This window comes from Streptomyces sp. NBC_00076 (assembly GCF_045041235.1).
GTDB lineage: Bacteria > Actinomycetota > Actinomycetes > Streptomycetales > Streptomycetaceae > Streptomyces.
Map to the genome: position 1 here is coordinate 8503655 of NZ_CP108242.1, position 57060 is coordinate 8560714.

The 57060-nt window shown below is 69.4% G+C and carries 52 protein-coding genes and 3 pseudogenes; 32 read left to right on the forward strand and 23 right to left on the reverse strand.

Features of this window, described 5'->3' with window-relative positions; all coding sequences use genetic code 11:
- Positions 1-102 precede the first annotated feature (102 nt).
- Both OHA64_RS38140 and OHA64_RS38145 read right to left on the reverse strand, forming a co-directional pair.
- Positions 103-564, reverse strand: coding sequence for an Lrp/AsnC family transcriptional regulator (locus tag OHA64_RS38140; RefSeq protein ID WP_405621189.1), 462 nt, complete (start codon positions 562-564; stop codon positions 103-105).
- 372 nt (positions 565-936) lie between these two features.
- A complete protein-coding gene (locus OHA64_RS38145) occupies positions 937-2421 on the reverse strand; it encodes an NAD-dependent succinate-semialdehyde dehydrogenase (protein WP_405621191.1) in 1485 nt (494 codons plus the stop codon).
- Between OHA64_RS38145 and OHA64_RS38150 the strand changes: the two genes are divergently transcribed.
- The gene (locus OHA64_RS38150) at positions 2411-2770 is read left to right on the forward strand and encodes a hypothetical protein (protein WP_405621193.1); all 360 of its coding nucleotides are present in this window, start codon (positions 2411-2413) and stop codon (positions 2768-2770) included. The two genes, OHA64_RS38145 and OHA64_RS38150, sit on opposite strands and share 11 nt — an antisense overlap.
- Here the strand turns inward: OHA64_RS38150 and OHA64_RS38155 are convergent.
- From OHA64_RS38155 to OHA64_RS38180, 6 genes are all read right to left on the reverse strand, one after another.
- Positions 2767-3534: an amino acid ABC transporter ATP-binding protein gene (locus OHA64_RS38155; protein ID WP_405621195.1), complete on the reverse strand. Its 768-nt coding sequence runs from the start codon at positions 3532-3534 to the stop codon at positions 2767-2769. The two genes, OHA64_RS38150 and OHA64_RS38155, sit on opposite strands and share 4 nt — an antisense overlap.
- Positions 3531-4448 carry an amino acid ABC transporter permease gene (locus OHA64_RS38160; RefSeq protein ID WP_405621197.1) on the reverse strand — a complete coding sequence of 306 codons (918 nt, stop codon included), beginning with the start codon at positions 4446-4448 and terminating at the stop codon, positions 3531-3533. The genes OHA64_RS38155 and OHA64_RS38160 overlap by 4 nt, the downstream gene beginning before the upstream one ends.
- A 43-nt stretch (positions 4449-4491) precedes the next feature.
- Positions 4492-5448, reverse strand: a complete 957-nt coding sequence (locus OHA64_RS38165; protein WP_405621199.1) for an ABC transporter substrate-binding protein — start codon at positions 5446-5448, stop codon at positions 4492-4494.
- A gap of 447 nt (positions 5449-5895) precedes the next feature.
- A complete protein-coding gene (locus OHA64_RS38170; RefSeq protein ID WP_405621201.1) occupies positions 5896-6603 on the reverse strand; it encodes an SDR family NAD(P)-dependent oxidoreductase in 708 nt (235 codons plus the stop codon).
- Positions 6604-6700: 97 nt separating this feature from the next.
- Complete coding sequence (locus OHA64_RS38175) at positions 6701-7807, reverse strand: alanine racemase (protein ID WP_405621203.1); 1107 nt, start codon at positions 7805-7807, stop codon at positions 6701-6703.
- Positions 7808-7929: 122 nt separating this feature from the next.
- Positions 7930-8415 carry a RidA family protein gene (locus OHA64_RS38180; RefSeq protein ID WP_405621205.1) on the reverse strand — a complete coding sequence of 162 codons (486 nt, stop codon included), beginning with the start codon at positions 8413-8415 and terminating at the stop codon, positions 7930-7932.
- 65 nt (positions 8416-8480) lie between these two features.
- Here OHA64_RS38180 and OHA64_RS38185 point away from each other — a divergent pair, with 65 nt between their 5' ends.
- Together OHA64_RS38185 and OHA64_RS38190 are read left to right on the forward strand one after the other, a co-directional pair.
- The gene (locus tag OHA64_RS38185; RefSeq protein ID WP_405621207.1) at positions 8481-8780 is read left to right on the forward strand and encodes a hypothetical protein; all 300 of its coding nucleotides are present in this window, start codon (positions 8481-8483) and stop codon (positions 8778-8780) included.
- A 5-nt stretch (positions 8781-8785) separates the two neighbouring features.
- Positions 8786-8974, forward strand: a complete 189-nt coding sequence (locus OHA64_RS38190; protein WP_405621209.1) for a hypothetical protein — start codon at positions 8786-8788, stop codon at positions 8972-8974.
- A 1200-nt stretch (positions 8975-10174) separates the two neighbouring features.
- Here OHA64_RS38190 and OHA64_RS38195 read toward each other — a convergent pair.
- Complete coding sequence (locus tag OHA64_RS38195; protein WP_405621210.1) at positions 10175-10861, reverse strand: GntR family transcriptional regulator; 687 nt, start codon at positions 10859-10861, stop codon at positions 10175-10177.
- A gap of 874 nt (positions 10862-11735) precedes the next feature.
- Here OHA64_RS38195 and OHA64_RS38200 point away from each other — a divergent pair.
- From OHA64_RS38200 to solA, 6 genes are read left to right on the forward strand one after another with little or no spacing between them, the layout of a single operon-like run.
- Positions 11736-12416 (forward strand): haloacid dehalogenase type II, encoded by a 681-nt coding sequence (locus tag OHA64_RS38200; RefSeq protein ID WP_405621212.1) that lies wholly within the window; start codon positions 11736-11738, stop codon positions 12414-12416.
- A 49-nt stretch (positions 12417-12465) separates the two neighbouring features.
- Complete coding sequence (locus OHA64_RS38205; RefSeq protein ID WP_405621214.1) at positions 12466-12951, forward strand: RidA family protein; 486 nt, start codon at positions 12466-12468, stop codon at positions 12949-12951.
- A gap of 13 nt (positions 12952-12964) precedes the next feature.
- Entirely contained in the window at positions 12965-13111 is a 147-nt protein-coding gene (locus OHA64_RS38210) for an SDR family oxidoreductase (RefSeq protein WP_405621216.1), read from the forward strand.
- Positions 13112-13168: 57 nt separating this feature from the next.
- Positions 13169-13339: an SDR family oxidoreductase gene (locus OHA64_RS38215; protein WP_405624284.1), complete on the forward strand. Its 171-nt coding sequence runs from the start codon at positions 13169-13171 to the stop codon at positions 13337-13339.
- A complete protein-coding gene (locus OHA64_RS38220) occupies positions 13336-14739 on the forward strand; it encodes an NAD(P)/FAD-dependent oxidoreductase (protein ID WP_405621218.1) in 1404 nt (467 codons plus the stop codon). The genes OHA64_RS38215 and OHA64_RS38220 overlap by 4 nt, the downstream gene beginning before the upstream one ends.
- Before the next feature lie 18 nt (positions 14740-14757).
- Positions 14758-15903 (forward strand): N-methyl-L-tryptophan oxidase, encoded by a 1146-nt coding sequence (gene solA, locus OHA64_RS38225; protein ID WP_405621220.1) that lies wholly within the window; start codon positions 14758-14760, stop codon positions 15901-15903.
- A 378-nt stretch (positions 15904-16281) separates the two neighbouring features.
- Here solA and OHA64_RS38230 read toward each other — a convergent pair whose 3' ends face one another.
- The 7 genes and pseudogenes from OHA64_RS38230 to OHA64_RS38260 all read right to left on the reverse strand — a co-directional run bounded on the left by OHA64_RS38230 (position 16282) and on the right by OHA64_RS38260 (position 21774).
- Positions 16282-16497 (reverse strand): hypothetical protein, encoded by a 216-nt coding sequence (locus OHA64_RS38230; RefSeq protein WP_405621222.1) that lies wholly within the window; start codon positions 16495-16497, stop codon positions 16282-16284.
- Between the two features lie 78 nt (positions 16498-16575).
- On the reverse strand, positions 16576-16800 hold the full coding sequence (locus OHA64_RS38235; RefSeq protein ID WP_405621224.1) for a hypothetical protein: 225 nt from the start codon (positions 16798-16800) through the stop codon (positions 16576-16578).
- Positions 16801-16809: 9 nt separating this feature from the next.
- Positions 16810-18240 (reverse strand): aldehyde dehydrogenase family protein, encoded by a 1431-nt coding sequence (locus OHA64_RS38240; protein ID WP_405621226.1) that lies wholly within the window; start codon positions 18238-18240, stop codon positions 16810-16812.
- On the reverse strand, positions 18233-19321 hold the full coding sequence (locus OHA64_RS38245; protein ID WP_405621228.1) for a homoserine dehydrogenase: 1089 nt from the start codon (positions 19319-19321) through the stop codon (positions 18233-18235). Before OHA64_RS38245 ends, OHA64_RS38240 begins: the two co-directional genes overlap by 8 nt.
- A 162-nt stretch (positions 19322-19483) precedes the next feature.
- Positions 19484-20758, reverse strand: a complete 1275-nt coding sequence (locus OHA64_RS38250; RefSeq protein WP_405621230.1) for an MDR family MFS transporter — start codon at positions 20756-20758, stop codon at positions 19484-19486.
- An 11-nt stretch (positions 20759-20769) separates the two neighbouring features.
- Positions 20770-21021: pseudogene (locus OHA64_RS38255) on the reverse strand (ABC transporter permease); the annotation flags it as partial.
- Positions 21022-21096: 75 nt separating this feature from the next.
- Positions 21097-21774 carry a GntR family transcriptional regulator gene (locus OHA64_RS38260; RefSeq protein ID WP_405621232.1) on the reverse strand — a complete coding sequence of 226 codons (678 nt, stop codon included), beginning with the start codon at positions 21772-21774 and terminating at the stop codon, positions 21097-21099.
- A 344-nt stretch (positions 21775-22118) separates the two neighbouring features.
- Here OHA64_RS38260 and OHA64_RS38265 point away from each other — a divergent pair, with 344 nt between their 5' ends.
- From OHA64_RS38265 to OHA64_RS38290, 6 genes and pseudogenes are all read left to right on the forward strand, one after another.
- Entirely contained in the window at positions 22119-23429 is a 1311-nt protein-coding gene (locus OHA64_RS38265) for an amino acid permease (RefSeq protein ID WP_405621234.1), read from the forward strand.
- The gene (locus tag OHA64_RS38270) at positions 23426-23692 is read left to right on the forward strand and encodes an SDR family NAD(P)-dependent oxidoreductase (protein ID WP_405621236.1); all 267 of its coding nucleotides are present in this window, start codon (positions 23426-23428) and stop codon (positions 23690-23692) included. The genes OHA64_RS38265 and OHA64_RS38270 overlap by 4 nt, the downstream gene beginning before the upstream one ends.
- A pseudogene (locus tag OHA64_RS38275) lies at positions 23647-24005 on the forward strand (SDR family oxidoreductase). The gene OHA64_RS38270 and the pseudogene OHA64_RS38275 overlap by 46 nt, the downstream one beginning before the upstream one ends.
- Positions 24006-24054: 49 nt before the next feature.
- Positions 24055-24189, forward strand: a pseudogene (locus OHA64_RS38280) (SDR family oxidoreductase); the annotation flags it as partial.
- Between the two features lie 23 nt (positions 24190-24212).
- Complete coding sequence (locus tag OHA64_RS38285) at positions 24213-25487, forward strand: aspartate aminotransferase family protein (protein WP_405621238.1); 1275 nt, start codon at positions 24213-24215, stop codon at positions 25485-25487.
- Between the two features lie 5 nt (positions 25488-25492).
- The gene (locus OHA64_RS38290) at positions 25493-26971 is read left to right on the forward strand and encodes an NAD-dependent succinate-semialdehyde dehydrogenase (RefSeq protein WP_405624285.1); all 1479 of its coding nucleotides are present in this window, start codon (positions 25493-25495) and stop codon (positions 26969-26971) included.
- A 604-nt stretch (positions 26972-27575) separates the two neighbouring features.
- Here OHA64_RS38290 and OHA64_RS38295 read toward each other — a convergent pair.
- A complete protein-coding gene (locus tag OHA64_RS38295; RefSeq protein WP_405621240.1) occupies positions 27576-27971 on the reverse strand; it encodes a hypothetical protein in 396 nt (131 codons plus the stop codon).
- A 464-nt stretch (positions 27972-28435) separates the two neighbouring features.
- Between OHA64_RS38295 and OHA64_RS38300 the strand changes: the two genes are divergently transcribed.
- The 5 genes from OHA64_RS38300 to OHA64_RS38320 all read left to right on the forward strand — a co-directional run bounded on the left by OHA64_RS38300 (position 28436) and on the right by OHA64_RS38320 (position 32417).
- The gene (locus tag OHA64_RS38300) at positions 28436-28708 is read left to right on the forward strand and encodes a transposase (protein WP_405624286.1); all 273 of its coding nucleotides are present in this window, start codon (positions 28436-28438) and stop codon (positions 28706-28708) included.
- Positions 28709-29122: 414 nt separating this feature from the next.
- The gene (locus tag OHA64_RS38305) at positions 29123-29533 is read left to right on the forward strand and encodes a transposase (RefSeq protein WP_405621242.1); all 411 of its coding nucleotides are present in this window, start codon (positions 29123-29125) and stop codon (positions 29531-29533) included.
- A gap of 32 nt (positions 29534-29565) precedes the next feature.
- Positions 29566-30864: a 4-carboxymuconolactone decarboxylase gene (gene pcaC / locus OHA64_RS38310; protein WP_405621244.1), complete on the forward strand. Its 1299-nt coding sequence runs from the start codon at positions 29566-29568 to the stop codon at positions 30862-30864.
- Between the two features lie 43 nt (positions 30865-30907).
- On the forward strand, positions 30908-31543 hold the full coding sequence (locus OHA64_RS38315) for an MBL fold metallo-hydrolase (RefSeq protein ID WP_405621246.1): 636 nt from the start codon (positions 30908-30910) through the stop codon (positions 31541-31543).
- A gap of 94 nt (positions 31544-31637) precedes the next feature.
- Positions 31638-32417 (forward strand): exodeoxyribonuclease III, encoded by a 780-nt coding sequence (locus tag OHA64_RS38320; protein WP_405621248.1) that lies wholly within the window; start codon positions 31638-31640, stop codon positions 32415-32417.
- Here the strand turns inward: OHA64_RS38320 and OHA64_RS38325 are convergent.
- Complete coding sequence (locus tag OHA64_RS38325; RefSeq protein WP_405624287.1) at positions 32342-34111, reverse strand: SGNH/GDSL hydrolase family protein; 1770 nt, start codon at positions 34109-34111, stop codon at positions 32342-32344. The two genes, OHA64_RS38320 and OHA64_RS38325, sit on opposite strands and share 76 nt — an antisense overlap.
- A 324-nt stretch (positions 34112-34435) precedes the next feature.
- Here OHA64_RS38325 and OHA64_RS38330 point away from each other — a divergent pair, with 324 nt between their 5' ends.
- The 3 genes from OHA64_RS38330 (at position 34436) to OHA64_RS38340 (ending at position 36211) form a co-directional block, all read left to right on the forward strand.
- Positions 34436-34843 carry a DUF6278 family protein gene (locus tag OHA64_RS38330; protein WP_405621250.1) on the forward strand — a complete coding sequence of 136 codons (408 nt, stop codon included), beginning with the start codon at positions 34436-34438 and terminating at the stop codon, positions 34841-34843.
- Between the two features lie 125 nt (positions 34844-34968).
- Positions 34969-35712 carry an amino acid ABC transporter ATP-binding protein gene (locus OHA64_RS38335; protein ID WP_405621252.1) on the forward strand — a complete coding sequence of 248 codons (744 nt, stop codon included), beginning with the start codon at positions 34969-34971 and terminating at the stop codon, positions 35710-35712.
- A gap of 85 nt (positions 35713-35797) precedes the next feature.
- Positions 35798-36211, forward strand: a complete 414-nt coding sequence (locus tag OHA64_RS38340) for a hypothetical protein (RefSeq protein ID WP_405621254.1) — start codon at positions 35798-35800, stop codon at positions 36209-36211.
- A gap of 48 nt (positions 36212-36259) precedes the next feature.
- On the opposite strand, the gene OHA64_RS38345 is transcribed toward OHA64_RS38340, so the two are convergent.
- Complete coding sequence (locus tag OHA64_RS38345) at positions 36260-37825, reverse strand: alpha/beta fold hydrolase (RefSeq protein WP_405621256.1); 1566 nt, start codon at positions 37823-37825, stop codon at positions 36260-36262.
- Positions 37826-37948: 123 nt separating this feature from the next.
- Positions 37949-38707: a hypothetical protein gene (locus tag OHA64_RS38350; protein ID WP_405621258.1), complete on the reverse strand. Its 759-nt coding sequence runs from the start codon at positions 38705-38707 to the stop codon at positions 37949-37951.
- 117 nt (positions 38708-38824) lie between these two features.
- Between OHA64_RS38350 and ggt the strand changes: the two genes are divergently transcribed.
- Complete coding sequence (ggt, locus tag OHA64_RS38355) at positions 38825-40624, forward strand: gamma-glutamyltransferase (protein WP_405621260.1); 1800 nt, start codon at positions 38825-38827, stop codon at positions 40622-40624.
- Between the two features lie 30 nt (positions 40625-40654).
- Here the strand turns inward: ggt and OHA64_RS38360 are convergent, their stop codons facing one another.
- Positions 40655-43198, reverse strand: a complete 2544-nt coding sequence (locus OHA64_RS38360) for an ATP-dependent Clp protease ATP-binding subunit (protein WP_405621262.1) — start codon at positions 43196-43198, stop codon at positions 40655-40657.
- A gap of 518 nt (positions 43199-43716) precedes the next feature.
- Between OHA64_RS38360 and OHA64_RS38365 the strand changes: the two genes are divergently transcribed.
- The 8 genes from OHA64_RS38365 to OHA64_RS38400 all read left to right on the forward strand — a co-directional run bounded on the left by OHA64_RS38365 (position 43717) and on the right by OHA64_RS38400 (position 55194).
- Positions 43717-45969: a hypothetical protein gene (locus OHA64_RS38365; protein WP_405621264.1), complete on the forward strand. Its 2253-nt coding sequence runs from the start codon at positions 43717-43719 to the stop codon at positions 45967-45969.
- A gap of 212 nt (positions 45970-46181) precedes the next feature.
- Positions 46182-47024 carry a nitrilase-related carbon-nitrogen hydrolase gene (locus tag OHA64_RS38370; RefSeq protein WP_405621266.1) on the forward strand — a complete coding sequence of 281 codons (843 nt, stop codon included), beginning with the start codon at positions 46182-46184 and terminating at the stop codon, positions 47022-47024.
- A complete protein-coding gene (locus OHA64_RS38375) occupies positions 47021-48328 on the forward strand; it encodes an aspartate aminotransferase family protein (RefSeq protein ID WP_405621268.1) in 1308 nt (435 codons plus the stop codon). Before OHA64_RS38370 ends, OHA64_RS38375 begins: the two co-directional genes overlap by 4 nt.
- Before the next feature lie 17 nt (positions 48329-48345).
- Positions 48346-49914, forward strand: a complete 1569-nt coding sequence (locus OHA64_RS38380; RefSeq protein WP_405621270.1) for a PucR family transcriptional regulator — start codon at positions 48346-48348, stop codon at positions 49912-49914.
- A 191-nt stretch (positions 49915-50105) separates the two neighbouring features.
- Positions 50106-50948 (forward strand): nitrilase-related carbon-nitrogen hydrolase, encoded by an 843-nt coding sequence (locus OHA64_RS38385; protein ID WP_405621272.1) that lies wholly within the window; start codon positions 50106-50108, stop codon positions 50946-50948.
- A 146-nt stretch (positions 50949-51094) separates the two neighbouring features.
- Entirely contained in the window at positions 51095-52501 is a 1407-nt protein-coding gene (hydA, locus tag OHA64_RS38390) for a dihydropyrimidinase (RefSeq protein ID WP_405621274.1), read from the forward strand.
- A gap of 11 nt (positions 52502-52512) precedes the next feature.
- Positions 52513-53532, forward strand: a complete 1020-nt coding sequence (locus tag OHA64_RS38395) for a TIGR03842 family LLM class F420-dependent oxidoreductase (RefSeq protein ID WP_405621276.1) — start codon at positions 52513-52515, stop codon at positions 53530-53532.
- Between the two features lie 135 nt (positions 53533-53667).
- Positions 53668-55194 (forward strand): NCS1 family nucleobase:cation symporter-1, encoded by a 1527-nt coding sequence (locus OHA64_RS38400; protein WP_405621278.1) that lies wholly within the window; start codon positions 53668-53670, stop codon positions 55192-55194.
- A gap of 34 nt (positions 55195-55228) precedes the next feature.
- Here the strand turns inward: OHA64_RS38400 and OHA64_RS38405 are convergent, their stop codons facing one another.
- Together OHA64_RS38405 and OHA64_RS38410 are read right to left on the reverse strand one after the other, a co-directional pair.
- Positions 55229-55882 carry a hypothetical protein gene (locus OHA64_RS38405; RefSeq protein ID WP_405621280.1) on the reverse strand — a complete coding sequence of 218 codons (654 nt, stop codon included), beginning with the start codon at positions 55880-55882 and terminating at the stop codon, positions 55229-55231.
- A gap of 166 nt (positions 55883-56048) precedes the next feature.
- Entirely contained in the window at positions 56049-57053 is a 1005-nt protein-coding gene (locus tag OHA64_RS38410) for a carboxymuconolactone decarboxylase family protein (protein WP_405621282.1), read from the reverse strand.
- Positions 57054-57060: the final 7 nt, after the last annotated feature.

Consider the following 57060-nt stretch of genomic DNA (forward strand, 5'->3'; position numbering starts at 1 on the left):
CTGCTGCCTGAACCGAGACAGAGGCGGCCCTGGCCACCCGGGCGGACGCGGTGGACCTGATGGCCCAGCGCGGGCTGCCGGACGGGGAGAGGGCCATGGCGCTCACCTTGGTGCCGTTGAACTCCGCCCTCCTCGCGAGCGGTTGACGACGCTGGACAGGGTGAGTGCGGTGACCGTGTCCCGTACGCCGGGCATCTGGGCGATGTCCTCCCAGATGCCCCGTACGCGTTCCAGCGAGGCCGCCTCCAGTCGCACCATGATGTCGAAGTCGCCGCTGAGGATCTCGCAGATGACGACCTCGGGGATGCGTTTGAGCGCGGCCAGGACATCGCCGCCGCGCATGCGGTCCTGGCGGTGGACGAGGACCAGCGCCGAGACGACATTGCCGGTGTCGTCGCCGGCTCGGACGATGGTGTAGCCGGCGATGTGGCCCTGGCGCTCCAGCCGTTCGATGCGCTGGCGCACCGCGTTGCGGGACAGCAGCACCTTGCCGGCCAGCTCCGAGTGCGAGATGCGACCGTTGCGGGTCAGCTCGGCGATGATCTTCTCGTCGGTGGCGTCCACGGTCGACCGTCTCCTTCATAAAGTCGGTGGAGATGGCAGCCCCACGGCACGCGGATCACGGGTGCCGTGGGCTCCTAATCAGGCACAGGATGTGCCCGGTCCGCGATCAGAGGCAGCGCAACACCTGTGCCGAGCTCCTGGACGCCGGGCGTGGCTGTGCACGTTCATGTGTACGCCGACAAGGGGTCAGCCCGATGGGGAAGAACCGAGGCTCCCCACCGGGCTGCCGTGGCTGCATCACACCGGAGACGTTGCCCAGCTTCTGCAGGATCCTCTTGCCCGCGCCGCTCGTGGCCGTGCCGAACGGATCGTCACCCCGGCCGCGCTGCCCGGCCAGGACGCGGGCGAGCTCTGCGCTCGGGTCCGGCTCGCTCAGGTGTGGAAGCCGGGCATGGACAGGTACTTGAGCTGCTGGTACTCGTGGAGGCCTTCGGGCCCGCCTTCGCGGCCCAGGCCGGACTGCTTGATCCCGCCGAAGGGCGCCGCGACGTCGGAGACCAGGCCGCGGTTGATACCGACCATTCCGGCCTGCAGACGGGCGGCGACCCGGCGGGCGCGATCGATGTGGGAGGTCATCAGGTACGACGCGAGGCCGTGCTCGGTGTTGTTGGCCGCCGCTATGGCCTCGGCCTCGGTGGAGAACCGGTGGATGGCGGCGACGGGTCCGAAGACTTCCTCGTGCATGATCGCGGCGTCGGCGGGGACGTGGTCCAGCACGGTCGGGGCGGCGTAGCAGCCCGGCCCGTCAGGGATGTCCGCCTCGGCGATGACAACGGCACCACGGGCCACGGCGTCCTCGACGAGGCGGCGGACCTTGTCCACCGCCCGGCGGTCGGCCAGTGGACCAAGCCCGGTGTCCTCCCGGTCCGGGGGGCCCACTCGGACAGCGGCCATCCCTTCGGCCATCGCCGCGGCGAACGCGTCGGCGATTCCCTCCTGGACCAGGAACCGGTTGGCGCCCACACAGGACTGGCCGCCCAGCCGCATCTTCGCGATCATCGCTTCGCGAACCGCGAGGTCGAGGTCGGCGTCGTCGAAGACCAGGAACGGCGCGTTGCCGCCCAGCTCCATCGAGGTGCGCAGCACCCGCGCACCGCTCTGCTGAAGCAGCAGCCTGCCGACCGGGGTGGAACCGGTGAATGACAGCTTGCGCAGCCGGGGGTCCGCCAGCAGCGCGGTGGTGACCCCTGCCGCGTCGCTGCTGGTGATCACGGCCAGGACGCCTTCAGGCGCGCCGGCCTCACGCGCCAGCTCGCCCAGCACAAGGGACGACAACGGGGTGAGCGCGGCCGGTTTGAGCACGGCGGTGCAGCCTGCGGCCAGGGCGGCGGCGACCTTGCGGGCGGCCATGGCCAGCGGCACGTTCCACGGAGTGATCAACAGGCAGGGCCCGACCGGTTCGGCGACGGTGACGATGTGACTCCTGCCGTCAGGGGAGGGAGTGCTGCGCGCGTGCGGGCGGACCGCCTCCTCGGCGTACCAGCGGAAATATGCTGCGGCGTAGTCGACCTCGCCCCGGGCTTCTGTGATCGTCTTGCCGATCTCCAGGGTGATGATCCGGGCCAGACGCTCACGGTGCTCGGTCAGGGCGTCGGTGAGCCGGTGCAGGAGGGTCGCGCGGTCCCGCGGGCTGGTGAGGGCCCACTGGTCGGCGGCCGCGGCCGCCGCGTCCAGTGCACTCAACGCGTCCTGTGTGCCGCAGTCGGCGGCGGTGGCTATGACTTCTTCGGTAGCGGGGTTGCGCACCTCGAAGGTGCGGCCCCCGGTGGCGAGTTGCCAGTCGTGGGCGAGGAAGCCGCTGGGGACGGACTCCAGGACTGACGACTGCCATGAAGGAGCGGTGAGCGTGTCCGTCATGCGCGGGACCCTTTCGCTGATGGCCGGGTGGTGTGCCACGGGAGAACTGGGTGTCGGGTGGTCAGATGGCGTCGCCTCCGGCGGCGACACCGACGGTTTTTTCGACGGTGAGCAGGGAGCCTTGGCGTCCGGTGCCGAGCGGGGTCGGGAGCTTGACCAGCGTCTTGTTCTCGCCGATCCGCTTCGTTCGAGGCTGCCCGGCCGCTGGCGGGTGAGCCTGACGTACTTGAGCCGGCCGGCCATCGGGGTCGTCGGCAGCGATGCCTTGGAAGGCGACGGCCCTGGCCTGAGCAAAAGCTGGGCCGGGCATGTTGCCGGTTCCGTTGCCGTAGGTGTGTGCCGCTGCTAGAGCACTCTTTCGAGGAATGCCTGGGTTCGTTTCTCGCGTGGGTTGGCCAGTAGTTCGCGGGCGTCGCCGCGTTCCACCGCGATGCCGTCGTCCATGAACAGCACTTCGTCGGCGACCTCGCGGGCGAAGCCCATCTCGTGGGTGACGACCAGCATGGTCATGCCGTTGCCGGCGAGGTCGCGCATGACTGCGAGTACTTCGCCCACACGCTCCGGGTCCAGGGCACTGGTGGGTTCGTCGAACAGCATGATGGTGGGTTCCATCGCGAGGGCGCGGGCGATGGCCACGCGTTGCTGCTGGCCGCCGGAGAGCTGGGCGGGGTACTTGTGGCCGCACCCGTCGAGGCCGACGCTGGCCAGCAGTTCTCGCGCCCGCTTGCGGCTGGCTGCGCGGTCCTTCTTCTTCACCAGTACCGGTCCCGACATGACGTTGCTTTCGGCGGTCATGTTCGGGAACAGGTTGAACTGCTGGAACACCATGCCGATGCGGGCGCGCTGCTCGGCCAGCCGCTTGGGGCGGATGGCGTGGTAGGCGTCGTCCTTCTCGACGTAGCCGAAGTCCTCTCCGTTGACCTTCAGGACGCCGCGGTCGGCGGTCTCCAGCCCGTTGATACAGCGCAGCAGTGTCGATTTGCCGGATCCGCTGGGCCCGATGATGCAGGAGATCTCTCCGGCCGCGACGGTCAGGTCGATGTCACGCAGGACCTGGTGACGTCCGAAGCTCTTGCACAGCTTGCGTGCGACGATCGTTCCGTCGGCGTTCACAGCAGGGACTCCCTCGTGGTGGGGACTGGCTGGCCGGCCCCGGGCTCGATCGCGGTGGCGGCCGGGGTCAGCCGTGCCCGGGTCGAGCGGGAGAAACGGCGCTCGATCATGGACTGCGGCACGCTCAGCACCAGCGTCATGATCAGGTACCAGAGGCTGGCCACGATCAGCAGTGGGATGGTCTGGTAGGTGCGGGCGTAGATCGCCTGTGCGCTCTGCAGCAGGTCGGCGACGCCGAGCACGCTCACCAGCGAGGTCTCCTTGAGCATGCCGATCACCTGGTTGCCGGTGGCCGGGATGACCGCCGGCATGGTCTGCGGGATGATCACGTGCCGGAGTTTGGTGAACCCCGACATACCCAAGGACTCCGCGGCCTCGTGCTGTCCGCGGCTGACCGAGGCGAATCCGCCGCGGATGATCTCGGACATGTACGCGGCCTGGTTCAGCGTCAGGCCCACGATGGCCGCGGTCATGGGGGTCATGATCGCGTTCACGTTCACCGGCGTGGAGATGTCGGTGAACGGGATGCCGACCGAGAGGTGCGGGTAGAGCGCCGCGATGTTGAACCAGAAGATCAACTGCACGAGCACCGGGGTGCCGCGAAAGAAGGTGATGTAGAGCTGGGCGAGCCCGGAGATCGGGCGCTGGTGTGACATGCGCATCACGGCCAGCAGCAGCCCGAGCAAGGTGGCCAGCGCCATGCTGACCACGGTGAGGAGGAGCGTGACCAGCAGGCCATTGAGGATCGTTTGAGTGGTGAGGTAGCTGAACACCACCGGCCAGCGATAGTTCTCGTTCGTCACCGCGGTCCACACCAGACCGGTGACGATGACGATGGCGACGGCCCAGGCGACGTAGTCACGCGGACGTTTCGGCGTGATCCGCTTCTTGTCTTCGGCCAGCAGTGGTGACACCGGTCGGCTCCTGGTCTTCGTATCGATCATTTCCGTCGACATGTCAGTCCTGCGGGACGGCCATGGCCGCGGTCTTGATCCCGAGGCCCTTGAAACCCCAGCGGCCCAGCGCCTGGGCGTACTGGGGGCTGTCGATGATGGACTGGATGGCGGCCTTCACCGCGGGGGTCAGCGCAGAGTTCTTCTTCAGCGCGACGGTCACGGTCTTGGTCGCCACCAGGGGCTTCAGTACCTCGAACGTCTTGGGCTGCTGCGTGGCCGCCCACTGCAGCCCGGTGAAGTCGTACATCACCGCGTCGATCCGCTTGGACACCAGCTGGGTCAGCGCGTCGTTCACGTTGGGCAGGGTCACCGCCTTGATGGCCGGCTTGCCCTTGCCCGTACAGTCCTGCTTGGACAGCAGGGGCAGCCACTGCAGCTCCGCGGTGCTGCCGGACTGGACAGCGACACGGTGCCCGCACAGCGTGTGGGTGCTCAGGTTCTGCGGATTTCCGTAGGGGACGGACACTCCGGTGCCGGCCTTGAAGTAGTCGACCATGTCGAGCACCTGCAGCCGCTCTTTGGTGGCACCCATCGTGGAGGCGGTGAAGTCGTACCGGTCGGCCTGCAGGCCGGTGATGATGGTGTCGAACTTGATGTTGTTGATCTGCAGCTTCAGGCCGAGCTTGGCCGCGATCAGCCGGGAGAAGTCCGGGTTGAACCCGATCGCGGTCTTGTTGTCCGACGCCATGAACGTGGTGGGCGGGCTGGTCAGGTCCATGGCCACCGATATCGTGCCCTTGGCCTTCACCGCCGCGGGCAGCAGCTTCACCGCCGCCGCGTCCGGCTTCACACCGACCGAGATGTCATCGGTGTGCTCACCCGACGAACCCGAACCCCCGCCCTGCGCCGTGCCCTTCGACCCCACGCTCTGCGCGGTGCCACCCGCCCCGCACGCGGTGAGCGCGAGAGCCAAGGCAGTCGTGACGATCGGAACGCTCAAATATCTGTTGACTCGCATGGTTGTGCTCCTTATCGAGAGGGAAAGCGCGCTGACGGATATTCGGGGACACGTGGGACCGACTGTGCGGGGGCTTTGCCTCGCAGGTGCCGGAGGCGGGATCGTGCAGGGCGGCGGACCGAAGTCCCCGACGCCGTTGTTATCGGGGGACGCGACTGGAAGGTCAGGTGAGCGGCTGGGGAAGCTGGAGCCGTCGCAGGCGGTGACCAGCAGGGTGGCGACGGTCCTCAGCACGACGCGTCGCGGTGGCGTCCATGGCCGGGGCGGCGAGGATGCGGTCCTCGGCACGGACGCAGTGTGGGTGGTGCAGTTCGAGTGCGGCGATCGGGGCATCCGCTCGACTCGTGGTCGTTCGGTCATGCCACAATTGGCGGTCGCCGGGGGTGGAGGGCGGGACGGAGAACAGGCCGTTCAGTCCAATGCTGGTGGTGATGCCCAGCAGGGTGTTCAGAAAGCGGTGTACCCGCCGTCGACGGTCAGGACTGATCCGGTCACGTACGACGACTGCGATGATGCGAAGAAAAGCACGGCGTCGGCGATCTCTTCGGGGGTGGCGAGGCGTTGGAGCGGGATCGAGCTCTCGCGCTCGCGTCGATAGGCCTCGGGGTCGGGCCTGCGCTGGAACGCCGCTTCGATGATCGGTGTGGCGGTCAGACCCGGAGCGACGACGTTGACACGGATGTTGCGCGGGGCCCATTCGATCGCCGCTCCCTTGGCCAGCATGATGAGGCCACCCTTGGCAGCGGAATACAAGACCTGCCCTGCCATGCCGACCATGCCCAGCCGTGAACTGACGCAGACGAACGCTCCCCCTGTCTCGGGCATCAGCGGCGCGAAGTGCTTCATCACCAGGAACGCACTGAGAAGGTTGCTCTCGAGCACGTTCTTCGCGTCGTCGCAGGCCATCTCGGTGAGCGGACTGACAGCCTGCAAACCGTGGTTGAGGACAACGACGTCGACGGTGCCGAAGGACTCCGCGGCCTGCTTGGCCAGGCTCTCGACGAACGCCTCGTCGTTGAGGTCTCCGGGAATGTACAGGTCGTCGGGCTCAGCGCTGTTGAGCCGCTCCTTGCGGCCGGTGAGCAACAGCCGCGCGCCCTCGCGGCGGAAGTGGGAACTCACCGCCTGTCCGATGCCACTGCTGGCGCCTGTCACCAGAGCCGTGACGTTGTTGAGTCTCATGTCAGGCATTCCTTTACTGCGGGGGAGGTCGGTCGGCGGGCTCGGCCACGAGGTCTTGTCCTGGGTCCGGTCAGTTGAGGAATCCGCGGGCGTCGACCGGCCAGCGCTGCAGCGACGTGCCCGTGCTGTCGGTGACGATCAGTTCCTCGAAGCCGAGGACGACCGGGCACACGTGGTTCGGCACGACCGGTACGACGGTGCCGACGCTGGGGCGGAACTCGCCGTCCGGCAGCGGGAGGAACCCGTGGTACTCGTTGACCTTGGATAGCACCGCCTTCGTGCCGGCGATGCCGCCGTAGCCGATCTCGGGGCTGCCTTCGCGGCTGAGGGCCTTGTTGCCCACATCGACGATGACCTGGTCCGGGACCCAGTCGCTGACCACGGTGCCGGCGACGAACAGCGCGATCTGGTCCTCCGTGCAGGAGCCCAGCCGGGCGTTGTTCAGATCGCCGAAGACGTATTCGCCGGGACGGATCTCGGTGATCACGCCGCTCGTGGAGAACTCGAGGGTAGGGGTGGAGCCGGCGCTGACCACCTCTGCGGTGACCCCGACACCTTCGAGGCTGCGTACCGCGGTGGTGAGTGCGGCTTCCTGGTCCTGCGCGGCGCGCTTGCGAGCGTCCCGGCCGGCGCCGCCGTGACCGGGATAGGTGAAGACGCCCGCCGGCATCAGGCCGCGCTTGCGGGCGGCGAGCGCGAGATCGCCCGCGACCTCGGGCGGTGCCCCGGAACGACGGGCGCCGCAGTCGACCTCGATCACGACCTGCAGCCGGTCCGGTTCGTCTCCCATCGCGTCGGCGAGGGCCTCGATCGCCGCGACGTTGTCGACGCCGACCCGCAGCCGGGCGGACTCGGCGAGCCTGCGGATCCGGGGCTTCTTCGATCCCGCGGCCCAGATCGGGTAGGCGAGGAAGATGTCGTCGAACCCGGCCGCGGCGAAGACCTCGGCCTCACCGACGTTTCCCGCGGTGATCCCGACCGCCCCGGCCTCGATCTGGCGTCGCCCGATCTCCACGCACTTGTGCGTCTTGACGTGTGGCCTGACCTTGAGGTTGCGCTGGTCGGCGAAACTCTGAATGCGGTTGATGTTGCCCTGCATGACGTCGACCAGCACGATCGGCGCGGGGGTGTCGATCCGCTCGACCAGAGCGTCGAGTGCTCGTTGCAGCCGGTTCACACTGCTCTCCTTGTGGTTCTGCCTGGAATGAACGAGGGGCGCGGGTGCTGACTCCCCCTGGATGCCGAACGCGTGCGGCCGTGGTATTGCGCGCACTTGGGTATGCCGCCGTCGCGCCCGCCCTACACAGCTGTACAGACCATCTGGAGCTCGACCGGACTGTTGAGCGGAAGCCCGGCGACACCGATCGCGGTGCGGGCGTGCCGTCCGTTCTCGCCCAGTACCTCGATGAGCAGTTCACTGGCCGCGTTGGCGACGTTCGACTGCTGACCGAAGTCCGGCGTGCTGGCCACGAAGACCAGCATCTGCACGATCCGCACCCGGTCCAGATCGCCCACCGCCTGCACAGCGGCGGCGAGCGCGTTGAGCGCGGCGTGACGCACGAGCTCCTGGGCGGTCTCCAGCTCGACATCCCGGCCGACAACGCCCTGGCCCAGCAGCCAACCGTCCTTATAAGGCAGTTGGCCCGAAATGTAGATGCTGGAGCCCTCCTTCCGGTGGTGCACGTAGTACGGATTGTCACGGAGCTCGGGGAGGGCCAGACCCAGGGCCTGGAGCCGATCGGAAGCCGAGTCGGTGTTCGCCGCCGAAGCCATGGACCGGCTCATCGAGCCACCTCCTCGGACGGAGCAGGGCTCGCGCCAACGCGGTTGGTCACGAGAACCTGCATCGCATGAATCCTGATCATCTGCACTCGGCTCTCCTCGCGAGTAACAGCGGCGACATAACGCCGTATGGTGGCTTAAAACCGCCACTCTATTGTCGTTTGTCGACCATATGGCTGCCCGTCGAGGACTGTCAATACGAAACTTCAACCTCGAATGCGGCCTCGGAACGCCACGTGCGGCTGGACCCGACGCCGCGGGAAGCGGCGACCCGGCTCACCGCTCTCATCCGGTTCGGCGTGGACGCGCATATGCAGCACGCCGGTCCGCATCACGATCGCTCGGCGGCGGGATTCTCGAGCGGTTGACACGGATGGTCGACCTCACGCCCGACGAGATGCCCATGCCACAAGCGCGGCTTGACCTGCTGCGCGGCTGCTCCGGCAAGGCCTACGGCGACTGGCTGCAAGCCCATGGTGATGAGTTCGACGACGGCATCGAGGGGTGGCCCTGGACCCGTTCCACGGCAGGAAGAACGCCGTCGGCGTCTGGGGCTGCGTGATGTCCGGATCAATCTTGCCGATCCGGATCCGACTGGAAGGCGGATCCGGCAGAACGGCGGCCGTGGCGGGGAGCCAACTCACCAACGAACAGCCGAAGTTGATCGCGCCCTTCCTGCCGATCGGCGAGTACTGCCCCTACCCTGAGCGGCTGCTGCCCGAACGTCTGCGGGTGCTTGCGGGTCTGGACGAACGCCCATCCCTTCACCGCGCCGCTGGAAGGCCTGATCGCCGAAGTCACCCGCCGTGGACACCACGAATTATCCCTGGACAGGTGGGCTCCACGACCTTCCCTGCTCACCACGACGCGGCGAGGTGATCGTCGGTAAGGGCGTTATGGAGGCTCTTGAGGAAGCTGCCGCGAGCAGGAACAAGCCAGGCAAAGAGGGGTGACGAGGCAGAAGCTCGTTGAGCGGTGCAAGGAAGTTCTGTATTCCGCCGAGGGAGGTGACGCGTCCTCAGCGCGGTGGCCGACGATGGGCCGGTTAGCGCGAGATGGGAGCGGGCCACTTCGTGGCCTCGCCTGGCTGCACATGGCGGACGGTTGCCTCCAGTGCTCGGGCCGGCCTGGCCGACCGCATACCGGCGCTTCGCCGAGGAGCCGTAGACAGGGGCGTCCACCCCGCTGGAATGAGGTTGCCTTCGCCGCACGGGAGAAGGCGGTCCGGTGGGCGCGCAAGTGGAAGATTGAATCGACGGAGAGGCCCGTGCGCGACGCGGTCACCAGCCAGCGCTGCGCGGAGCGGTTCCTGCACTCGTGCGGCCCGCGCGGATGGAGCCGGAGATCCACGCCTGCCGACGACACTCAGCTGCTGAGGGTTTCCGGGGGAAGGCCACGGCCGAGCACGATCTCGAACCCCGGCGTGCCCTTGACCGCAGCCGTGCCCGCGGTCGCACACCTCGATCATCGAGCGCACCGGAGTCGCCGCCGACTGTGCCGCGGGAGAAGCCGCGCGCATGACACAAGGCCCGCGCGACCCGCTGTCTCCTGGAAGAACGGACCCGCCCGTGCAGCTTCCCCGCCAGCCGTGAACACCCCGTTACGTCCTATCCGTCCCACCGTGCAGGCGGCCGGCAACCCTCACTCAAGATCCACTACAAGAATACGCTGACACTGCGGGCTTGATCCTTGACTTCTCGGCATCGGTCTACAACGTCACCGTGGCGAGCGGGCTTGGACACTTCACGCAGGCGGCATGGCCTCATACATGCCGGGGCTTGCCTTCCCCTGGATCTCCCGTGTGGGCTCGCAGCCCCATGGGGAAATGGGCAGCCAGTTCCTGGCGGAACGCGTCGGTGTCGCCTTCCAGGGCGACCGCCGCCAACCTCTCGTGCTCGACGACCAATTGATGCGGGTTGTCGCTGTAGGTGCGGTGATCGACGCTGAGGTGGAGGCGCAGCTTGGTCTCCCAGCCGTTCCAAAGACTCTGCAGGACGCCGTGCTCCGACAGGTCGTAGAAGAGCCGGTGGAAGCGAAGGTGCGCGTCGATGCTGGCCGGGATGTCGTCCTTCTCCATCGCCTGGCGGAGATCCTCGACGGTTTGCAGCAATTGCGGCCGCTCAGGACCGCGCAGTGCTTCGGCCGAGAGCTCGGCGGCGTACGGTTCGACACGTAGCCGGACCGAGTCGATCTCGGCGACCTCTCGAGCGCTCACCTCTACGACGAATGCCCCGCGGTAGGGGATCTTTACGACGAGTCCTTCCTCCTCCAGCTTGGTCAGCGCCTCGCGGAGCGGGGACCGGCTGATCCCGAGATCTTTGGCGATGTGCGCCTCGCGCAGCTGTCCACCAGGAGGTACGGTCCCATCGAGGATGGCGGCACGCAGTGTGCGGTAGACGCCGTCCGGCGTCGTCGTCCGCTGCTCCTGCCACTCGAACTTGTGGTCCACCCCGTGGCCCTCCCTTGCTCATTGTCGACCACTTGGTCGTTTGTCGACTATACCTCCGCTGGTTTTGCATTTACACGTCAAGTTGGCTATCTGCGCACGGACCTCCCTGGGTTCACAGCCGTGCCCCTGCCGGCTCGGGGTCGCGGTGAACGGTTGGTGTCTTGGGTGGTGCCCTTTGGTTGTCGTCAGGTCGATGCCAGTCCGGCGGCGCGGGTGCTTGGGGACGGACCTGCAGCAGGATGCAGCCGGCCATGCAGGCGCCGCACTGGGGGCGGAACCGGGCCAGGCGGTCTGCTGTGGACGTGTCCGGCAGAGCCGACGTGGTTGACCGGGCCGCGGTTCGGTGACCTGCCCGGTCTGCGCGGCGATGAGAGAGGGAAGCGCGGCGGTCCGTGGCTCGGCGGTGCAAAGGATGTGCGACGCAGCGCCTCGGCGCCTCCGGACGCCGCCTGTTCGGCCTTCTTCATCCGGTCCGACCAGGTCTCACGTGAGACTCCGAGCACCTGGTCGATCGCTGATGTTTCCGATCCTCGCCGCCTGCTCGACAGCGCCTATTCGAAGGCGCGCAGCCGGGGCTTGCAGACGCCCATCTCCTCAGCGGTGATCACGACCTCGAACGGGGCCTGGAGGCTCTCCATGAGGGGTTTTGCATGGGCTCGTCGGAGTTCGTCACGATCACCAGCGAGTCTCCTCGGGCCTCATGGCGCCGACGAGAGGAGCGCCGAGGAGCAGAGGCAGGGAGCTGTCCGAGGGAGCGCCGGCCGGCCATGAAGTTGGTTGACAGTCGATACCCGCCTGGTCGACAATCGACCTCAGATGGTCGACAATCGACCAGAGCGCCTCAGGCTGCTCCGCTGAAGAACTAGGAGGACTCGTGGGATTCGATGTCAAGCCCAAGTTCGTGACGTTCGACATGAACGGAACGCTGATCAAGTTCAGTATCAATGACGCGATCCGTGAGGTCCTGGGCGACCGGCTGCCGGCCGAGATCGCCGATGATTACCTGCAGATCTGCAAGGCGTACCGGATCGACGAGTGCACGGGCGCGTACCAGCCGTTCCATCAGGTCGTCGCGCGTTCCATGGAACGCGCCTCACGCAAGGTCGGTCTGGAGTACCGCGAGGGCGAGGCGCGGGCGGTGTACGAGCGCATCCCCACCTGGGGCCCGTACCCCGGTGTCACCGAGGCCTTGAACCGCCTGGCCGAGGCGGTCCCGCTGGTCATCATCACGAACAGCGACACCGCGCACGCCGTGCGTCTCGCGGAGAACCTCAAGGCCCCGTTCGAGGTCGTCATCAGCGCCGAGGAGATGGGCGCCTACAAGCCGCGGCTCCGCGCATTCGAGTATACGTTCGACAAGCTCGGTGTGACACCCGCCGAGCTCGTGCACGTCTCCGCAAGCCCGATGTATGACCTGCGCTCCGCGGCCAACCTGGGCATCAAGAACAAGGTGTACATGGACCGCGGCTTCGAGCACGACGAGCACTGGCTCGGCTACGAGCGGATCACCGACATCGCCGACCTTCCGGTCCTCTTCGGGCTGCCGCGCCCCTGACGACCGAGCGGAGAACTGAGAATGTGATCCGCAGCAAGGCGGTAGCGGCATGAGTCTGCCCCTGCCTCGAATCGTCGAGGGCGACTCGGCTTCAGAAAGGCTCCGACCCCTCGGACTGAAGCTACCCGTCCTCGCCGGCAACGCGTACTTCGGGCACCACCGGACGGTGGGCTCCAGCATCCACATCTCGGGCCAACTTCCTTTCAAAGAGGGCGAGCTGCTGGGTCAGGGCACTGTCGGCCGGGATGTCGAGCTGGAGACCGCCCAGGAGCTCGTGCGTCACGCCGCGCTCAACGCGCTCGCCGCCGCTGTGCAGGCGGTGGGCGATCTGGACCGGGTGCGGATCGTGCAGATGCTGGTCTTCGTGGCCAGCACGCCGGACTTCGGTCAGCAGTCGAACGTCGCCAACGCGGCCAGTGAACTGCTCATCGAGGTACTGGGCGAGAACGGACGGCACGCCCGCACCGCGATCGGTGTCGCCGGGCTTCCGCTCAACAGTCCGGTCGAGCTCCAGATGATCTGCACCGCTGTGTAGCGGCGAAACAATCATGAGCAGCATGGTCGGCAAGCCCGAGGAAGTCCTGTGCTGCGCCGCGAAGGGCGGCCTCATCACGCTCGCGGCGATCGAATGGGCTCCCCGGAACATCCGGGTCCACGTCGTCGCCCCGGGCATCACCGCGACTCCGCTCATCTAAGCCTCCTTCCAGCGCAGGTCCGACCCCGAGGCCACCCGCCGCCAGCGTGAGGGGCAGATCCCGCTCGAACGCCTCGCCACCCCCGAGGAGATCGCCGACGCCGTCCTCTTCCTCGGATCGTCTGAGTCCTCGTACATCACCGGGGCAACTCTCCCCGTCGACGGCGCCTACACCGTCTTCCAGCACCGGCGCACACGGTTCCCAGGCACAGAAGAAGGACACACATGAACGCCCTTGCGGCACCAACCCGAAACGGAGAGCTCGGCTTCTGGATGGCCCAACTGGCCGACGAGAGACCGTTGTTCCCCCGCTTCACCGGCCAGGACTCCGTCGACGTGGCCATTGTCGGCGGCGGCTACACCGGCCTCTGGGCGGCGTATTTCGCCAAGAAGCTCGAACCGTCGCTCTCGGTCGCCGTATTCGACGCCGAACAGGTGGGATACGGCGCATCAGGACGCAACGGGGGCTGGCTCTCGGCAATGCCCCCGGGAAACCGTGCCACCTTCGCCCGCGCCGGGGGAGGACTGGAAGCGAGCCGGGCACTGCAGCAGGAATTCGTCGCCGGCGTCGACTCCGTCCTGGACATCCTCCAGGCCGAAGGCATCAACGCCGATCAGCACAAGGGCGGCGCGCTCGTCGCGGCCCACACGGAGGCGGGGCTGGGCCGACTTGCCACCAGGCGTAATGCCGACCTGAAGTACGGGCTGACCGAAGACGAGATCCAGATGCTCGACCGGGACGAGTTCCGGAGCCGGATCAACATTTCCACCGTCCACGGCGGGCTCTTCTACAAGCACTGCGCGCGATTCCACCCCGCGAAACTCGTCTACGGCCTCGCCGACACCCTGACATCCATGGGGGTCAGGATCTACGAGGGCAGCCGAGTGGACAGTGTCGAGGGCAAGACCCTCACTCTGACCAACGGACGCGTCACCGCGGCCAAGTCGTTCATCTGTACCGAAGGCTATTCGGGACAGCTGCTCGGCAGCCGGACCCTGATCCCTGTCAATTCCTCGTTGATCGTGACTCAGCCCCTGTCGGAGGAGGCATGGCAGCAGATCGGCTGGGACGGGCTCCAGTGCCTCAGCGACTCCGCGCACACCTTCATCTACGCCCAACGGACTTCGGACGGCCGTATCGCCATGGGGGGCCGCGGTGTCCCCTACCGCTTCGGGTCCGGCACCGGGGGAGCCGGTGCAACCGCCCAGTCCACCATTGACCTGATCTCGCAGAAGCTCAGTACCTTCTTCCCCGGCATCCCCTTCGAGGTGGACCACGCCTGGTCGGGAGTCCTGGGCGTCACGCGTGACTGGAACGGCGGCGTGCACTGGGACCCGGCATCCGGGATCGGATCGTCCACCGGCTACGCAGGACACGGCGTCACGTCCGCCTACGTCGGCGGCAGAACTCTCGTGGAACTCGCCTTCGAGAAGGAAACCGAACGGACCAGCCTTCCCTGGGTCGGCTACCGGGCACGGAAGTGGGAACCGGAGCCGATCCGTTGGCTGGGCGTGCACGCCATGTACCGACTCTTCGGTATCGCCGACCAGTGGGAGGAGCGGAGGAATTCCAGTAGGACCTCACTCCTGGCCAAATTCGGCAGCAGACTCGCCGGACTTCACGAGTAAACGAAGGAAACTGCTTTCATGGACGCAAAACTCGCAGTCATCGGCTTGGGCAGCATCGGAAGCATGGCCCTGTGGCAGGCCTCCCGGCTGTCCGACTCGGTAGTGGGCTTCGAGGCCGCCACTCCCGCTCACGGCCGCAGTGCCGTGGGCGGGGACACCCGACTGTTCCGCATGGTCTACTTCGGGAAGCCCGACTACTACCCCATCATGGAACGCTCCCGCGGCCTCTGGGCCGAGCTCGAAGCGGAAACCGGGCAGGAGATCCTCATACCTACCGGGGGGCTGTCCATCGGGACGGCGAACGGCAGCTTCATCAACAGCCTCCTCGAGACAACGCGCATCAACGGAGCCGAGCACTGCGTCCTCAGCCGGGAGGAGTTGGCGGAACGCTACCCCCAGCACAACCTCCGCGCCGACGACTGCGCCGTCTACGACCCCCGCGCCGGCGTTCTGCGCACCGACCGTGCCGTCAGCGCCGCCGTCGCGGCGGCCCAGGCCAACGGCGCCACAGTCCTTCAGAACACACCCGTGGACAGCATCACCGAAACCGAAGACGGCGTGGTCGTCACCTCGGGCGAGAGAACATGGACGTTCGAGAAGGTCATCGTCGCCTCGGGCGGCTGGTCGCGAAGGCTTATGCCCGACCACCTCAGGGCTGTCACGGAAACCCATCGGATCGTCCTGACCTGGTTCATCGCCCAGGACGGCACGCAGTTCTCGCCGGAGAAATTCCCCGTCTTCAGCCGGCTGTACGACGATCGCTCCCTGTACGGCGCACCCGCCGTCGATGGCGTGACGGTCAAGGCATCGGTGGACGCACCGATGGGCGGGCGCGCAAGGACGACCCCCGACCCGGACTCCGTGCCCAGAGAACTCACCCCTCAAGAAATCGAAAAGGTCACCGAGACCGTCACCGAATTCTTTCCCGGCCTGACCCCCACCATCGTGCGTTCCGACGCCTTCCCCGACCTTTTCACCGAGGACAGGCACCCCCTCCTCGGCTGGCTGGATCAAAACAGCAGGGTCTACTGCGCCACCGGATTCTCCGGAAAAGGGTTCAAAATGGCCACCGGCTATGGCCACATCGCCGCACACGAGGCGCTCGGCAAACAGACCATCGAAGGCCTGGACTTCGTGCGTCCGGACCGGTTCAAGTCCAGGTAGCCCATCCACTTCCGCCGCCTCGGCGCAGTAACCTCGGCATGACCATTCGGCTGACGGTCTTGCGGGGCTCATCCCTTGACGTCCCGCAGCGACCGTCTGTCATCTGCTGAACTGCCCGGCAGTGAAGACACTCCGCTTTACGGAGGACCGGAAACGGGAATCACTGAGTGTTGGGTTCGTGGGTGGGTGTTTGGTCCCGTTTCAGGTTCCGCGCCAGTTCGGGCGGCTTCGGCGGCGACTCCGGCCAGGGTGGAGGCGATCCGGGGACCGGGCCCACGACGGGGCTGCTGCACCGGGACCTGGACGCGTGGGATGTGCGGAGCCGTGTCGGTTCCTTCGCGTGCAGACGCAGGCTCTCCGACAACGGGTTCATGGCCCTTACGTACGGCTGCACTGCGCCGCCCGGCCGCTTGCCTCCCGGCGCGGCAGGTTGTCGTACGCCCAGTGCGTCACCGCCTCGCGTTCGAATCCGACGTCGCCGAACCGGCCCAGCCACGTCAGCATCCTCCGGACCACGCCGCGTGTGGAGCTTCCGCGCACGAGCGTCTCGGAGGCCGCCGGATCGTGCAGCACCTCCAAAGTCGGCGCCTGCATCTGCCTCAGCCGGTCGCACAACGGCCGTAGGAAGTGGTCCCACGTCTTGATGCCCGAGGCAGTGTGGGCCCGCAGACCCTACAGAATCTTTGCGACGGCGCTCTCCAGCAGGCCCCGCAGCCCCAGCTCCTGGTCAGCATGGACAGCGGGCGCCGTGCGCCGCCACACCTCCTCGTCCGTAAATCCACCCGGAACGCGTGGTGGTGGGATCGGTCCTCGATGGACGGCCGGCGCCAGGGCGGTGTGGATGCCCCAGTAGGTGTCGGCCGGTGCCGTCAGCGCCCAGGGTTTCGGGCTCGGCACGGAAGGCGGTCATTGGACCACGTCACTGATGTGGTTGACGCAGACGACCTTGGGCTGGGTCATCTCCTCGAAGGCGAAGCGCACGCCCTCGCGGCCCATGCTGCCGTACTTGAATCCGCCGAACGGCATGGCGTCGAAGCGGTAGTCGGACGAGTCGTTGATCATGACTCCGCCTGCTTCCAGCAGCCGGGCCGCGGACAGGGCGCGATCCAGGCGCGAGGTGAAGATGCCCGCGTGGAGGCTGTAGTCGATGGCGTTGGCCTGCTCGATGGCGTCCTCGAAGGACGTGAACGGCTGCAGCACGGCCACCGGGGCGAACACCTCTTCCTGCCACAGCGAGCAGTTCGCCGGGACCTCTTCCAGGACGGTCGGCGTGTACAGGGCGCCGGTGGCGGCGTTGCCGCACAGCAGCACCGCGCCCTCGGCCACCGCCGTGTCGACCTTGGCCCGGGCGGCGGCCGCGGCTTCCGGGGTGATCATGGGGCCGACGTCGGTGCGCTCGTCGAGCGGGTCGCCGACGCGCAGCAGCTCGGTGCGGGCGACGAAGGCGTCGCGGAAGCGCTCGTAGACCTCGCGGGCGATCAGGATCCGCTGGGTGCCGATGCAGTTCTGGCCGGCGGCCCAGAACGCGCCGGAAACACATGAGGCCACGGCCTCGTCCAGGTCGGCGTCGTCCATGACGATGACCGGGGCGTTGCCGCCCAGGTCCATGGCGAGCTTCTTCAGGCCGGCGGTGCGGGAGATGGCGTCGCCGGTGGCGAATCCGCCGGTGAAGGACACCATGCGCACGTCGGGGGCGGCCACGATCACGGCGGCGATGTCGGCATTGCCGTTGACGACGGTGACGATCTCCTCGGGCAGGCCGGCCTCGATGAGGGTGTCGACCAGGCGCAGCGCGGACAGCGGCGTCAGCGCGGACGGTTTGAGGATGACCGCGTTGCCGCCGGCGATGGCCGGGCCGAGCTTGTGGGCGACCAGGTTGAGGGGGTCATTGAACGGGGTGATGGCGGCGATGATGCCCAGCGGTTCGCGGGTGAACCAGCCCTGCCGTTTCTCCGAGCCCTCATGGGAGTCGAAGGGGATGACCTCGCCGGCGTTGCGCCGTGCCTCGGCCGCGGACAGGGACAGGGTGTTGACCGCGCGGCCCACTTCCTTGCGGGCCTGGGTGATGGTCTTGCCGGCCTCGCTGACGATCAGCTGAGCGAAGGACTCGGCGCGCCGCTCGATCAGACGGGCGGTGCGTTCCAGGACTGCGGCCTTTGATGCGCGGGACAGCGCGGCCGCGGTGCGGCGACCGCACCTGGCCTGCTGCAGGATGCCGCCGACGGCGTCTGCGTCGACGGTGGGCACCGAGGCGATGACCTCGCCGGTGTAGGGGTTGTGCACGGGCGCCGTGTCGGTGCCGAGTTCGAGTCTGGGTGGCACGACGGTGTCAGACACGCTGAGTCTCCTGGAGAACGGGGCGCGTGGGGGCGGTGTCGTCGTCCGCGTGGCGCTGGTGGATGGCGATGATGTCCGACAGCAGGGCGTAGGCGGTCTCGATGCGGCCGGCGCCCGGCCCGCAGACCGTGACGGTGCCGAGGAGGTCGGTGTGGAAGGCGACCGCGTTGGCGGGGCCGGAGATCCCGGCGAGCGGGTGCCGGGCGGGCAGGGCGAGCGGGGCGACGCGGGCATCGACGCTGCCGTCCTCGTGGCGTGTGGCGGAGCCGACCAGCTTCCAGCGCAGCCCCTTCGAGGCGGCGTCCCGCACCTCGTCGGGAGTGATCGCGGAGATGCCCTCGCAGAAGACGTCCTCGCGGCGCAGGTCGGCGCCGAGGACCTCGTTGGCCAAAATCATGACCTTGAGCTGGACGTCGTGGCCCTCGATGTCCGCGGTGGGATCGGCTTCGGCGTATCCGAGGTCCTGTGCTTCCGTGATGGCCGCCGAAAGCTCGATGCCCTCTTCGAGGCGGCCCAGGATGTAGTTCGAGGTGCCGTTCATGATGCCCTGGACGCCGGTGATCTGAAGTCCGCCGAACATGCGCTCGGCGGTGCGCAGGATGGGGGTGCCGCTGAGTACCGAGCCCTCGAATTCGAAGCCGACACCGCGCGCGGCAGCGAGCTGCTTCAGTGCGCGGCCGGCGAGTGCGACCGGTCCCTTGTTGGTGGTGCACACGTGCTTGCCCGATTCCAGGGCCCAGCGCACATGGGAGAGGGCGGGCTCGCCGTCGGTGGGGTTGGTGAACGTCGCCTCCACGACGATGTCGGCCGGCACCTCGCTGATCACCCACTCGTTGCGCGGATCCGCGCTGCCGCCCGACAGGCCCGCGAAGCTCAGCTCCCCTGGCTCGGTGGCCAGCAGCGGCGTCAGATCGATGCCGTCGGTGTCCACCAGGGAACCGGCCCGCAGATCGGTGACTGCCACCACCCGCAGGGCGAAGCCCAGCTCTTTGGTCAGGCGCTGCCCGCTCTGGGATATGAGCTCGGCGAGCGCGCGGTTGACGCCGCCGAATCCGATGAGGGCGAGATCGTATCGGCCCATGAGATCGCTCCTTCGCAGTCCGCCGCCTTGACGGTGCGGCTGCTCAGAGCCTCGCCGCCCGGCCTGTCACCTGCTCCATGTCACAACGGCCACGATGCATGCCGATCTGCTGTGTCCCATGTCGAATCGCCCACCTCACCGCCGCCAACCCCATCGGGGGCCTCAGGGCGAAGCAGGACCGCGGCGTGGCAGCAGACCCACCGCAAGTGCCGGTACGGCGGCGAGGAGAAGCCACGGCACGGCGGCCGGGAGGCCCAGGTCGAGCAGGGAGCCGGTGGCCGAGCTGCCGATGAGGACGATCAGGCCGGACACGGAGGACAACGCGCCGGTGTAGAGGCCGATGCGGCCGTCCTCGGCGAGGTCGGGCACCCAGGCGCGGGCGGCGGGGACGACCAGCATCTGGCCGAGGGTGAGCAGGACGACGTACCCGGCGGCGGGCAACAACCCTGCCACACCCGTCCAGCCGGCGGGCCGCGAGGCGGCCACGACCCCGAAACCGGCCGCGATGAGCAGCAGCCCGGCGATCATTGAGCGGCGTAGGCCGAGCCGGTCACCTGCCCAGCGCGTGATGGGCAGTTGGGCGCAGACGACCAGCAGGGAGGACAGGGCGAACAACCACGACAGGGCTGCCTGGGAGCCGGTCGCGCGCTGGACCTCCTCCGGCAGGGCGAGGTAGAGCTGGTTGTAGGCGAGCAGGTAGGTGCCGTACGCGCAGCACAGGGCGAGGAAGCGGCGGTTGCGCAGCAGTGCGCGCGTGCCGCCCCGCTGCCGGGTGCGCACTCTGCCGGGGATGTGCTGCGGCATCAGCCGGAGATGTCCGGCCAGGACGAGGACGAATACGGCGGCCCCGGCGAGGCAGGCGGTGCGGAAGTCCACGGCGAGCAGCAGGCCGCCGAGCAGCGGGCCGACGAAGGCACCGGCCTGTCCGGCCGCGCTCAGCAGGGCCAGCACCCGAGTACGTGAACCGTGGCCCTCCTCCTCCCAGATCACTGCCTGCCGGGCCACTTCGGACTCCACCGCCGGGGAGAACAGCGCGGCGGCGAAGCCGATGAGGAGCACCGCGCCGATCACCGTCAAGGTCTGCTCCGCGTACCCCAGCCAGGCGAACCCTGCAACCCGCAGCACGCAGCCGGTCAGCACGATCGGGCGGACGCCGTAGCGGTCGACAAGTGCGCCGCCGAACACGAAGAGGCCCTGCTGGCTGAAGGTCCGCAGGCCCAGGACGAGGCCGACCATCCACCCCGCCATGCCGAGCGCGGTGCCGAGGTGCTCGGCCAGGAACGGCAGGACGGCGTAGAAGCCGATGTTGAAGGTGAGTTGGGTCAGGATCAGCAGCCGCAGGAGCGGAGACAGGTGCTTCCAGATCCGCTCGCGGCAAGGCTTCGCGGACCGGACGGTTCGGCGGGTCAGGAAGACGCGGGAGATGAGATCGGTCATGGACGTGTCCATCACTTGATGGGTGGTGTGAGTACGGGCGTACGAGGTGGCTCCGGCACCGTCTGCGCCGTCCCGCAGGGACGGTCCGTGCTGGCTGCCGTGTGGGAAGATGCGCGCCGCCTCAGCCAGGGGATACGTACTCCACCGGCCGCGGTGACCGCGAGCGCTCCGAGCAGGGCCAGGACGGCGGCCGGGGCGAGGATGGCCAAGGGGGCGCGTTCGGCATACGGCTGGTTCTCGGCGAGCAGCAGGCCCCATTCGGGTTCGCCGACGGGTTCGCGATGCGGAAGCGTTTCCCTGCAGGACGGTTCGGTCTCCGTCCTGCGCGGGCGCGGGCGTCAACCGTCGTTGTGCGCAGCCAGGATGCGCTGCACTCGCTCGGCGTTCGTCTCGATGTGTTGGCTCGCCTCGCGCTGTGCGCGCCGGGCGTCGCCTGCCCGGATCGCTTCCATGAGCGGCTCGTGCTCGCTGACCACCTTGCGCGGGTTCTCGTACTCCCGCTCGTGGGCGGACAAGGCCATGAGGTAGAAGCGTAGTTCCCGGGTCAGTCCCGCATGGAACGCGTCGATGCGGCTACTGCCGAGGGCTGCCACGATCGCCGCGTGAAAGGCCAGGTCCGCGGCCACGATGTCGGCACGCTCGTGTGAAGTGGTCACCGTCTCGAGGCGGGAGTAGGCCTCCTCCACGACCGCGAGTTGCTCAGCGGAGAGAGGCGCCGCCAGTGCGGCCGTCTCCAAGTGCCGACGGGCGGTGTAGAGCTCTGCGACCGTCTCGTGTGTCGGAGAGATGATCACGGCCCCGCGGTTCACCTCGAACCGGACCAGACCGCCGTGCTCGAGCAGACGGACCGCCTCGCGGACCGTATTGCGCGCGATGCCGAGTTCGGCGGCGATCGCACTCTCGCGCAGGCGCTCACCGGGGCGGAAGGCCCCCGCGAGAATCCGCTGCGAAAGGCCGTCCGCGATCTGCTGTGCGGTCGTCGTCCTGCGGGCCACCAACCCGTCGAGTGCCGTCATGGCGTCATCGTACCGAGTCGGGGCCCCTAGCGCTCAACAGTAGAACTGTTCTACAGTTTCACATCGATCGGCGGTCGCACAGCTCGACTTTCCCCTGGGGCAGCGTCTCCGCTCCGTCGTCCGACGCCGCAGGTCCTGTCCCCCGCCCAACCACCGCGATGCCAGGCGTCCACGTCTCTTCCGACCCGCAGACCGCCTGACGCGCACACGGCCCCCGTTGCCGCATGCGCGACCCCGGCAATGACGCCGCAGAAAGGCTCAGAACAGTGCAGACAACCCCCGAAGTCACCGCAGAGCGCCTCCAGACGGACGCGCCAGGACCGCTCAGACAAAGGCACGTCCGAATGATCGCGCTCGGCGGCATCGTCGGCGCGAGCCTCTTCGTCGGCAGTGGAGCGGTCATCCACACCGCGGGTCCGGCGAGCATCCTCTCCTACGCCCTCGGCGGCCTCCTGGTCATCCTCGTCATGCGGATGCTGGGGGAGATGGCCACTGCCTCTCCCACTCTCGGGTCGTTCATGGAGTACGCCCGTTCCTCGCTCGGCGGCTGGGCCGGCTACACCATCGGCTGGCTGTACTGGTACTTCTGGGTGGGCGTCGTGGCGTTCGAGGCGGTGGCCGGCGCGAAACTGCTCATGCTGTGGATCCCAGGCGTACCCCAGTGGGTCTTCTCCCTGGTCCTGATGACCCTTCTCACCGCCTCGAACCTCGTGTCCACCCGCTCGTTCGGCGAGACCGAGTTCTGGTTGGCGTCGGTCAAGATCGTCACGATCGTCGTCTTCCTCCTCGCCGGCACCCTCTTCGCCCTGGGAGTCTGGCCGGGGTCGACACTGTCGGTCGGCAACGTCACCCACGGCGGCTTCGCACCGCACGGCCTGTCGGCGATCCTGCACGGCATCGTGATGGTGATCTTCGCCTACGTCGGAACTGAGATCGTGACCATCGCCGCGGCGGAGTCCGCTGACCCGGTGAAGTCGGTGGTCAAGGCGACCTCCTCGACGGTCTGGCGGGTGATCATCTTCTACGTCGGCTCGGTGACCCTGCTGGTGATGATCACCCCGTGGCAGCAGATCCCGACCCAGACCAGCCCGTATGCGGCCGCCTTCGGCAAGATGGGCATTCCCGCAGCGAGCACCATCATCAGCGTCGTCGTCCTCACCTCCGTGCTGTCGGTCCTCAACTCCGGCCTGTACACCGCCTCGAGGATGTTGTTCGCACTCCAGCGCCACAACTGGGCGCCGAGATGGGTCGCCGACCGCAACCGGAAGGGAACGCCCTGGAAGGCCATTCTGGCCTGCACGTCCGCCGGTTATGTCACCGTCGTCATGAGCTACGTCGCCCCCGACACCGTCTTCGACTTCATCATCAACTCCGCCGGGGCCGTGGGGCTGTTCGTCTACGCGATCATCGCCGGATCACAGCTGCGCATGCGGCGCCGGCTGGAGCGCGAGGCCCCCGAGCGGCTCAAGCTCCGCATGTGGGGCTATCCGTACCTGAGCTGGATCACCCTGGCGGGCATCCTGGTCGTGGTGGGCTCCATGCTGCTGGTTCCGGACGCCCGCTCGCAGCTCTACCTCAGCGTCCTCAGCCTGGCCGTCATCCTCGCCACGTACGTGGTCGTGCGGTACGTGCAGAAGGCCGCCGCGCGTCGATGACGAGCCAGGTACAGACGCCGTCCCGGGTCGCTCTCGTCACGGGAGCCACCTCCGGGATAGGCACCGAAGCCGCCCGGCGACTCCGCCATGACGGACACGCCGTGCTCCTCAGCGGCCGTTGCGGAGAACGAGGTGAGGCCCTGGCGTGTGAACCGGCCGGGACAACGCCTGCTTCGTCCCGACCGATCTCACCCGGGACGGCGAACCCGACCGCCTCCTGGAAGGCGCCGTCGACCGGTTCGGCAGGGTGGACGTGGTGGTGAACAACGTGGCAGCCGATCACACCGGAGAACTGCTGCACGTCCCGGCCGCCGAGATCCGCGACACCCTCGAGATCAACACCTTCGCCGCGATTGCCGTCCTCCAGGCGGCAGGGCGCGCCATGCGGCAGTCGGGCGGCAGCATCATCACGTCACCTCCCGGCTGGCCACGGTCGGCGTCCCCACGATGGGCGTCTACAGCGCCAGCAAGGGCGCGATGAGGGCCCTGACGGCAGCGGCCGCGGTGGAACTCGCGCCGTACGACATCCGCGTCAACGCCGTAGCGCCCGGCATGACCCGCACCCCGCTCTACTAGGCCTGGCTCAGCTCCCACAAGAACCCGGAAGCCGCCGCCCGCCAAGTGGGCGGACAGTATTCCGCTCGGCCGGCCGGCCACCCCGCAGGACATCGCACACGCCATCGCGTTCCTGGCCTCGCCCAACGCCGGCTACATCACCGGCATCACCCTTCCCGTCGACGGCGGCTGCACCGCCCAATAACCCGCACACCCCAGGGGAAAGTCATGTCCCACGAGAACCCGCCCGTCCTGACCGGTCCTGCTCTCTGGAGCGCCCAGGCCCACCTCCCGTCCGTCCTGGGACGCCAGTTGACCGTCGACCGCGCCGAAGGAAGCTACGTGTTCACCACGGACGGCCGCCGTCTGTTCGACGGCACCGCCGGTCTGTGGCACGCGAACGTCGGCCACGCCCGCCCCGAACTCGCCCAGGCCGCCTACGAGCAGATGCGGCGCCTGGAGACGTACCACATCTTCGGCCGCTACCTGAACGACCGAGCCGTCGAACTCGCCGAGCGCCTGGCCCGGCTCTCGCCCATCGACGACCCCAAGGTCATCCTCAACAGCGGCGGCTCCGATGCCATCGACGTCGCCTGCAAGCTCGCCCGCCGCCACTGGCAGCGCGAGGGACGCACCGGCAAGTCGGTGATACTCAGCCGCGAGTTCGCCTACCACGGCCTGCATGCCTACGGAACAAGCATCGCCGGCCTCGACTTCAACCGCGTCGGCTATGGCACCGAGTCCCTGGTGCCCGAGACCGCGCGCGTCTCGCCCCACGACATCCAGGCGGTCGAGCGCACGGTGCGTGACATCGGCCCGGAGAACATCGCGGCGATCGTGACCGAGCCCATCCAGGGCACCGGCGGCGTCAACCCGCCCGCCCCCGGCTACCTGGAGGGGGTGCAGCGCATCTGCCGGGAGAACGACATCCTCCTGATCGTCGACGAGGTCATCACCGGGTTCGGACGTACGGGCCACATGTTCGCCTCCCAGCGGTACGACCTGCGGCCCGACCTGATCACCTTCGCCAAGGGCGTCACCTCCGGATACGCCCCGCTGGGCGGCGTGCTCGTCGCACCCCACATCTGGCGGCCGTTCTACCGCGACTCCTCCGACACCCCCGTCTTCCGCCACGGCGCCACCTACGCCGGGCACGCCACCGCCTGCGCCGTCGCCCTGCGCAACCTCGACCTCCTCGAAGAGGACAAGCTGCTGCCCCGAGTGACCGAACTGGAGCAACTGCTCGCCCGCGAACTGCACGGCCTCACGGCCAGGGCAGCCGTGGTGGAGACACGTGTGGCAGGTTTCCTGGGCGGCATCACGCTCACAGACGACATCAGCGCCGAAGCGGTCACCGACGAACTGGTCGAGCACGGTTTCATCACCCGACCGCTGCGCGGCAACACCGTGCAGATCAGCCCGCCGTTCATCACCACCGACGACGAGATCCGGCAGCTTGTGGCCGCCATCGACACCGTCCTCTCCGCCCAGGAAGCCAAGTGACCACCATGCGCACCCTGCCCGACGCCGACCCGACCGCCCTGGCCGACTCCGACAAGGTCCTGGCCAACCTCCACCTCGCCGTACCGGGCGTGAACCGCACCTTCGACGTCCACGATCCGGCCACCGGCCACACGATCGCCCAGGCCCCCGACTTCGACGTCCAGCAGGCCCTCGACGCCGTCGCCCGCGCCGACGACGCCGGCCGCTCCTGGGCCGCCACCACCACCCGGCACCGCGCCGACATCCTGCGCACCTGGTACGACCTGATTCTCAGCAACGCCGAGATGATCGCCCTGCTCATCACCCGCGAGATGGGCAAGCCGCTCGCCGAGGCCCGCGGCGAAGTCACCTACGGCGCGGACTTCGTGCGCTGGTACGCCGAGGAAGCAGTACGTCCGGCCGGAAACCTCCGCGATGCTCCCACCGGCGGGGCCCGTCTGTTCACCCGGCGCGCACCGGTGGGGCTGTCGGTCCTCATCACCCCGTGGAACTTCCCCCTCGCCATGGCCACCCGCAAGATAGCCCCGGCGCTCGCCGCCGGCTGCCCCGTCGTCATCAAACCCGCGCCCAACACCCCCCTGACCACGATCTTCGCGGTCCAACTCGCCATCGCAGCCGGCGTCCCCGAAGACCTGGTGCAGGTCGTCACCACCACGGACGCCCCTGCTTTCAGCGCCGCGGTGCTGGCCGATGCACGGGTGCGCAAGGTGTCCTTCACCGGTTCCACCGGGGTCGGCAAGGTGCTCCTGCGCGTCGCGGCCGACAACGTACTGAAGAGCTCGATGGAACTGGGCGGCAACGCCCCGCTGCTGGTCTTCGACGACGCCGACCTGGAACGGGCAGTCGACGGGGCGTTCGCCGCCAAGATGCGCAACGGCGGCCAGTCGTGCATCGCCGCCAACCGCATCTTCGTCCAGGACGGCATCGCCGACGCCTTCGTCGACGCCCTGACCGGGCGACTGGCCGCCGTCGAGGTCGGCAACGGGCTCGCCGCAGGCGTCGGCCTCGGCCCCGTCATCGACCACAGAGCCGTGGCCAGACTCACCGGCCTGGTCGAGGACGCGACCCGCCGCGGCGCGGGCCTGCTCACCGGCGGCTCCGCTCCCAGCCACCCCGGCACGTTCTTCGAGCCGACACTCCTGGACCACGTACCGGCTGACGCCGACCTCGCCATCACCGAGATCTTCGGGCCCGTCGCAGCCATCCAGCGTTTCTCCCATCAGGACGAGGCCATCGCCCGCGCCAATGACACCGAACACGGCCTGGCGGGCTACGTCTTCACCGAGAACCTCGACCGCGCCTTCAACGTGGCCGACCAACTGGCCACCGGCCTGGTCGGCATCAACCAGGGCGTCCCCTCGAACGCGGCCGCACCGTTCGGCGGGGTCAAGCAGTCCGGACTCGGACGCGAGGGCAGCAGCGAGGGACTCGAGGAGTACGAGGAGATTCGCTACTACAACCTCTCTTTGCGTCCGACCAGTTGACAGGCCATCGTCGGCCCGCCGCAACGCCCCGACGAGGCCGCCCGACAACGCATGCCGACCGACCGGCCCGTCGGGTAGCCACTCCCGCCGATCCCGCACGGTCGGCCACTCGCCGGATTGCCGACTCCTTGGTGACGTGCCCGGCCCGGCTCGCCGAGGCCGGGCACGCCCAGCGCCGTATCGCGGCGGCCGCCGGCGCGGTTCGAGGGCGTCAGGCGGGCCAGACGGTATTGGGTCAGTAACGTGGGAGTGCGTCAGCGGTCCCTCCCGACATGCGCGTCCGCAGGAGGCGGAGCGGGGCCGGAGAACTTCACGACCGGACGCACTCGTGGTCCGGCGCCCGGCACGATCACCAGTTCCTTGGGCTGCCCCCTGCTCGTCGCCATGCAGGACTGGGGTGACAGGTGGTCAGCTTGGCGAACGGGATGAGGTTGACACGATCGTAGAGATCTACGGCCACCGGCGGCGCACCAGCAGGTCCACACCGGTCACCTGCCGGTGCTCACCCTCGAATACCGCGACCGTTCCTGTCGTTCTCTGCGCCTTGCACCCCACGAGGCCGACCAGCTCACCCTCCGCCAGCTGGTCGATAGCTATGCGCCCGTCACCGAAGCCCTGACCCGGCCAGGCTCTTTCCGGCCACCGCGGCTGCGCGGATGGCCAGCGCCGTGGGGTCTTCGACGGAGACGCTGAAGCCCTCTCGACTGGCTGTTTCGGCGGTGTGGTTCTTGAGCGCCTTGTGCAGCTCGCTCTCGCCCGCTGTTTCGGACACCGTTCCCCCGGTCACGTGCCGGGCGTGGTAGCGGCCGTTCTTCTCGACGATGGTCATGAACCCGGGGCAGACGGTGCCGTATTCGTGGGCCCCGAGGCAGTAGAGAAGGTCGGGCTTGTAGTTGCGGTGAATCTCCTGCAGGAGCCCCGGTCGGTCGGGGTTACCCAGGTCTGATGCACTCAAGTCGATAGTGATCCCGTAACCGCGATGCAGCACGTTGTGGGTCATGTCTTGAGAGTAAGTCCTGCCTCTGACAACAGAGTTGAGTGCCGCGGCGGGGCTGGTCGGTGGCGGTGCCTCTGCCGACGAGCAACCCCGCTCCCTGAACGCGCCGCTTGCCTTCGTGCGCTGTTGTGGTCGGCTGGGATCCAGTTCTGGGTGTTGCGTGAGGGGGATTGAGCATGTTCTGCGGCCCCTGAGCGGAGATGGGATGAGGGCGGGAGGATGGGCGGGTGCTGTCCCGGGCCTGGGGTCTGACTCATGACATGTTTGACCGAGGTGTCCTGATCTCACGGTGTCGGCTGTTGGCCGGGGATGGTGCGTTGTCGGTGCCGGGCAGGCGGGGCGTGTCCCGACAGGGGCCTGCCGATTGTTGTGGCGTCCTCACGATTCTGACCGTCCGACGCGGCCCGGTACCGGCAACGCGACGCGCCGTCGGACTGGAAAGGGGAACGGGCATGTCCAGATCGACCATGTCCAGTACGCCGCCTGCTCCGCAGACCCGCCGTTGTCGCCCTGCGGGTGAGGTGGTGTTGGGAGTGGACACGCACCGGGACGCTGATGTGGCTGCGGTGCTTTCCGTGATGGGGACAGTGCTTGCCACTGACGAGTTCCCGGCCACCGCGGCCGGGTACTGCGATCTGCTGAAGTGGGCCAGGAAGTCGGGAGCCGTGAGGCGGGCCGGGGTGGAGGGGACCGGCTCCTACGGGGCGTCCTTGTCGCGCTATCTGCTGGCCCAGGCATAGACGTGTTTGACGTGAATCGGATGGATCGGGTAGACCGCCGTCGGCGCGGGAAATCGGATCCGCTTGATGCTCAGAACGCGGCGCGAGCCGTGTTGAGCGGGCGGGCCCGCGCTCGGGCGAAAGCGGGCGACGGGCCGGTGCAGATCGCGAGAATGTACAAACTCACGAAGGCGTCGGCCGTCAAAGCCCGTACCCAGGCCATCAATCAGCTCAAGGCCGTCCTCATCACTGCCTAGCCAGCCCTACGGACAGAACTGGCCCATCTGGGCAATGCCGAACTCTTCCGGACCTGTGCGCGGTTCGCCGACGCGAGCAGTCACGAGGTGGCGGGCGAGGAGTCCGTGTCGCAGGCCACTCGGATCACGCTGGGTCTGCTGGCTCACCGGATCGGCCAGCTCTCCGCGCAGCCGCAATGTGGACGCGCGTCTGACCCGGCTCGTGAAATGTCATGCCCCGCAGCTGCTCGACGTGGTGGGGGTCGGTCCGGACACGGCCGTCGCCCTGCTGATCACGGTCGGGGACAACCCGGAACGCCTGGACAGTGAGGCGTCCTTCGCCGCCCTGTGCGGGGTCAGCCCCGTCGAGCGTTCCTCGGGACGCCGGCAGTACCGTCGCCTCAACCGTGGTGGCGACCGTCAGGCCAACGCCGCGCTCCATCGCATCGTGTTCACCCGGCTGCGGGTCGACCCGCGCACTCAGGACTATTACGAGCGCCGGATCAAGGAGGGCAAGACCCGACGCGAAATCGTCCGTTGCCTCAAACGCTACGCGGCTCGGGAGGTCTTCCACCTGGTCAAACAGCTACAGCCAGGACCCCGCTCATAGGGGCTGTCGTGACAGATGAGAGGCTCAGGCGGGTGAGTGAGACACCACCGAACACCCTGCAATACCGCTTTGACGGGCCAGAAGACGCTCCCGTCCTGATCCTGGGTCCCTCACTGGGTACCACATGGCACATGTGGGACCGGCAGGTTCCGGAGCTGACGAAGCAGTGGCGCGTCTTCCGGTTCGACCTGCCGGGGCACGGCGGCGCGCCCGCGTACCCGGCGGGCGCCGTGAGCGACCTCACCGCGCGGCTGCTCGCCACCCTCGACGGCCTCGGTGTGCACCGCTTCGGCTACGCGGGCTGCGCGCTCGGCGGCGCGGTCGGTATCGAGCTGGCCCTGCGCCATCCCGAGCGCCTCGCCTCGCTCGCGCTGATCGCGGCCTCGCCCCGCTTCGGCACGGCCGACGAGTTCCGCCAGCGCGGGGTGATCGTACGGACGAACGGGCTCGACCCGATCGCCCGGATGTCCCCCGACCGCTGGTTCACCGGAGGGTTCGCCGCGGCGCAGCCCGCGATCACCGAGTGGGCCGTGCAGATGGTGCGTACCACCGACCCCGGCTGCTACATAGCCGCATGCGAGGCGCTCGCCTCGTTCGACGTGCGGAGCGAGCTCGCGCACGTGGGGGTGCCCACCCTGGTCCTCGTCGGTTCGGACGACCAGGTCACCGGCCCCGCCGAGGCCCGCACCCTGGTCGCGGGCATCCCGGACGCCCGGCTCGCCGTCGTCCCCGGCGCCTCCCACCTGGTGCCGGTCGAGCAGCCCGTCGCCGTCACCGACCTCCTGGTCAGACACTTCTCCACCGCCTGGCAGCCCGCCTTCGACACCACCACCGGTATGACGGCGATCCAGGCGTCCCCGGTCAAGCCGGTCCTGGCCGCCGCGCCGCCGCAGCCCGCACCGGTCGCGGAGATCGCCGCGGCCGTCGTGGACCCGCAGGGCATGGGCCGCCCCGACCCGTACGACGCCGGTCTGAAGGTGCGCCGCGAGGTGCTCGGCGACGCGCACGTGGACCGGGCCCTGGCACAGGCCGACGAGTTCTCCGGGGACTTCCAGGAGTTCATCACCCGCTACGCCTGGGGCGAGATCTGGGACCGGCCCGGCCTGGACCGGCGCTCACGCAGCTGTGTCACTCTCACCGCCCTGGTCGCGGGCGGTCACCTCGACGAACTCGCCTTCCACACCCGCGCCGCCCTGCGAAACGGCCTCACCCCGGCCGAGATCAAGGAGGTGTTGATGCAGGCGGCCGTCTACTGCGGCGTGCCCGCGGCGAACAGCGCCTTCAAGGTGGCCCAGCAGGTCATCCGCGAGGAGACCACCCCCAGCGAGTGAGCCCTGCCCCGAGTCCGGGACGGGTGGGGGCAGGATGGAACGCATGAAGCTCACGAAGAAGTCGCATGCCTGCGTCCGCCTCGAGAAGGACGGCCGGACACTCGTTCTCGACCCCGGCGGATTCAGCGAGCGGGACGCCGCGGTCGGCGCCGACGCCATCCTCATCACGCACGAGCACCCGGACCACTTCGACGAGGAACGGCTGAGGGCGGCTCTGGAGGCCGACCCGGCCGCCGAGATCTGGACCCTGCGGTCGGTCGCGGAGAAGATCTCCGCCGCCTTCCCCGGCCGCGTGCACACCGTCGGCCACGGCGACACCTTCACCGCGGCAGGCTTCGACGTCCAGGTCCACGGCGAGCTGCATGCGGTCATCCACCCGGACATCCCGCGCATCACCAACGTCGGCTACCTCGTCGACGGCGGCAAGGTCTTCCACCCCGGCGACGCGTTCACCGTCCCCGATCACGCCGTTGAGACGCTGATGCTCCCGGTCATGGCCCCGTGGAGCAAGATCTCCGAGGTCATCGACTACGTCCGCGAGGTCCAGCCGCAGCGTGCCTACGACATCCACGACGCCCTGCTCACCGACCTCGCCCGCCCGATCTACGACAACCAGATCGGCTCCCTCGGCGGCACCGAACACCTGCGGCTGACCCCGGGCGCCTCGACGGACGTCTGACGACCTCGGACGGCTCGGACAGCCCGGACAGCCTTCACCGCCCGGTCGGCTGGGGCGGGCCGCGTTGTCAGACCCGCCCGGTAGGTTGTGAGACATGCGCATCGCGACCTGGAACGTGAACTCGATCACCGCCCGCCTGCCGAGGCTGCTGGCCTGGCTGGAGAGCAGCGGCACCGACGTGCTGTGCCTCCAGGAGGCCAAGGTCGCCGAGGCGCAGTTCCCGCTCGACCAGCTGCGCGAGCTGGGTTACGAGGCGGCGGTGCACGCCACCGGTCGGTGGAACGGCGTGGCGGTGATCTCCCGCGTCGGCATCGAGGACGTGGTCAAGGGCCTGCCCGGCGACCCGGGCTACGACGGCGCGTCCGAGCCCCGGGCCATCTCCGCGACCTGCGGCCCGGTCCGCGTCTGGTCGGTGTACGTGCCCAACGGCCGCGAGGTGGACCACCCGCACTACGCCTACAAGCTCCAGTGGTTCGAGGCCCTGAAGGCGGCCGTCGCGGGCGACGCGACCGGCAGTCGTCCGTTCGCCGTCATGGGCGACTACAACGTGGCCCCGACGGACGACGACGTCCATGACGTGGCCGCCTTCGAAGGCCTCACCCACGTCACCCCGGCCGAGCGCGCCGCCCTGGCCTCCCTGCGCGAGGCGGGCCTGTCCGACGTGGTCCCGCGCCCCCTGAAGTACGACCACCCCTTCACGTACTGGGACTACCGCCAGCTCTGCTTCCCCAAGAATCGAGGGATGCGCATCGACCTGGTGTACGGCAACGAGCCGTTCGCCAAGGCCGTGAAGGACGCCTACGTCGACCGTGAGGAGCGCAAGGGCAAGGGTGCCTCGGACCACGCTCCGGTCGTGGTGGACCTCGACGTGTAGTCCGACAGCAGCCGCAGGTCCACCGACTCCGCGAGCACGGCCAGCCCGGCGTCTCCCGGGTGCAGATGATCCCCGCTGTCATACGCGGGCAGTATCCGTGCGGGCGAGGCCGGGTCGCGGAGCACACAGTCGAAGTCCAGCACGCCGTCGAACACCCCGGCGTCCCGGATCCAGGCGTTGACCGCGACCCGCTCGGCGTCCACCGCGGCCGTGCAACGCGACCGGCCCCCGCACGGCAGGAGCGTGGCCGCCAGCATCCGCACACCACGGGCGTGGCCCCGGCCCGCGAGCTCCCGCAGACCCGCGATCACCTGCTGGGCCGAGGCGCCGCCCAGCACGTCGTTCACGCCCTCGAACAGCACCGCCGTACGAGCCGACGTCTGTGCGAGGACATCACGGTCGAACCGGTTCAGGGCGCTCACCCCGGCCGAGTCCGTGGAGACCCCGTCTCCGGGATAGCGGTCGGTCACCACACGGTTTCCCGAGATCCCCTCGTTCAGCACCCCGTAGCGGGGGACCGCACTCTGCCGTAACAGCCGGGTGGACAGCGCATTCGGCCACCGCCGGTTCGCGTCCACCGTGGACCTGTCCCCATCGGTGATCGAGTCTCCGACCAGCACCACCGACCCCGGCCCGTCGCCCACGTCCACCCCGGTCAGCAGGGGCCAGCTCGTCAGCGTCGGGGCGTACGCGGTGTCGGAACCGTCCGCCGTATGGTCGCCCGCGCCGCTCACGTACGACCGCTGCCCCGCGAGCCGGTGCACGGGCACCGCCGCCACCGTCCCGGGCAGATGGAAGCTCACCAGCAGGTTGGCGTCCGCCGGTACCGCGAAGACCAGCGGATCGCTGAACGACTGTGCCCCGGCCGGGATCTCGACGCCCGCCGCGCCCCCGAAGGCCAGAGGCTCCGGCGTACCTCGCGCCGTCGCGCCCGAGGCCTGCACCGCCACCGTGGCGCCACCGATCCGCACCGGCGTCGCCGCGAAGGTGTTGTCGAACCGCAGCCGCACCCGCGGCCCGCCTGCCGAGGTGTGCACGACCAACCTCAGCGTCAGGTCCGTCCACGGGCCGACCGCCGCATAACCGGAGGTCCCGGTCGCCCAACTCCCGGTCCACTCCCGTGTGGTGGCCCGTACCGACATCGCGAACACATGCAGGTCGGTGGCGTACGGCAGCTGCACCGAGGCCACCTCGCGCCCGGCGACCAGCGGCACCGTCACGACGTACAGCCTTGCCTTCTCGGCGAGTTGGCCGCCGGGGCTGTTGACGTGCGGCAGCGCCACCGCCTTGGTGCCCAGTGGCCCCCGGCGCCAGTCGAAGGCGGTCAGCCGGTACAGGGATAGGGTGCCGTCCGCGTACTCGACCGTGCCCGTGCCGCCGGCCTCGGTGCCACCGGTGCCCGCCACCAGGAAGGCGAGCGCGTCGCCGTGGCCGTCGAGGCGGACGTCCTGCCCGGCGGCCCGCACGTTGTCCGGTGCGCCCGGCCGCCACCGCGGCCAGGTCAGCCGCGCGCCGAGCACGGTGATGGCCCGGCCCGGCGTCCAGCCCGCGGCCGTGAGGTCCTGGGCCGACAGGGAGGCCCCGAGGCCGTCGAAGTCCGCCTCGCAGGGGCGCGCGTCGTCACTGACCGCCGTGGTGTCGAACAGCTCCTCCAGCGGGAGGGGCCCCACCGCGCCCGCGGGAGCGGCCGGCATCGAGCTCGTCGGCACGAGGGCCGCGCACAGGGCGAGAACGGCCACCCACCACCGGATGCTTCGGCGCACAGCCGCCTCCTTGGCTTCACGAGCGAGCACAGCAAACAGAGGGGATAGAGGGGGTAAAGGTGACATAGGGGGTGTTGAGGGCATGAGGGAGTAAAGCCGGTAGAGGTGCCTGATAGAACAAAATACGCATTACGAAGCTAAAGAGACACCGGGTACACGTCAACGAGCCATGCGCGAAGCCATGGTGAAGTCGACCGGAATCGACGGCCCGCGCGCCTGTGGTGCGCGCGGCAGGGTGAATGACACGCTGGGCATATGAAGATCCCTTTTCTGGGCAACCGGCACGTGAAACCCGGCGCCCGCGACCCCGAGGGCATCGCCGAACTCCTCTCCGAATGTGAGCTGCTGCGCTCCCAGGCGTCCCGGGAGGGCGTCCAACTCGACGACACCGCAGCCTCGTTGGAGGCGCTGGACCAGCTGGTGCCGCGCTGGCGGGACGACGCGGAGGTCCTGCCCTGGCTCGGCAACGACGCCGGGCTCTATCTCGGCACGGTCATCGTGCGGACCGTTCCGGGGGCCGCCTGGGACCTGCGGCCGGACGGTCAGCCCGTGATCCGGCTCGCTTCCGGGCGCGAGTTCGATGTCGTCGACTCCGGTCACGAGTGGGCGTCGAGCGGGGCACCCGAGCTCTCCCAGCTGTACGCCGAAGTCGCGGAAGCGTGAAACTCTGGCCATGGAGCGACGTAAATACGGCTAATGCCCGAAAAGTGCGTGTCGTGTATTACAGGCGATCTTGCCCCGATAAGTTGCGGGACCTACGACACAGCTGAGAGTGAGTAGGGCTGGGCATGGCCGTCGATCCTTTGATCGAACTGCGTGACGTCAACAAGTACTACGGGGAGCTGCATGTCCTGCAGGACATCAACCTCACCGTCGGCAAGGGGGAGGTGGTCGTTGTCATCGGCCCTTCGGGCTCGGGGAAGTCGACGCTGTGCAGGACGGTCAATCGGCTGGAGACCATCCACTCCGGAACCATCACGCTCGACGGACAGCCGCTGCCGGAGGAGGGCAAGGCCCTCGCCCGGCTCCGTGCCGAGGTCGGCATGGTGTTCCAGTCCTTCAACCTGTTCGCCCACAAGACGGTCCGCCAGAACGTCTCACTCGGCCAGGTCAAGGTCCGCAGACGCAGGCGGGAGCAGGCCGACCTCCGCTCTCGGGAACTGCTCGACCGCGTCGGCCTCGCCGACCAGGCGGACAAGTACCCGGCGCAGCTCTCCGGCGGCCAGCAGCAGCGAGTGGCCATCGCCCGTGCCCTCGCCATGGAGCCCAAGGCGCTGCTGTTCGACGAGCCGACCTCGGCGCTCGACCCGGAGATGATCAACGAGGTCCTGGAGGTCATGCAGCAGCTCGCCCGGGACGGCATGACCATGATCGTCGTCACCCACGAGATGGGCTTCGCCCGCGGAGCCGCGGATCGCGTCGCGTTCATGGCCGACGGCCGCATCGTCGAGCAGCGCACCCCCGAGGAGTTCTTCACCGACCCGCGCAGCGAGCGCGCCAAGGACTTCCTCTCCAAGATCCTCGAGCACTGAGCGGGGGAGTGCGAACCGTGTTCCGGACCACCCGTGCGCGCCGCGCGCCGAGGCCGCCCGCGATCGACCGACACCGGGCCGGCTGATGAAGGTACTGACAGGCGACTCCGCCCCCCACTCCGCCGCGGATACCGCCACCCGCGGTGCCGGCTTCCCCGGCGCCGTGGAACCGACCGCCCATGCCTCGCTGCCGGTGCGCCTGCCGGACTTCCAGACCGTGTCCTTCCGCCCGGCACCCCTCGGCGCCTTCGCCCACGGGGAGTTCCCGGACGCCGGTCCGTGCGGCGTGTCGAACCTCGACTACGATGTGCCGTTCATCCCCGTGGCGTCGGTGATCTCGCCGATCGGCGTCGGGATGTGCGCGTTGCTCTCCCGGTTCGTCGTCCGGGTGCCCCGGAGGGAGCGGCGCGGTCCCAAGACCGAGGCCGCGGACGCCACCGCGGCCGGACCAGGGACGCTGCTGCCGGGTGGGGGTCCCCCCACGGCCCCGAAACCGTAGGGGGGTGGCAGCTCACAGAGCCCATACCCGCCCGGCGGCAGCCGGAGATCACTGCTCGCGCAGCGGGATCGACACGTATGACGGGTCGTTCGCCGGCGAGGAGAAGGTCAGCTGTGCGCCGGACGGGTTGTGCTCGATGTAGAGCGGGTCCACCGTGTCGACCACCAGGGCCAGCCGATGCCCTGCCGGGACGTCGTAGGCCGTGGAGAACAGCTCCAGGTCGACGTCGAACGGCTTCCCGGGCGTTCGCCCGTGGAAGGTGTACGGCGCGTTGCGGACCAGCTTGCCGAGGCCGAGCGGCCCCACGTCGTAGAGGTACGCGACGAGGGTGCCGCTCTCCTTGGTGGGAGTGAGAGTGGTGTGCAACTCGGCTGTTCCGCGTACGCGTTGGGCGCTCGCGTACTTCTCCGACTGCCACACGGCGGCCCACCGGCGGGGGAGCAGGGGGATCGAGGCGATTGGGGGGATCCGGGCCACCTGGTCGAGGATGCTGGACAGGAAGACGACCCCGCCGTCCGCGCCCGAGTCGACGTTCGTGTGAATCGTGCTCGTGCCCGCGAGGGCGATCTTCTTCCGCGTCTCGCCGACCGACTTCCAGTCCGGGTAGCCCTCGTAGACGTCCGTGGAACGGGACTTGAGCCGCACGGGCTGCTCGCGGTCGACGCCGTTGTCCGCGCCCTTGAGATAGTGGTCGAACCAGCGACCGGTGTCGGTCCAGACGTCGTTGGGCAGCCCGAACAGTCCGGTGATCTCGGCGGTGGCGTGGTCGCCGGGGCGCAGCTCCAGTCTCTTCGGGCCGGTCAGCTTCTCGTAGAAGTCCGCGTACTGGTTGGGCGAGAAGATCGTGTCGCCCCAGGCGTTGGCCATCATGACCGCGGTGTCGTTCTTGTTCAGCTGATCGACGTAGGTCACCGCGGAACGTTTCTTCCCCCAGGCGACGAGCTCGGGTTCCTTGTCCAGGTTCGAGGCGTAGAAGTCGTCGAAGATCTGCCGGAGTTCGGCGCTCTGGCGGCCGGTGACCAGGCTCGCGCCGTCCAGGAGGGCGGACGCCTGGACGTGCTGGGTGCGCTCCGAGTAGATGGAGCCGACCAGGTCGGCCCAGCCGCTGAGGGCCGCCACCGCCTTGACGCGTTTGTCGTGCGCGGCGGCCAGCAGACTGATGCCGGCGCCGTACGAGACGCCCGCCATGCCGACCTTCCGTGCGTCGGCCGGGGTGTTGGCGAGCGCCCAGTCGATGACCTTGGACGCGTCCGCCACGTCGGGCGGACCCGCCACTTCTATCTCGCCGCCCGACTGCCAGAAGCCGCGCACGTTGTAACTGAGCACGACATAACCGGAGTTCGCGAGTTTCTGGGCCTGGGCGAGATACTGGACCTGGGGCAGGCCCCAGCTCGTGGGCAGCACGAGCAGCGGGTAGCGGCGGGTGCCGTCGGCGTCGGCGGGTGTGATGACGTTCGCCTTGAGGACCGTGCCGCCGTCCCCGACGATGTCGACGAATCGGATGCCGGTCGCCGCCTGGGCGCCGGGGGCGAGCCCGAGGGTGCTGCCGGCGATCAGCGTCGCCGAGACGACACCCACGGCGCTCGTGCGCAGGGCCTTGCGATGGTGTCCCACGGGTCACTCCCTCATCCGGTCACTCGTGTCAGCAAAGTGACCCGACGGTAACCTTGGCCCCTTACCGGAAGTAACCCGTCGGTAAGTTACGTGGGAGTAACGATCGTTGGAATGTGGTGAAACCTAGGAGGCCCGGTGGGAGTTGCGCGGAACCGCCGGGGTCGGCAGGGGGGTCTGTGCCGCCCGTGTCACGTCCGCGACGAGCTCGACCACATCGGGGCCGTACGCCTGTGAGTTGACGACCTTCAGAAGCACCACGAACGGGTTGTGGCCGTGCTTGCGGGCCAGCCGCTCGTGATTGCGGGCGAGATAGCGGGTCGCGGCCTGATTGGTGATCGCGCGCTGGCCGCAGAACAGGAAGACGGGCCGGGCCAGGCCCGGTTCTCCGGCCGTGAGCCGGGCCAGCAACACGTACTCGGTCAGGCCGGCCTCCATGCGGTAGCGCTCGCTGCCGATCTGGAAGGCCAGCCGGTCCGGGCCCGGGTCGGGGTCGGTGTTCACGCGCACCCCGGGCAGCATGGCGTGCATATGGGCCGCCATGCGTCGGTTCGACCCTGGCCCGCCCACACAGAACTCCGTCCGCTCACCGAAGCCCTGCCGGGCCGCGTCCTGGGTTATCACCTCGGCGTGGGCGCCGCAGTCCTTGATGAGCGCGGAGAGTTCCAGGAGCGCGAACACGTCGAAGCGGTGCACCGCGAGGTCGGGGCTGCCCGCGTCGCGGTTCACGACCAGCAGGGACTCGGAGTTGTCGGGCAGCCCGAAGAAGGCCTGCTTACGGCGGAGTTTCCGCTTCCACAGGTAGGTCCGGGCCAGCCAGCCGAGCGTGGCACTGATACCGGCGGCCACCACGCCCAGGACGATGTTGCGCACGTCATCATTCATGGGCGCGCATGCTAGCGGGCGAACGCGAAGCCGCGTTCGAGAGCGGTCGACGCGCCTTCCTGACGAGGTCATGGCGATCGCATAGGCTGCGCGAACGGTCTCTTGCTGGAGGTTCGGATGCGTCGCCCTGTCGCACGGAAACTGTCGGTGCTGGCGGTCTCGGCCGCTGTGGTGTCGGTGGGGGCGGCCGCTCCGCCCGCCGCGCCCGGTGCCCCCGTCACAAAGGCCCCCGTGGCCGTCGGCTACGGAGGTGCCGTCTCGAGTGTCGACGCGGACGCCTCCGCCGCCGGCATCGAGGTCCTGAGAAAGGGCGGCAACGCCGTCGACGCGGCCGTCGCCACCGCCGCCGCCCTCGGCGTCACCGAGCCCTACTCCGCCGGTGTCGGCGGAGGGGGCTACTTCGTCTACTACGACGCCAAGTCCCGTACGGTGCGCACGATCGACGGACGTGAGACGGCACCCCTCACCGCCGACTCCGACCTCTTCCTGGAGAACGGGAAGCCGCTCCCCTTCGCGGACGCCGTCACCAGCGGCCTGAGCGTCGGCACGCCGGGCACGCCCGCCACCTGGCAGACGGCGCTCGACAAGTGGGGCAGCAGAAAGCTCGGAACGGTGCTCAAGCCCGCCGAGCGGATCGCCCGTGACGGATTCGTCGTGGACGACACCTTCCGCTCGCAGACGGCCTCCAACGAGACCCGGTTCCGCTACTTCCCGGACACCGCGAAGCTGTTCCTGCCCGGCGGACAGCTCCCGGTCGTGGGCTCGACCTTCAAGAACCCCGATCTCGGCCGCACCTACGCCGAGTTGGGCAGGAAGGGCGTGGGTTCGATCTACCACGGCGACCTCGGCGACGAGATCGTCGACACCGTGAACGACCCGCCGGTGGACCCGGGTTCGGGCTGGAACGCCCGCCCCGGCGACCTCTCGGAGAAGGACCTCGCGGCCTACCGCGCCAAGCTCCAGGCGCCCACGAAGACCTCGTACCGCGGTCTCGGCGTCTACTCCATCGCGCCCTCCTCCTCGGGCGGCACCACGGTCGGCGAGGCCCTCAACATTCTGGAGAACACCGACCTTTCGAAGGCGAGCGAGGTGCAGTACCTGCACCACTTCATCGAGGCGAGCCGGATCTCGTTCGCGGACCGGGGGCGCTGGGTCGGCGACCCGGCCTTCGAGGACGTGCCGACGAAGGAGCTGCTGTCGCAGCGGTACGCCGACTCGCGGGCGTGCCTGATCGAGGACGACGCCGTGCTCACCAGCCCGGTCGCACCCGGCGACCCGCGCCACCCGAAACCCTGCGGCTACGGCGGAAAGGCCGCCCCCACGACGTACGAGGGCGAGAACACCACCCATCTGACGGTGGCCGACAAGTGGGGGAACGTCGTCTCCTACACCCTCACCATCGAGCAGACCGGCGGCAGCGCGATCACCGTCCCGGGACGCGGGTTCATCCTGAACAACGAGCTGACGGACTTCTCCTTCGCCCCGGCCAACCCGGCCGTCCACGACCCGAACCTGCCGGGCCCGGGCAAGCGGCCGCGGTCGTCGATCTCACCGACCATCGTGCTGGACAAGCACAACAAGCCCGTGGTGGCGCTGGGTTCGCCCGGCGGCGCGACCATCATCACCACCGTGCTGCAGACGCTGACCGAGTTCCTCGACCGAGGGCTCCCGCTCGTGGACGCGATCGCCGCACCGCGCGCCAGCCAGCGCAACGCGGCCCAGACCGAGCTCGAACCGGCGCTCTACAACAGCGAGTTGCGCAGCCAGCTCGAAGCCATCGGGCACTCCTTCAAGCTCAACCCCGAGATCGGCGCCGCCACCGGCGTGCAGCGGCTGCCGAACGGCAAGTGGCTGGCCGCCGCCGAGACGGTACGACGGGGCGGCGGCTCGGCGATGGTGGTGCGCCCGGCGAAGTAGCCGGGGCGGGGCCGTCCGGCGGGGCGACGGTCACAACTCGGGGGCGGGCGGCAGGTCTTCCGTACGGAACGCGAGCCGCCCGTCCGCCACGTCCACCGTCACCGTGCCGCCCTCGGCGACCCGGCCGTCGAGCAGCAACCGGGAGAGCTGGTTGTCCACCTCCCGCTGGATGGTGCGGCGCAGCGGGCGGGCGCCGTACTCGGGCTGGTAGCCGCGCTCGGCGAGCCAGTCGACGGCCGGGTCGGTGAAGTCCACCGTGACGCCCTGCGCGCGCAGCAGCCGACGCGTCTTCTCCAGCAACAGGTCGGTGATCTCCCGCAGTTGGCCGGCGGTGAGCTGACGGAAGACGACGATCTCGTCGACGCGGTTGAGGAACTCGGGCCGGAAGTGTTCCCGCAGCGGGCGCAGGATCTGCTCGCGCCGCGCCTCCTCGTCCGCCTCCGCGCCGCCGGGCCCGAACCCGATGCCCGCGCCGCGCCGGGTGATCGCCTCGGAGCCGAGGTTGCTGGTCATCACGATGACCGTGTTGGTGAAGTCGACCGTGCGGCCCTGGGAGTCGGTCAGCCGTCCGTCGTCGAGGACCTGGAGCAGGATGTTGAAGACGTCCGGGTGCGCCTTCTCCACCTCGTCGAGGAGAAGCAGCGAGTACGGGTGCCTGCGCACCACCTCGGTGAGCTGGCCGGCCTCCTCGTGGCCGACGTACCCGGGCGGGGCGCCGATCAGGCGGCTGACGGTGTGCCGCTCCTGGTACTCGCTCATGTCCAGGCGGACCATCCGTTCCTCGCTGCCGAACAGGGCCTCGGAGAGCGTCCGCGCCAGCTCGGTCTTGCCGACACCGGTCGGGCCGAGGAAGAGGAAGCTGCCGATCGGACGGTCGGGACTGGCGAGCCCGGCGCGGGAACGCAGGACCGCGTCGGCGACCACGCGGACCGCCTCGTCCTGGCCGACGACCCGCTCGTGCAGGTGCTGCTCCAGGCCGAGCAGGCGGTCCTTCTCCTCCGCGGTGAGGCTGCTGACCGGGATGCCCGTCTGCCGCGACACGACCTCCGCGATCGCCTCGGCCGTGACCTTCAGGTCCATCCCCTCGTCGGCCTCGGCACCACCGCTGGCCTCGCCGATCCGCTGCTTCAACTCGCCGATCCGGTCGCGCAGTTGCATGGCCTGCTCGTACTGTTCGTCCGCGACCGCCTGGTCCTTGTCGCGGGTGAGCTGTTCGACCTCGCGCTCCATGGCCCGTACGTCCGTGCCCTTGGTCCGTGCCCGCAGCCGTACCCGGGCACCGGCCTGGTCGATCAGGTCGATCGCCTTGTCGGGCAGGCGGCGTTCGGTGAGATACCGGTCGGACAGCTCGACGGCGGCCACGAGGGCCTCGTCGGTGTAGCGGACCTGGTGATGGGCCTCGTAGCGGTCGCGCAGGCCGCGCAGGATCTCGACGGCGTCCGCGGCGGTGGGCTCCGGCACCAGGATCGGCTGGAAGCGGCGGGCCAGTGCCGCGTCCTTCTCGATCCGGCGGAACTCCTCCAGCGTGGTCGCGCCCACGATGTGCAACTCACCGCGGGCCAGGGCGGGCTTGAGGATGTTTCCGGCGTCCATGGAGCCGCTCTCGCCGCCGCCTCCGGCACCGACGACGGTGTGCAGTTCGTCGATGAAGACGATCAACTCTTCGGAGCGGGCGCGGATCTCGCTCACGATGGTGGTCATCCGCTCCTCGAAGTCCCCGCGATAGCGGGTGCCCGCGACCACACCCGTCAGGTCCAGGGCGAACACCCGCCGTCCGACGAGCACATCGGGCACGTCGCCGTCGGTGATCCGCTGGGCGAGCCCCTCCACGATCGCGGTCTTGCCGACACCGGCGTCACCGATGAGCACCGGGTTGTTCTTGCCGCGCCGGGACAGCACCTCGATGGTCTGCTCGATCTCCTCCTCCCGGCCGATCACCGGGTCGATGCCGCCCTGCCGGGCCAGGTCGGTGAGGTCGCGGCCGTACTTGTCCAGCGTGGGGGTGCCGGTGGAGCGCGGCCGTTCGCCGCTGGCCCGGCCCCCGTCCTGGGCCGACTCGGGCGGCAGCCCGGAGGGCGCGAAGTGGGCCGAGTTGAGGATGTGCCCGGCGGCCGAGTCCGGGTTCGAGGCCAGGGCACTCAGTACGTGCTCGGGGCCGATGTAACCGGCGCCGCGCGCCCGGGCCAGGTCGTGCGCGTCCAGCAGGGCGCGCTTGGCTGCCGGGGTCAGGGACAACGAGGTCGGCGGCGGGACCTCGCCCGGCGGGTGCTGGGCCGGGCCGGAGCGCTCGTCGATCTCCGTGGCGAGCGAGTCGGGATCCGCGCCGGCCCGGCTCAGCAGCGTCCGGGTCGGCTCGGCGGACAGCGCGGCCCGCAACAGGTGCTGGGTGTCCAGGTCCCGGCTGCCGTGCTCGGCGGCGTACTGGGCGGCGCCCTTCACCAGCTCCCGGGCGGGCTGACTGAGCAGCCGCCCGATGTCGATCTGGCGTGGACCGGGGCGCGGCCCGCCGAAGAAGCGGGCGAGGAATTCTCCGAAGGGGTCGTAGCCTTCTGAGCCGGTGAAGCCGCTGGTCATAGCGTTCCCATCCGGCGTCCCGACGGGGGGTGCCTCCCGGTTCGGGCGAAGCCCTGGAACTGGGGCAGGGCCCGGGACGCCCTCGCTGATCGACGTGCCGGAGTCGGGTAACCCGAGTGGCAGCCGGTTACACCCCTGGGCGCGCGTTCGTAGAACACCTTCGCACGAACGAGGGGAGGGGGCACCTCCGGAGGGTCTCGGGGTGGGCGTCGCGGTGCTTCCAGCCACAGGGAGCTTCCCGCCGCCGGGGACAGGACGCCACGCTCCGTGACGTACGGCGACCGGCCCGACGACGGCCGAGCTCGGCTTGCCCTGAGGATCCGTGGCCCGGCGTCCGTGATCGCCGCGGTGTGCCGGTGGCCGCGCCGTCGCGGGGCGGGTTTCGGGCCGCCTCCGCCCCACGGTCCGGACCCCGCGATGAGGCTCCTGCACGGTCCCGGAAAACTTCCCGTAGCGCGCCCGTAACACGGCTGGTGTTGCCTACGAACCGAGTGCTCCGGTCGGTCGGGAGTTGGGCGATGACTGTGGATCAACTCCCTGGGCAAGTGCGGGAGTTCGCGAACCATCTGGACGGTCTGCTGGCGCGGCTCGACCAGGGCGGCGGCTGGTGCGGGGTGTTCTGGCAGCGCGACCCCGACGGTATGCAGGCCTGCCTCGACGGACGTGAGATGCCGCCGTGGGACGTCATGGAGGCCCTGCTGCAGGACCTCGCCGGGGCGTACGGCTCCCAGGTCGCCGCGGCCGAGACGGCACGGGCCCGTGCCCTGCACGCGGCGGCGCTCGTCGCGTACGACGCACGTCTCGGTGGCCGTGACGCCCTCGGTGACCGTTTCGACGTCATGCTCCGCGAGCAGCGGTACGCCGCCGATCGACAGACGGAACTGGGCCGGTCACTGGCCTCCGCCACCACCCAGGAAGAGGCCGACGCCCTCCGCGTCGACCTCGCCTGGGCCCACGACGATCACGAACGCGCCACCCGCCGTTGCGCCGAACTCCGTTCCCGCATGGCGCAATTGGACCGGCGCGTGGCCGGCGAGCAGGCCCAGGCGATCCGACGCGGGGGTGCCGTGGGCGACGGCGCCACGTTCGGTGCGCGGGCCGACTTGCGCACGGACGGCGGGGCGGGGTCGGACGGGCGCGCTACGTATGGCGGATGGTCGGACGGTTACGGCTCGGACGGTTACGGCTCGGACGGGCAGCGGTCGGACGGGCGCGGCGCGGGCGCGTTCGGCGCGGGCGCGCGTGACGTGGACGCGTATGGCTCGGGCAGCCGTGGTCCGGGCGGCGACGGCTCGGCGGGGCATGGCTCGGACCGGCATGGCGCGAGCGACATGAGCGGCCCGGGCGGTCGTGGCGTGGTCGGGCATGGCTCGGAGGGGCACGCCACGCAGCGACGAGGCGTAAGCGGGCATGGCGCGAGCGACGGGCGCGGCGTGGGCGGGTACGGCTCGATCGGGCGTGGCGCGGACGTGGGCGGCGCGGTCGGGCATGGTTCGGACGGGCACGACGCGGAGCGGCACACGCAGCGCCACGACGACAGGGGCCGGCACGGCACGAACCCGCCACGCTCGGGCCCGCACGGCCCCGGCGTCGGGGCGCAGTGGGAGGAGCGCGACTCGTACGGTGGGCGTCCCTCGTACGGCGAGCCGTCCGGCGCGCGAGGCTCGCACGGTGGCGGTTTCCCGAGCATGCCGCGGCAGCGCGATCACGACGCCCATTCTGAGGACGGCGCCGGACACGAGGGCCGGTCGGAGACCGGCGGCGCCTTCCGCCCCGTCTCCGGAGCCCTGGGTGCCGAGCAGGCCCCGAGCCCCACGTACGACCCTCGTTTCCGTGCCCCACGACAGTCGGCGCCCGCCGATTCCTCGGCGGCCCCGCGAGACCAGGCCTACGAGCAGCAGCGCCCGACGCCCACCGAAGGCCCCGCCCGCCGGCAGCCGGCGCCCGACGATCCCTCCGCCGCCCCGCGCGACCAGGCCCACGACCAGCCGCGTCCGACGCCCGCGGTACCCCCCGCCGGCCAGCAGCCCGCCACCAAGCAGCGCAAGCGTCGTCGGGGCGGTGCCCGGTTCGCCGGGATGGCCGAGGAGGAGGCCGCCCCCGTCGTCGTACCGCCGACCGCCGTACCGGATCTGCCCGCCGCGCCCGTCGCGAGCGGCCGTACCCCGCGAGGGGCCCGGTTCGCCGGGGCCGCGCGGGCGGACGCCCGACGACCGGAGCCGCAGGTCGAGCCGCTGGACGCGGCCGGCGGGCGGGAGACCGCACAGGCCGTGGAGCGGCTGGTGCGGCTGCGCGGTGAGGGGCGCAGCGGCGAGGCGCACGCCCTGCTCGCCGAGATCGCCGGCTGGCCGGCCGCCCGCTACCCGCTGCTCGCCGTCGAGATGGAGCGGGCCGGTCTCGGCGCCGACTGGGCGACCCTGCTGTGGGAGGCGGCCTCGCTGCCCGCTCAGCGGCTGGTCGCAGCCGCGGACGCCCTCGTCGCGGCAGGCCGCGGCACCGACGGGGAACAGGTTCTGCGGCAGGGCGTGGCCCGGCCCGCTGACGAGATCGGGCACGCGGTACGCGCGCTGGCCGCCGAGGGGCGTCACCGGGAGGTCCGCGCACTGCTCGACGCCTACGTCCGCGTCCGCACCCCGGAGGAAGCCGCCCGCAGCGCCGAACCGGACCCGCACACCCTGGTGCCGCTGCTGCTGGAGGCCGCCCAGGGCGTCTCGGACCAGTGCCACTGGGACCTGGTCCACGCACTCAGGGTGGCGGGATTCTCCGCCTGACCAGCAGGTACCGACCGGTCGGGTCAGGTCGGGGACGTGGAATCAGCACGGTTACATCGACGTAAAGAAGACCATGCACGCTGGTGCTCCCAGCACATCGAACCCAATTCACCCGATCGAGTGGGTGGGCATCCTTCCCGGCGGGGACTTTGCCCTCTACGGTCGGCGTACACGCGCGTAGACGCTCTGACGTCCCGTCGAAGGAGCAGCTCATGGCCAACGTCGTACGTGCCGCTCTGGTCCAGGCCACCTGGACCGGCGACACCGAGTCCATGGTGGCGAAACACGAGGAGCACGCCCGCGAGGCGGCCCGCCGGGGTGCCAAGGTCATCGGCTTCCAGGAGGTCTTCAACGCCCCCTACTTCTGTCAGGTCCAGGACCCGGAGCACTACCGCTGGGCCGAGGCGGTGCCCGACGGGCCGACCACGCGTCGTATGCAGGAGCTCGCCCGCGAGACCGGCATGGTGATCGTCGTCCCCGTCTTCGAGGTCGAGCAGTCGGGCTTCTACTACAACACCGCGGCCGTGATCGACGCCGACGGCACCTTCCTCGGCAAGTACCGCAAGCACCACATCCCACAGGTCCACGGCTTCTGGGAGAAGTTCTACTTCAAGCCGGGCAACATCGGCTGGCCGGTCTTCGACACCGCCGTCGGCAAGGTCGGCGTCTACATCTGCTACGACCGCCACTTCCCGGAGGGCTGGCGTCAACTCGGCCTGAACGGCGCGCAGTTGGTCTACAATCCGTCGGCCACCCACCGCGGGCTCTCCTCCCACCTGTGGCGACTGGAGCAGCCCGCCGCCGCGGTCGCCAACGAGTACTTCATCGCCGCGATCAACCGGGTGGGCGTCGAGGAGTACGGGGACAACGACTTCTACGGGACGTCGTACTTCGTCGACCCGCGAGGACAGTTCGTGGGGGAGACCGCCAGCGACAAGGACGAGGAACTCGTCGTCCGCGACCTCGACTTCGACCTCATCGAAGAGGTGCGCCGGCAGTGGGCGTTCTACCGCGACCGCCGGCCCGACGCGTACGACGGGCTGGTGCAGCCGTGACCGGGGAGCTGCTGGGCCGCCATCGGAACGTCCTGCCCGACTGGCTGGCCCTCTACTACGAGGACCCGCTGGAGATCACCCATGGCGAGGGCCGCCATGTCTGGGACGCCGAGGGCAACAAATACCTCGACTTCTTCGGCGGCATCCTCACGACGATGACCGCGCACGCCCTGCCCGAGATCACCAAGGCGGTGGCCGAGCAGGCCGGGCGGATCATCCACTCCTCCACGCTCTACCTCAACCGGCCGATGGTCGAACTGGCCGAGCGTGTCGCCAAGTTGAGCGGCATCCCGGACGCGCGCGTCTTCTTCACCACCTCCGGCACCGAGGCCAATGACACGGCCCTGATGCTGGCGACGACGTACCGCCGCAGCAACACGATCCTGGCGATGCGCAACAGCTACCACGGCCGCTCCTTCAGCGCGGTCGGCATCACCGGCAACCGCGGCTGGTCCCCCACCTCGCTCTCCCCCCTCCAGACGCTGTACGTCCACGGCGGCGTCCGCACCCGCGGCCCGTACGCGCATCTCGGCGACGACGACTTCATCGCGGCCTGCGTGGACGACCTCAGGGACCTGCTCGGTCACACCCGTCCGCCCGCCGCCCTGATCGCCGAGCCCGTCCAGGGCGTCGGCGGCTTCACCTCACCCCCGGACGGCCTGTACGCGGCCTTCCGCGAGGTGCTGCACGAGCACGGCATCCTGTGGATCACCGACGAGGTGCAGACCGGCTGGGGCCGCACCGGCGACCACTTCTGGGGCTGGCAGGCGCACGCCCAAAGCGGTCCGCCGGACATCCTCACCTTCGCCAAGGGCATCGGCAACGGCATGTCCATCGGCGGTGTGGTGGCCCGCGCCGAGATCATGAACTGCCTGGACGCCAACAGCATCTCCACGTTCGGCGGCACCCAGATCACCATGGCGGCCGGTCTCGCCAACCTCACCCACCTGCTGGAACACGACCTCCAGGGCAACGCCCGGAGGGTCGGCGGACTGCTCCTCGAGCGGTTGCGGGCGGTCGCGGCGCAGACTCCCGGCGTCCGGGAGGTACGGGGCCGCGGGCTGATGCTCGGCATCGAACTGGTGAAACCCGGCACCGACGAGGCCGACCCCGACGCGGCGGCCGCCGTGCTCGAAGCCGCCCGCGCGGGCGGGCTGCTCATCGGCAAGGGCGGAGGGCACAACACCAGCGCGCTGCGGGTGGCACCGCCGCTGTCCCTGACCGTGGCGGAGGCCGAGGAAGGCGCCGCGATCCTCGAAGACGCTCTGAGGAGCATCCACCAGCAGCACTCGGGCAGGGCCTGAACAAGGGAAACACCGCCATGACCACCACCTGGGAGCCCTCGGAGTCCTTGGAGCCGACCCTGTCGGTCCGGCAGGTCCTCACGCTGGAACGGGTCCTCGCCGGGGAGCCCGAGGTGGTGGCCGGCGCGAGCCAGCTCGACCGGGCGGTGCGCTGGGTGCACGTCGCCGAGGCCGCCGACGTCGGGGTGATGCTCAGCGGCGGCGAGATGGTGCTCACGACCGGGGTACTGCTCGCCGGCGACGAGGGTGCGCAGGCCGAGTACGTCCAGTCCCTCCACCGAGCGGAGGCCTCCGCCGTCGTGCTGGGCCTGGGACGGGCGTTTCCGGCCGCGCCGGACGTGATGCGGCGGGCGGCCGAGCGGTGCGGACTGCCCATGGTGGTCCTGCACCGCCCCTTCCCCTTCGCCGAGTTGACCGAGGAGGTCCAGGCGCGCCTGGTGCGGCGGAAGTTCGCGGCCGTCAGCATGTCCGAGGCCGTACGGACCGCGCTCACCGGACTCATCACCGCGGGCGCGCCCCTGCAACGCCTGCTGGACGAGGTGGCCCAGCACAGCGGCTGCCCCCTCGTCGTCACCAACCTCGCCCACCGTGTCCTCGCGACGGCGGGGGAGCGGCCGGCGGTGGCCGACGTGCTGCGCGACTGGGAGCGCATCGCCCGGCAGGCCGGCGGCAACGAGGGCGACGGCTGGATCCGCGCCGAGCTCGGCGGGCGCGGGGAGCGCTGGGGCCGGATCGTGCTGTGCGGGTACCGCGGCGACAACGGCACCGGACGGCTGCTCGCCGACCGTGCCGCCGAGGCCCTCGTCCTGCACCGCATGCTCGCCGGCACCTCCGCACACACCTGGGAGGAGCAGTCCGCGCAGAGCCTGCTGACCGACCTGGTCAGCGGGGTCGTACCGGCACGGCAGCTGTTGCCCCGAGCCCGCGCGGCCGGGCTGCCGGTCAACCGGCGCGCCTTCGTCCCGCTGGTCGTCCGGGACGGTGATCCGGCGCGACTGGACCGGGTGCTACGGCTGCTGGGGCTGCCCGGGATCGTCGCCGAACTCGCCGACGGCGCCACCGCCGTGCTGCTGAGCCTGGCCCGGGACCAGGACGCCTCGGTGCTCACGGCGAACCTCGCGGCCCGGGTGCGTTCGGAGTCGGGCGGGACGGTGATCGCCGCCGCCGACGCGCGCACCGACTGGGACGACGTCCCCGCCGGCCTGCGTGAGGCCCAGCACGTCGCCGACGCCGTGGCGGACTCCTCGGCGGTCCTGGACCTTCCCCCGGTGGTACGCCTCAAGGACGTCCACCTGCGGGGCCTGATCCGGCTGCTGCGCGACGACCCGCATGTGCAGTCGTTCGCGGAGCGGGAGCTGGACGGGCTGCTGTGCGCGGCGGGGGAGGACCTGCTCGCCGTCCTGCGCACGTACCTCGCCACCGGCCGCAACAAGTCCCGCACCGCGCAGCTCCACCACGTCTCCCGCCCGGCCCTGTACCGCCGGCTGGAGGCGATACAGACCCGGCTCGGTGTCGACCTCGACGACTTCGAGCAGGCCGCGTCGGTGCACATAGCGCTCCTCGCGCACGACGCGCAACAGGGCTGACGGCAGAGTCGGCAGGTCGCTCGGAAACAGCGGAGAAACACTGGACCACCTGGGAGAACGGCGGTGAAACATGGGCTCGCGACAGGGTGACACCGTGGCACGCCGCACACCCGCAGACGTGACACCGTGCAACTCAATCCGGCCTTGCGGACTTCCTAGGCTCCTCGCACACCGAGTGACCGGAGGTCCCGATGAGCACAGTGATCCGTGCCGCCCTCTTCCAGACCGCCTGGACCGGCGACAAGGAGTCGATGATCCAGGTGCACGAGCAGGCGGCCCGCGACGCCGCCGCGCAGGGTGCCCAAGTCCTGTGCTTCCAGGAGCTGTTCTACGGACCGTACTTCTGCCAGGTCCAGGACAAGGCGTTCTACGAGTACGCCGAGCAGATCCCGGACGGCCCGATCGTCAAGCGCTTCCAGGCGCTGGCCAAGGAGCTGGGCCTCGTCCTGGTCCTGCCGATGTACGAGGAGGAGCAGCCGGGCGTCCTCTACAACACGGCCGCCGTGATCGACGCGGACGGCTCGTACCTCGGCAAGTACCGCAAGCACCACATCCCGCAGGTGCCGGGCTTCTGGGAGAAGTTCTACTTCCGGCCGGGCAACCTCGGCTGGCCGGTCTTCGACACCAAGGTCGGCAGGATCGGCGTGTACATCTGCTACGACCGTCACTTCCCCGAGGGCTGGCGGGCGCTCGGGCTCGCGGGTGCCGAGATCGTCTTCAACCCGTCGGCGACCTCGCGCGGCCTGTCCGCCTACCTGTGGCAGCTGGAGCAGCCGGCCGCGGCCGTCGCCAACGAGTACTTCGTCGGCGCGATCAACCGGGTGGGTGTCGAGGAACTGGGCGACAACGACTTCTACGGAACGACGTACTTCGTCGACCCGGAGGCCCAGTTCGTCGGCGAGGTGGCGAGCGACAAGGAGACCGAACTCGTCGTCCGCGACCTGGACCTGGCCAAGCTGCGCGAGGTGCGCGACCGCTGGCAGTTCTACCGCGACCGCCGTCCGGACGCCTACGAGCCGCTCACCGCTCCGTAGCCAAACAGCCCCGCGCCGCTTGCGCGCCCCCGTAAGGGGCGCGGGGCTGTATCGAATTCGGCTCCGCCGCGTGGGCGCGACCAGCCCCCACGCACCCGCACACTTCCGACCGCTCTCAGCGGAGCGCCAACGACAGGAGAGGGAGCATGAGCAGCAGCCGTACCATCATCCGGGGCGGCCTCGTCATCACCGCATCCGACGAACTCCACGCGGACATCCTGATCGAGGACGGCCGTATCACCGCCCTCGCTGCCGCGGGCACTTCCGCCGCCGAGGCCTGGGCGGCCGAGCGCACCATCGACGCCACCGGGAAGTACGTCATCCCGGGCGGTGTCGACGCCCACACCCACATGGAGCTGCCGTTCGGGGGCACCTTCGCCTCCGACACCTTCGAGACCGGCACCCGGGCCGCCGCCTGGGGCGGTACGACGACGATCGTCGACTTCGCCGTGCAGAGCGTCGGCCACACCCTGCGCGAGGGCCTGGACGCATGGCACGCCAAGGCCGAGGGCAACTGCGCGATCGACTACGGCTTCCACATGATCGTCTCCGATGTGAACCAGGAGACGCTCAAGGAGATGGATCTGCTGGTCGAGGAGGGCGTCACCTCCTTCAAGCAGTTCATGGCCTACCCGGGCGTCTTCTACAGCGACGACGGCCAGATCCTGCGCGCCATGCAGCGCTCCGCCGACAACGGCGGCCTGATCATGATGCACGCCGAGAACGGCATCGCCATCGACGTGCTGGTGGAGCAGGCACTGGCCCGCGGCGAGACCGATCCCCGCTACCACGGGGAGGTCCGGAAGGCGTTGCTGGAGGCGGAGGCCACCCACCGCGCCATCAAGCTCGCCCAGGTCGCCGGGGCCCCGCTCTACGTGGTGCACGTCTCGGCGACGGAGGCGGTCGCCGAGCTGGCCCGGGCGCGCGACGAGGGGCTGAACGTCTTCGGGGAGACCTGCCCGCAGTATCTGTTCCTGTCCACGGACAACCTCGCGGAACCCGACTTCGAGGGCTCGAAGTACGTGTGCAGCACGCCTCTTCGTCCCAAGGAGCACCAGGCCGCACTGTGGAGGGGCCTGCGCACGAACGACCTCCAGGTGGTCTCCACCGACCACTGCCCCTTCTGCTTCGTGGGCCAGAAGGAGCTCGGCCGGGGCGACTTCTCCAAGATCCCCAACGGCCTGCCGGGCGTCGAGAACCGCATGGACCTGCTCCATCAGGCCGTCGTCGACGGGCACATCTCGCGCCGCCGCTGGATCGAGATCGCCTGCGCGAGTCCGGCCCGGATGTTCGGGATGTACCCGAAGAAGGGCACCATCGCGCCGGGCGCGGACGCCGACATCGTCATCTACGACCCGAACGCCGAGCAGGTCATGTCCGTCGACACGCACCACATGAACGTCGACTACTCGGCGTACGAGGGCAAGCGCGTCACCGGCCGGGTGGAGACGGTCCTCTCGCGCGGCGAACTCGTCATCACCGAGCGGGAGTACACCGGGCACGCCGGACACGGCAGGTACACCCCCCGCTCCACCTGTCAGTACCTCAACTAGGAGTGGAGCAGATGGACTTCGGACTCGTCCTGCAGACCGACCCGCCGGCCTCGAAGGTCATCAGGCTGATGCAGAAGGCCGAGCACAACGGCTTCACGTACGGCTGGACCTTCGACTCCGCCGTGCTGTGGCAGGAGCCGTTCGTGATCTACAGCCAGATCCTGTCGAACACCACCACGCTGCGGGTCGGCCCGATGGTCACCAACCCGGGCACCCGCACCTGGGAGGTCACCGCCTCCACCTTCGCCACCCTCAACGACATGTTCGGCAACCGCACGGTCTGCGGCATCGGTCGCGGTGACTCCGCGATGCGCGTCGCCGGCCGCGCCCCGAACACCCTCGCCCGGATCAGCGAGGCCATGAAGGTCATCAGGGCCCTCGGATCCGGGAAGGAGGCGGACCTCGGCGGCACGGTCGTCAGGTTCCCCTGGATCAAGGAAGGCGCCGAACTCCCCGTCTGGATGGCCGCGTACGGCCCCAAGGCGCTGAAGATGACCGGCGAGGAGGCGGACGGTTTCATCCTCCAGCTCTCCGACCTCTACCTGACCGAGTACATGGTGAAGGCGGTCAAGGACGCGGCGGTCGCCGCCGGCCGTGACCCGTCCGAGGTGAAGATCTGCGTCGCCGCCCCGGCGTACGTCACCGAGGACGACTCGCCCGAGGCGCTCGCCCACGCCCGCGAGCAGTGCCGCTGGTTCGGCGGGATGGTCGGCAACCACGTAGCCGACCTGGTGTCCAAGTACGGCGCACACTCCGCCGCCGTACCGGACGAACTCACCGAGTACATCAAGGCGCGAGAAGGGTACGACTACTCCCACCACGGGCGCGCCGACAACCCCGACACCGCGTTCGTGCCGGACGAGATCATCGACCGGTTCTGCGTCATCGGCCCGGTCGAGAAGCACATCGAGAAGCTGAACGCCCTGCGTGAGCTGGGTGTCGACCAGTTCGCCGTCTACGACATGCACGACGCGCAGGAAGCCACCATCGACGCGTACGGCACGAGCGTGATCCCGGCCGTCAACGGCTGACCCCGCCTCCAGGATCAGAGCCTCAGAGCAACTCCCCATCCCCCCACTCCAGTTCTCCCCTCCCCGCCCGCGGGGAGGGGGCCGGAGACCCCGCACGGCCTTTCCGGATCCGCCCCTCGTTTGATTGGCCTGCCCATGACCGACACCGCTCCCACGGCCATACCGCCGTCCTCCCAAGTCACCCTCGCCGACGGCCGGGTGGAGATCGCCCCGGGCGCCCACGCCCCGAGCGGCCCGTACGCCAACGAGGACCTGCTGCCGGTTCCGGTGGAGAAGCGCACCTGGACCACGTACAACTTCTCAGCGCTGTGGGTCGGCATGGCTCACAACACGGCCTCCTGGACCCTGGCCTCCGGTCTGATCGCCGTCGGCATGGACTGGAAGCAGGCGGTGTTCACCATCGCCCTGGCCAATGTGATCGTGCTGGTCCCGATGTTGCTCACCGGGCACGCGGGACCGAAGTACGGCATCCCCTTCCCGGTCTTCGCCCGCGCCTCCTTCGGTATCCGCGGCGCCAACCTCCCCGCCGTCGTACGGGCGTTGGTGGCGTGCGGCTGGTTCGGCATCCAGACCTGGATCGGCGGCGAGGCGATCTACTTCCTCGCCGGGAAGCTGATCGGGAACGGCTGGAGCGACGCCGGAAAGATCGGCGGTTACGCCTGGACGATGTGGCTGTCGTTCGCGATCTTCTGGGCGATCCAGGTCGCGATCATCTACCGGGGCATGGAGACGATCCGCCGCTTCGAGAACTGGGCGGCGCCGTTCGTGCTGGTCGGCGCGGTGGTGATGCTGATCTGGATGAGCAACAAGGCCGGCGGCTTCGGTCCGCTGCTCGACCAGCCCTCCAAGCTCGGCTGGGGCGGCGACTTCTGGAAGCTGTTCTGGCCTTCCCTCATGGGCATGATCGGTTTCTGGTCGACGCTGTCCCTGAACATCCCGGACTTCACGCGGTACGGGAAGTCGCAGAAGGCGCAGACATGGGGACAGGCCCTCGGCCTTCCCACGACCATGACGCTGTTCGCGCTGCTGTCGGTGATGGTCACCTCCGGTTCGCAGGCGGTGTACGGCGAGACGATCTGGGACCCGGTACAGCTCGCCGCCAAGACCGACAGCGTGGTGGGCCTGCTGTTCGCCCTGGTCACCGTGCTGGTGGCGACCCTGTCCGTGAACATCGCGGCCAACCTGGTCTCGCCGGCCTTCGACTTCTCCAACATCGCGCCCCGGAAGATCAGTTTCCGGGCTGGTGCGCTCGTCACCTGTGTCCTCGGCGTGCTGATCTTCCCCTGGAAGCTCTACTCCGACCCGCAGGGCTACATCTTCACCTGGCTCGGCCTGGTCGGCGGTCTGCTCGGCACGGTCGCCGGCATCCTCATCGCCGACTACTGGATCCTGCGCCGCGGCAAGCTCGACCTGACCGACCTGTACCGCACCGGCGGCCGTTACTGGTACGAGGGCGGCTGGAACTGGCGGGCCGTCGTCGCGTTCCTGGTCGGCGGTGTCCTCGCCGTCGGCGGCGCCAGCTTCAAGCCGCTGATCGACGGACGGCCCGTTCCCGCGCTGGAGCCGCTCGCCGACTACGGCTGGGCGGTGGGCCTGGGCACCTCGATGGTGCTGTACGTGGTGCTGATGCTGGCGCGCGGCCGGGAGCGTCTGGAGGCCTGAGTCACTGCCGCCGGCACCCGTCGTCGGAGGGCGGTCAGTTCTTCTGGCCGCCCTCCAGGGCCGCGACCGCCTCCTTGGCGGCCTTGATGGCGCCCTTGTTGATCTCGTCCGTGCTGGGCGCCTTCTTGGTCTCGAAGTCGCTGCCGTTGTAGGTGATGGTCACCAGCGCGTTGGACGCGCGGATCACCACCACGCCCTCGCGGGTCTGCTGCTTGTCCTGGGTGTTGAGGTTCACGACGGAGTACCCCGAGTCGCCTACACCGGGCACCTCTCCGCCGCCGCTCTTCTTGGTGACCGTCTCCTTGTAGGACTTCTCCGCCGCGTCCTCCGACTCCATGAGCTCGTAGGAGACGTCCAGCCAGCGGTAGTCGTAGCCCTTGAGCGCGTTCCACGAGCAGGTGCGGCGCAGCTTGGAGTTCGTCGACGGGATCTCCCGGCCGGCCGTCTTCGCGCCCGGCACCAGCGACGTGATCGTCTTCTTGGCCACGCTGGTGCACGGCGCGGGCGCGGCCCCGTACGCCTTCGACGCCGCCGATGTCGCGGGGGCGGAGGCGGACTGGGTCCCGGTCCTCTGGTCGTCCTTGTGCTCCGTGGCCGGCGTCGTGGCGAACGGGCCCGACGACAGGGCCCAACCCGCCGCGGCGAGCACGACGACGGGGGACAGGCGGGCGGTCAGGGCGACCGGCAAGGGAAGAGAGGAACGCACGGCGCACTTTTCGTGGGGGACGGTGCGGAGCGGGTCCGCACTGCGGACGGGACGTCAGTCTCACACGACTCCCTGTGGGACGAAAGTGCCAACTCGCTCCGTGCCTGTGCGGTCACTGTGCCCCGCCAAGGATGCGCCATGTGTCCCTTTATGTCCGGGTGGTGGGGTGGTAGAGCGCCGATTCGAGGCGGTCCACTGCCACGAACGCCCCGTACGCCACCAGGCGCACCAGAGCGTCGTCGGTGTGCTCCGGCCGACGCCAGGCCGCCACGTCCTCGTCCGTGATCCGGTACGGCGCCAGGGCGGCCAGCAGCGCGAGGCGCGCGCCGGGACGTTCCCGTCGGTCCGGGAACCCGCTCAGCGCGAGCGGCGGATGCGTTCCGTCCCAGTCCCGCAGGGTGTGTTCCACGAGGTCGTGGTCATCGGCGTCGAGGAGCCCGGCGCCCGTCATGGACGCCCTGAGCAGCGCCGCGTACGCGAGGCCGACGGCAGTGCCGCCCGCCCAGGTGGGAGCTTCGCCGGGGTCGACGCCGTCGAGCAGCACGAGGGCCTCCCCGGGCCGGGCGGGGCGGCGAACGGTCCGGGCGAGCGTGCGGCCCACGAGGCTGCGCACCGCCCGGAACCGCTGGGCGTTCCCCGGCAGCAGGTTCTCGGTCAGCAGGGCGGACGCGATCCGGTTGATGAAGTGGAAGGCGAGGGCGGTGCCGAGATAACCGGGGGCGTGCTCGCGCGGGAAGGGATACCGCTCCGGACCGAGGCCGCCCGGTACGCGGGTCCGCCTGCCCCACTCCAGCACGCGCGCGTGCTCCTCGTTCTCCGGTCGCTCCCCGCGGGCGAGGCGTTCGGCGAGCGCGTGGTCGCCGGTGGCGTGCAGCAACATGGTGTGCGCGTCCACGCAGAACGGGCACCGGTTGGCGAGCGACACCCCGAGCGCCGCCAGTTCCTTGCCGGTACGGCTGCCGGGGCCCGCGATCAGCGACTCGCGCATCAACGCCCAGGTGGACGCGAGGATCTCGGGGGCGGGGGACAGGACGACGAAGGTGACGGGCTTGTCGATGCCGAAGTCGCGGGCGAGCTGCTCGTAGACCTCTGCGACGCGGCCGGTGGCCGACCTGGGCGGCAGGGGCTCGGTGTAGCGGAAAGGTGTGGGCATGGGCAGC

Bases quoted from the DNA above. Each gene is read 5' to 3' on its own strand.
- OHA64_RS38145 (WP_405621191.1), bottom strand. From the start codon at position 2,421: ATGACGGACACGCTCACCGCTCCTTCATGGCAGTCGTCAGTCCTGGAG.
- OHA64_RS38165 (WP_405621199.1), bottom strand. From the start codon at position 5,448: ATGCGAGTCAACAGATATTTGAGCGTTCCGATCGTCACGACTGCCTTG.
- OHA64_RS38180 (WP_405621205.1), bottom strand. From the start codon at position 8,415: ATGAGCCGGTCCATGGCTTCGGCGGCGAACACCGACTCGGCTTCCGAT.
- OHA64_RS38185 (WP_405621207.1), top strand. From the start codon at position 8,481: ATGAATCCTGATCATCTGCACTCGGCTCTCCTCGCGAGTAACAGCGGC.
- OHA64_RS38190 (WP_405621209.1), top strand. From the start codon at position 8,786: ATGGTCGACCTCACGCCCGACGAGATGCCCATGCCACAAGCGCGGCTT.
- OHA64_RS38205 (WP_405621214.1), top strand. From the start codon at position 12,466: ATGAGTCTGCCCCTGCCTCGAATCGTCGAGGGCGACTCGGCTTCAGAA.
- OHA64_RS38210 (WP_405621216.1), top strand. From the start codon at position 12,965: ATGAGCAGCATGGTCGGCAAGCCCGAGGAAGTCCTGTGCTGCGCCGCG.
- OHA64_RS38220 (WP_405621218.1), top strand. From the start codon at position 13,336: ATGAACGCCCTTGCGGCACCAACCCGAAACGGAGAGCTCGGCTTCTGG.
- solA (WP_405621220.1), top strand. From the start codon at position 14,758: ATGGACGCAAAACTCGCAGTCATCGGCTTGGGCAGCATCGGAAGCATG.
- OHA64_RS38230 (WP_405621222.1), bottom strand. From the start codon at position 16,497: ATGCAGGCGCCGACTTTGGAGGTGCTGCACGATCCGGCGGCCTCCGAG.
- OHA64_RS38245 (WP_405621228.1), bottom strand. From the start codon at position 19,321: ATGGGCCGATACGATCTCGCCCTCATCGGATTCGGCGGCGTCAACCGC.
- OHA64_RS38250 (WP_405621230.1), bottom strand. From the start codon at position 20,758: ATGACCGATCTCATCTCCCGCGTCTTCCTGACCCGCCGAACCGTCCGG.
- OHA64_RS38260 (WP_405621232.1), bottom strand. From the start codon at position 21,774: ATGACGGCACTCGACGGGTTGGTGGCCCGCAGGACGACGACCGCACAG.
- OHA64_RS38265 (WP_405621234.1), top strand. From the start codon at position 22,119: ATGATCGCGCTCGGCGGCATCGTCGGCGCGAGCCTCTTCGTCGGCAGT.
- OHA64_RS38270 (WP_405621236.1), top strand. From the start codon at position 23,426: ATGACGAGCCAGGTACAGACGCCGTCCCGGGTCGCTCTCGTCACGGGA.
- OHA64_RS38285 (WP_405621238.1), top strand. From the start codon at position 24,213: ATGTCCCACGAGAACCCGCCCGTCCTGACCGGTCCTGCTCTCTGGAGC.
- OHA64_RS38290 (WP_405624285.1), top strand. From the start codon at position 25,493: ATGCGCACCCTGCCCGACGCCGACCCGACCGCCCTGGCCGACTCCGAC.
- OHA64_RS38295 (WP_405621240.1), bottom strand. From the start codon at position 27,971: ATGACCCACAACGTGCTGCATCGCGGTTACGGGATCACTATCGACTTG.
- OHA64_RS38300 (WP_405624286.1), top strand. From the start codon at position 28,436: ATGTCCAGTACGCCGCCTGCTCCGCAGACCCGCCGTTGTCGCCCTGCG.
- OHA64_RS38315 (WP_405621246.1), top strand. From the start codon at position 30,908: ATGAAGCTCACGAAGAAGTCGCATGCCTGCGTCCGCCTCGAGAAGGAC.
- OHA64_RS38320 (WP_405621248.1), top strand. From the start codon at position 31,638: ATGCGCATCGCGACCTGGAACGTGAACTCGATCACCGCCCGCCTGCCG.
- OHA64_RS38325 (WP_405624287.1), bottom strand. From the start codon at position 34,111: ATGCCGGCCGCTCCCGCGGGCGCGGTGGGGCCCCTCCCGCTGGAGGAG.
- OHA64_RS38330 (WP_405621250.1), top strand. From the start codon at position 34,436: ATGAAGATCCCTTTTCTGGGCAACCGGCACGTGAAACCCGGCGCCCGC.
- OHA64_RS38335 (WP_405621252.1), top strand. From the start codon at position 34,969: ATGGCCGTCGATCCTTTGATCGAACTGCGTGACGTCAACAAGTACTAC.
- OHA64_RS38340 (WP_405621254.1), top strand. From the start codon at position 35,798: ATGAAGGTACTGACAGGCGACTCCGCCCCCCACTCCGCCGCGGATACC.
- OHA64_RS38350 (WP_405621258.1), bottom strand. From the start codon at position 38,707: ATGAATGATGACGTGCGCAACATCGTCCTGGGCGTGGTGGCCGCCGGT.
- ggt (WP_405621260.1), top strand. From the start codon at position 38,825: ATGCGTCGCCCTGTCGCACGGAAACTGTCGGTGCTGGCGGTCTCGGCC.
- OHA64_RS38360 (WP_405621262.1), bottom strand. From the start codon at position 43,198: ATGACCAGCGGCTTCACCGGCTCAGAAGGCTACGACCCCTTCGGAGAA.
- OHA64_RS38365 (WP_405621264.1), top strand. From the start codon at position 43,717: ATGACTGTGGATCAACTCCCTGGGCAAGTGCGGGAGTTCGCGAACCAT.
- OHA64_RS38370 (WP_405621266.1), top strand. From the start codon at position 46,182: ATGGCCAACGTCGTACGTGCCGCTCTGGTCCAGGCCACCTGGACCGGC.
- OHA64_RS38380 (WP_405621270.1), top strand. From the start codon at position 48,346: ATGACCACCACCTGGGAGCCCTCGGAGTCCTTGGAGCCGACCCTGTCG.
- OHA64_RS38385 (WP_405621272.1), top strand. From the start codon at position 50,106: ATGAGCACAGTGATCCGTGCCGCCCTCTTCCAGACCGCCTGGACCGGC.
- hydA (WP_405621274.1), top strand. From the start codon at position 51,095: ATGAGCAGCAGCCGTACCATCATCCGGGGCGGCCTCGTCATCACCGCA.
- OHA64_RS38395 (WP_405621276.1), top strand. From the start codon at position 52,513: ATGGACTTCGGACTCGTCCTGCAGACCGACCCGCCGGCCTCGAAGGTC.
- OHA64_RS38400 (WP_405621278.1), top strand. From the start codon at position 53,668: ATGACCGACACCGCTCCCACGGCCATACCGCCGTCCTCCCAAGTCACC.
- OHA64_RS38410 (WP_405621282.1), bottom strand. From the start codon at position 57,053: ATGCCCACACCTTTCCGCTACACCGAGCCCCTGCCGCCCAGGTCGGCC.